The sequence below is a fragment of the Delftia sp. WY8 genome, assembly GCF_018437695.1.
Lineage (GTDB): Bacteria > Pseudomonadota > Gammaproteobacteria > Burkholderiales > Burkholderiaceae_C > Comamonas > Comamonas tsuruhatensis.
In genome coordinates, this window is record NZ_CP049795.1 from 1,655,959 (window position 1) to 1,713,629 (window position 57,671).

Genomic DNA, 57,671 nt, shown 5'->3' on the forward strand with positions numbered 1-57,671 from the left:
AGCAGTTGCGCGAGCAGCTCAAGGGCGTGAGCGATGTGGAGCGCATCACCGCGCGCACCGCGCTGCGCCAGGTGCGCCCGCGCGAGCTGGTGGGACTGGGCCGCACGCTGCAAAAGGCGGCCTTGCTGGCCCAGGCCGGGCAGACACCCTCGGCCCACCTGACCCAGCTGTTTGCCGACCTGCAGCCGCCCGAGGGCTGCGCCGAGCTGCTGGTGCGCGCCATCATGGAAGAGCCGGCCGCCCTGGTGCGCGACGGCGGCGTGTTTGCCACAGGCTACGACGCCGAGCTGGACGAGCTGCGCGCCATCCAGAACAACTGCGACGACTTCCTGCTGGAGCTGGAGGCCAAGGAAAAGCTGCTGACCGGCATTCCCAACCTGCGCGTGCAGTTCAACAAGGTGCACGGCTTCTATATAGAGATCACCAACAGCTACAAGGACGCGGTGCCCGAGCGCTACCGCCGCCGCCAGACGCTGAAGAACGCCGAGCGCTATATCACGCCCGAGCTCAAGGCCTTCGAGGACAAGGCCCTGTCGGCGCAGGAGCGTGCGCTGCAGCGCGAGAAATTCCTCTACGAGCAGCTGCTGGACCAGTTGCAGCCCCATGTGCCGGCGCTCACGCGCGTGGCCGGTGCCATTGCCGCCATCGACGTGCTGTGCACGCTGGCCGAGCGCTCGCTGACGCTGAACTGGTGCGCGCCCGAGTTCGTGAACCATCCCTGCATCGAGATCGAGGCCGGCCGCCACCCGGTGGTGGAAGCCCGCATGGCCGAGACCTCCAGCGGCAGCTTCATCGCCAACCACACGCGCATGAACGCCAACACGCGCATGCAGATCATCACCGGCCCCAACATGGGCGGCAAATCGACCTATATGCGCCAGGTGGCGCTGATCGTGCTGCTGGCCAGCATGGGCTCGCATGTGCCGGCGTCCAGCTGCCGGCTGGGGCCCATCGACGCCATCCACACGCGCATCGGCGCGGCCGACGACCTGGCCAATGCCCAGTCCACCTTCATGATGGAGATGACCGAGGCCGCGCAGATCCTGCATTCGGCCACGCCGCACAGCCTGGTGCTGATGGACGAGATCGGCCGGGGCACCAGCACCTTCGACGGCCTGGCGCTGGCCAGCGGCATCGCCACCCAGCTGCACGACAGGACGCGCGCCTTCACGCTGTTTGCCACGCACTACTTCGAGCTGACCGAGCTGCCGGCCAAGGCACGCGCGGCCGTGAACATGCATGTGAGTGCGGCGGAGTCGGGCCAGGACATCGTCTTCCTGCACGAGATCCAGCCCGGCCCGGCCAGCCGCAGCTACGGTATCCAGGTGGCCAAGCTGGCGGGCATGCCGGCCGGCGTGCTGCACCACGCGCGCCATGCGCTGGAGGCACTGGAGGCCCATGCCGACGAGGGCCGCCTGCAGGTGGACCTGTTCGATGCGCCCGACATGCCCGAGCCCGAGAGCCGCCACGACCCGCTGGCCCAGGCGCTGGCCGCCATCAATCCCGACGCACTGAGCCCGCGCGAGGCGCTGGAGGCCCTTTACCAGCTCAAGAAGATCGCCGCCTGAACGCGGTCAATCGCCTCGCACTAAACTTGCCATTTCCGCAGATTCGGACGCTTCCATGACTTATTGCGTTGCCATCAAGCTCAACGCCGGCCTGGTTTTCCTGGCCGACTCGCGCACCAATGCCGGCCTGGACCAGATCAGCTCTTTCCGCAAGCTCATGGTCTACGAGAACCCCGGCGACCGCTTCATGGTGCTGCTGTCGGCCGGCAACCTGTCCATCACCCAATCGGTGCGCGAGCTGCTGGAGAGCCAGCAGCTGCGCGACGAGGCCACGGGCGACATGCTGACCATCTGGAACGTGCGCAGCATGTTCGATGCGGCCCGCGTGCTGGGCGCAGCCGTGCGCCATGTGTACGAGCGCGACGGCGTGGCGCTGTCCCGGTCGGGCGTGGATTTCAATATCTCGCTGGTGCTGGGCGGCCAGATCCAGGGCGAGACCATGCGGCTGTTCCAGGTGTATTCGGCCGGCAACTTCATCGAGGCCACGAGCGAGACGCCCTACTTCCAGATCGGCGAGTCCAAGTACGGCAAGCCCGTGCTGGACCGCGTGATCACGCCGCGCACGCCGCTGGACGAGGCCGCCAAGTGCGCCCTGGTGTCCATGGACAGCACGCTCAAGTCCAACCTGTCGGTGGGCCTGCCCCTGGACCTGATCGTGTACGAGAAGGACCGCTTCGCCTCCGACAAGATCGTCAGCATCGACGAGAGCAATCCGTATTTCCGCATGCTGCACGACAGCTGGGGCGAGCGCCTGCGCCATGTCTTCGACAGCATCGAGGACCCGGCCTGGGATGGCGGCGCCTCCGAGGTGCCCATCCGCGTGCACAGCCGCCAGGCCCAGCCGCTGACCAAGGTCAACGCGCCGGCAGGCGCCCTGCGCTCGTCGGCACGCAGCATGGGCCGGCTGCCGCCTGCGGCGCTACGCCAGCCCTATCACAGCGGCACGGGCGCGGGCCTGGGCACCTCCACGGCAGACGGTCTTGCGACCTCCCCCATGACGCCCATGACACCCATGACGCCCCAGCAGCCGGGCCCGGCATCGCCCGTGCGGCCCGATGCAGGCCAGCCCTCGGGCCACCAGCAAGGCGTGCCCGATGGCGCCGCACAGGCCGGCCAGGAGCCTCGGCCGTGAACGCGGCCCGGTCCGCACAGCGGGCCGAGAGCGATGCGGCGGTTGCCGGCACGGGTACGGGCGCGGGCACTGCATCGGCGCCGCTGCCCGTGGTGTTCTCGCATGCCAACAGTTTTCCGCTGCCCACCTACCGGCTGCTGCTCTCGCTGCTGGCCGAGCGCGGCATCGCGGCGCAGGGCGTGGAGCGCTTCGGCCATGACCCGCGCTTTCCCGTCACCAACAACTGGCCGCACCTGGTCGAGCAACTGGCCGAGTTCACGCGCGCCGAGGTCGAGCGCGTGGGCGGTCCGGTCTTTCTGGTCGGGCATTCGCTGGGCGGTTTCCTGAGCGTGATGACGGCTGCGCGCCATCCCGAGCTGGCGCGCGGCGTGCTGCTGATCGACTCGCCATTGCTCAGCGGCTGGCGCGCCAACGCCGTGGGCGTGGCCAAGCGCACGCAGCTGGTGGGCTCGGTCTCGCCGGGCAAGATCAGCGCCCGCCGCCGCAATGCCTGGGACAGCGACGAGGAGGCGCTGGCCTATTTCCGCGCCAAGAAGGTGTTTGCGCAATGGCATCCGCAGGTGCTCCAGGACTATGTGCAGGGCGGCCTGACCGACCTGGACGGCCGGCGCACGCTGCACTTCACGCGCGAGGTGGAGACCGCCATCTACAACACCTTGCCGCACAACCTGGCCTCGCTGCTGCACCACCATCCGCTGCGCTGCCCGGCGGCCTTCATCGGCGGGCGTGCCTCGGTGGAGATGCGCCAGGTGGGCATGGACCTGACGCGCCGCATCACGCGCGGGCGCGTGATGATGCTGGACGGCAGCCACCTGTTCCCCATGGAGCGGCCCCACGCCACGGCCGCCGCCATCGAGGCCTCGCTGCTGAACATGCAAACCTGAGCGCCGTCCGGCTCGGGCCGAGATCCGGATGGCAACCCTGGACCATGCGGTGGTGCTTGAACCCCTTGGCGCCTTCCTCAAGGATCGGGCCCCATCGGCGTTCACGGCAGCGGGCGAGGGTCTTGGCGATGGCGGGCCGGCTACCCGGCGCAATCGATCATCTTGTGAAGCAGGCGCAGCAGCTGCTGCTTGTCCTCAGCGCTCAGCATGCGGCTGGCCTCTTGCTCCAGAATTTCCACCTGCGCCGCCGCCTTTTCGTGCAGGCGCTCGCCCTCGGCCGTCAGATACAGCAGCGACAGGCGCCTGTCCGCAGGATCGGCCTCGCGCCTGAGCATGCCGCGCACCTGCAGTCTTTCCATCAGCGCCGCCATGTTGGGCTGGGAAATCATCACGGTCTCGGCGATCTGGCGCTGGGATGCGCCGGGATTGGCCGAGATCAGCGACAGCACGGCAAACTCCGACGGCTTGAGATCCAGCGCCAGCATGTGCTTCGCATAGTGAGGCCTTACGGTGGCATGGGCCAGGCGCGTGCAGTGGCCCAACTGCTGCATCAGAAAATTCTGCTGGAGTGCTGACTTCATGGGCGATGGGGTGGCTCGGTCCAAGGTGGGGCCAGGCGCATCGAATGGGGCCTGGCGGACCTTTCGATAGAGACGGTCATGGGTTTGTCTCCTGCGTCATGGATGAAATCGGCCAGGGTCGCCGCACCTCAGGCCAGCGGGACCCGAGCCCGGTATTGCACGAAGAAATCGATGCTGCGCGGATTGGCCATGGCGTCGGGGCTGGCCACCTTGGCGGGCTCGGCGCCCAGCAGCAGCTTGCGCACGGGCAGTTCCATCTTCTTGCCCGTGAGGGTGCGCGGAATCTCGGCGACCTGGATGACCGCATCGGGCACGTGGCGCGCAGAGGCCTGGGCCCTGATGGCATCCTTGATCCGGGCCACCAGCGCATCCGTCAGCACCAGGCCCGGGGCCAGCACCACGAACAAGGGCATGAAAGAGGGGCGCCCCAGGAACTCCAGGTCCACGACGAGGCTGTCCAAGACCTCGTCAACTTCCTCGACGACACGGTAGATCTCGGCCGTTCCCATGCGGATGCCGAAACGGTTGATCGTGGTGTCCGAGCGGCCGTAGATCACGGCCGACCCATGCTCGCTGAACGAGATCCAGTCGCCATGGCGCCAGTAGCCGGGAAAGACGTCGAAGTAGCTTTCACGGTAGCGCAGGCCATCGGCGTCGTTCCAGAAATACAAGGGCATGGAAGGCATGGGTTCGGTGATCACCAGTTCGCCCACCTCGCCGGTCACGCTGCGCCCTTGCTCGTCAAAGGCGTGCGCGGCGACGCCCAGTTCACGGCACTGGATCTCGCCCGCGCGCACGGGCAGCAGGGGCGCGCAGGCCACGAAGCCCGAGGCGATATCCGTTCCACCGCTGACCGAGGCCAGCCACAGATCGCGCTTGATGTTCTCGTAGACCCAGCCGTAGGCCTCCAGCGGCAGCGCCGACCCCGTGGAATTGATGGCGCGCAGTTTCCCGAAGCGGCGGCCCCGGGCGGGCACCACGCCATCCTTCATGGTCTTGGCCAGAAAGGCCGCGCCGCAACCGAACAGCGTGACCTGCTGGCGATCGATGAAGTCCCACAATGCGCCATCGTCGGGCGAGGTCGGGTTGCCATCGGACAGCACCACGGTGGCGCCAGCCAGCAGGCTGCCCACCATAAGGTTCCAGACGATCCAGCCCGTGCTGCCCAGGAACATGAAGCGGTCGCCAGGCCGCACGTCGTGCTGCAGCCCATGGGTCTTGAGGTGGGTGAGCACGATGCCGCCATGGCTGTGCACCATGGCCTTGGGCAGTCCCGTGGTGCCCGAGGAATAGACCACCCACAGCGGGTGCGAGAACGGCAAGCGCTCGAAGACCGGCTCTGCGGGCCTGGCCAGCGCGTCGGCCCAGGCCATGACATCGCGCCAGGGCAGCTCGCATGCGGGGTCCCCGGGCCTGAACAGGGGGCCGGGCACATGGATCACATGGCCTATCTCGGGCAATCCCCGCAGCACCTCGCCGAGTACGGCGCGGCGATCGAAACACCGTCCCCCGTAGACATAGCTATCGGTGGCGAAAATCAGCTTGGGGCCGATCTGCTGGAAGCGGTCCAGCACCACGGAAACACCCATCTCGGGCGCGCAGCTGGACCAGATGGCGCCTATGCTGGCACAGGCCAGGAAGGCCACGACCGCCTGGGGCACATTGGGCAGGTAGGCCACGACGCGATCGCCGCGGCCCAGGCCGAGCTCGCGCATCCGGGCCGCGAGCGCCGCCACGTCACGCTCCAGCTGCCGCCATGACAGCTCCACCGGCTCGGCGCCTTCGCAGCGCGCGATGATGGCCGGGTGCTCGGCGCTGGCGCTGCGGAACACATGCTCGGCATAGTTCAGGTGCGTGTCGGGAAACCACTGCGCGCCCGGCATGCCGCGCTCACCGAGCACGCGCGTCGGGTCACCGTCGGCCATGACCTGGAAGTAGTCCCAGATCGAGCGCCAGAAGCCATCGAGATCCGTGACCGACCACTGCCACAGCGCCTGGTAGCCATCGAAGCGCATATCCCTGGCCGCAGCCAGCCAATCCATGTAGCGCGCCAGGCCGCTTTGCGCGACCTGCTGCGGGCTGGGACGCCACATCAACTGCCCTTGTTCGATGGCCATGGCAACCCTCGGAAAAAGTTATAAAAAAAACATATTTTTTATAACCATAGAACATCATCATTCTCAGAAGTACAGGGGTTTTCATGGGGCAACCACGCGCTCTTCATGCGGTTGCTCCCCCGGGTACATGACGCAAAAAAGCCACCCGAAGGTGGCTTGTCCCCATCGATGGCCCGGCCCTGGTCAGCCGCCGCTCCAGTTGACCAGGCCCGTGAAGGCCGTGACCAGCACGATGATGCCGAAGGCGATGCGGTACCAGGCAAACGGCACGAAGCTGTTGGTGGAGATGTAGCGCAGCAGCCAGCGCACGCACAGCCAGGCGCTGATGAAGGAGAACACCAGGCCCACGGCGAACATGGGGATGTCGTCCACCGACAGCAGGGCGCGCTCCTTGTAGAGGCTGTAGACGCCGGCGCCGATCAGCGTGGGAATGGCCAGGAAGAACGAAAAGTCGGTCGCCGCCTTGCGCGACAGGCCCATGAGCATGCCGCCGATGATGGTGGCGCCGCTGCGGCTGGTGCCGGGGATCATGGCCAGGCACTGCACCAGGCCGACCTTGAGGGCATCGAGCGGCGTCATCTCGTCCACGGTCTGCACGCGCATGGCCGATGCCGGCCGGCGCTCGGCCCACAGGATGACGAAGCCGCCCAGGATGAAGGTGGTGGCCACCACGGTGGGCGTGAACAGGTGCGCCTTGATGAACTTGCCGAAGATCAGCGCCAGCACCACGGCCGGCAGAAAGCCGATGATGACGTTCAGCGTGAGCCGCTGCGCCTGGCCGCTGGTGGGCAGGTCGACCACGGTGGAGCGGATCTTTTGCCAGTACACCAGCACCACGGCGAAGATGGCGCCGGTCTGGATGGCGATGTCGAAGACCTTGGCCTTGGCATCGTCGAAGCCCAGCAGCGAGCCTGCAAGGATGAGGTGCCCGGTGGAAGAGATGGGAAGGAACTCCGTCAGCCCTTCCACGATGCCCATGATGGCGGCCTTGACCAGCAAAAGAATGTCCACGGCAAGCGTCCTGTCGCAATGCAAAAGTGCGCCATTATCTGCGCTGGCCATGGCCTGACGATGGACGCCTGCCGGCCCGCCGGCGGCAATCGCAAACTTTTACAACGGCCGGCGCGCAACGTTGCTGTGCGCCCGGCGCTGTGCTGCAATGTGGGGGCGCTGGATTTCGGCGCGCCTTCAAAACCATTCCATCATGAAAAAAATCGTTGTTCTGGCAGTTGTCTCCCTGGCCTGCAGCATCGGCATGGCCGCCGGAGACAAGGCCCCCACGGCCCAGCAAAAGCTGATGGGCACCTGCAACACCGAAGCCGCCGGCAAGAAGGGCGACGAGCGCAAGGAGTTCATGAAGTCCTGCCTGTCCGACGGCAAGAAGCGCCAGCAGGAACGCATGAAGACCTGCAATGCCGACGCCACCGGCAAGAAGGGCGACGAGCGCAAGGCGTTCATGAGTGAATGCTTGAAGAAGGATTGAAGCTCCCCCTGAGCGGCTGACGCCGCTTCCCCCTCTCTACCCGCTTCGCGGGGGAGGGGGACGACGCCCTCGCCGCGAGGCGGCTCTTGCTCGGCGTCTCTGGTGTCGGGCCGCGCCAGATTTGGAGGCTGCGCCCTATTTCTGCAGCAAGCCTTCATTGAAGCCACCGTTTTCGGTGGCTTTGCTGTTTGGGCGGATAGTTTTCTGATTTGGCTATCAATGGAGCCGTGTACTACCGACAGCCGTTCAAACTCGCAGGGCTCAAGCGCGGGCAGCCGAGCAAGGTGAATCGCCCCGGGTTTTGAGGAGGCTCCAACACTTGAGAAGATGGAGCTATGACCAAGTCAAACAAGTTCTCGCCCGAGGTGCGCGAGCGTGCCGTACGCATGGTGCAGGAGCACCGAGCCGACTACCCTTCGCTGTGGGCAGCCATTGAATCAATAGCCCCCAAGATTGGCTGCGTGCCGCAGACCTTGAACGATTGGGTCAAGAAGGCCGAGGTCGACAGCGGCCAGCGTGCCGGTACCACCACGTCAGAAGCCCAGCGCATCAAGGAGCTGGAACGTGAGGTCAAGGAGCTGCGCCGGGCCAACGACATCCTGAAGACGGCCAGCGCGTTTTTTGCGCAGGCGGAGCTCGACCGCCGATTGAAGTCTTGAAGAACTACATCGACCGCCACCGTGACGACTACGGGGTCGAGCCCATCTGCCGGGTGCTGCAGATGGCCCCATCGTGTTACTGGCGCCACGCAGCCCGGCAACGTAACCCGCAACTGCGCAGTCAACGCGCCCAGCGTGACGAGTGCTTGAAGGCGGACATCCAGCGCGTGTGGCATGCCAACTGGCAGGTCTACGGGGCCGATAAGGTCTGGCTGCAGATGAACCGCGAGGGCATCCCGGTGGCACGTTGTACTGTGGAGCGACTGATGCGTGCCATGGGCTTGCAAGGGGCTCGCCGTGGCAGGGCGGTACGTACCACCACGCCTGACACATCAGCGCCGTGCCCGCTGGACCACGTCAACCGGCACTTCAAGGCCAGCCGTCCCAACGAGCTGTGGGTATCGGACTTCACCTACGTCTCCACCTGGCAGGGCTGGCTGTACGTGGCCTTCGTGGTGGATGTGTACGCCCGGCGCATCGTGGGCTGGCGGGTCAGCCGCAGCATGCAAACGGACTTCGTGCTGGATGCGCTGGAGCAGGCGCTGTATGCCCGCCAGCCAGCAGCCCATGCCTTGACGCACCATTCCGACAGGGGCAGTCAATACGTCAGCATCCGCTACACCGAACGGTTGGACCAGGCGGGCATACAGCCCTCGGTGGGCAGCCGGGGTGACAGCTACGACAACGCGCTGGCCGAGACCATCAACGGTCTGTACAAGGCCGAGCTGATTCACCGCCGGGGCCCCTGGAAGACCAGGGAATCCGTGGAGCTGGCCACCTTGCAGTGGGTGCACTGGTTCAACCATGTCCGACTACTCACGCCGATTGGGGGCATCCCTCCGGCAGAAGCTGAGGCAAACTACTGGAGGCAACTAGCCGTCAGCGACACCTCGGCAGAGGTGTCAACTTAAACCAATCGGCCTCCTCAAAACCCGGTGCGATTCAAGGGCTGCCCCGCAGTGAGGGCTGCGTCCCCCTCCGCGAAGCGGGAAGGGGGAAGCGGCGCAGCCGCTCAGGGGGTCATCTTCCTGGCTCTGCGCTTGCGCCACCAGATGATGACGCCGGTGATCGACAGGACGGCGACAAGCACGCCGACGAAGGACATGAGCACGCGGCCGGGGGTGCCGAGGATGCGGCCGCTGTGCAGGGGCAGCTGCAGCTGGACGAAGACGTCGGCGGCCGTGCCGTGCCAGGGGCGGTAGGTGCCCAGGACTTCGCCGTTGTCCGAGCTGACGTAGATGTTGGACAGGCCCATGCCCATGGCGCCGGTTTCGTCGTGCGGGTCGAAGAAGGAGATGTTGTAGAACGGGAAGTCGCCGCCCCACCAGATGCCGCCTGCGGGCTGGGCGAAGCCCAGGCGCTTGGCCTCGCTCTGGGCGATGGCGATGGCCTGGGCGAACGAGACCTTGGGCACGAGGAGCGTGCCCTGGGGCGCAGGCTTGAGGGTTTCGTAGGGGCCGGGCGTGGTGGTGGAGACGGTGCTCATCACCGGGTAGAAGACTTCGCGGTACAGGTTCAGCGAGAACGAGGTGAAGGCCACGATGACGATGACGGCCCAGACCCACAGGCCGCCCGCACGGTGCAGGTCAAAGTTGAGCTTGTAGGCGCCGCCGCCCCAGCGCACGCGCCATGAGGGCAGCCAGCGCCGCCACCACGATCCCATGGCCGCCGTCAGGCGCGGGGCGCTTTTCCTGAGCTTGACGGGAAAGGTCAGCAGCAGCGCGACAAAGCTGTCGGCCACCCACAGCAGGGCCAGCGTGCCCATGAACCAGTAGCCCCAGCGGTCCGTGCCCCAAAAGCGCGGGGCCAGCAGGCTTTCGTGCAGGTGGCGCAGCCAGGGCATGAGGTTGCGCTGGCTGAGCGCAAGGCTGCGCCCGTTGCGCTGGCCCGTGATGTGGCCGCTGACGGGATCGACGAAGACCGTGTCATATCCCAGCGCAGGCGCCTGGCCCGTGGCCGGGTCGGGCCGGGGGCGCACCATGAACATGGCGGCTTCGCCCTCGACCAGGCCCAGGGTCATGTAGCTGATCTCGGCGCGCGGCTCGCTGGCCTGCACCACGGCGGCCAGCTCCAGCGGGGTCTTCAGCGGGCCGCGTGCCGGGGTCTCCAGCATGTCGGCGTTGAGCCATTCGTCGATTTCATGGTCCCAGGACAGCACGGCCCCCGTGAGGCCGGCCATGGTGAGGAAACCGGCCAGCACCAGTCCTATCCAGCGGTGCACCACCGTCCACAACGCGCGCATGCTTCAGATCGCTCCGGCTCAGAAGTCCACCGATGCGCTCAGCGAGAAGGTGCGCGGCATGGACTGCACCAGGTAGTTGGCGCCCGGGTAGCCGCCCACGGACGACCAGTAGCCCTTGTCGAACAGGTTGTCGATGCGCGCGCGCAGGGTCAGCAGGCGGTTGTTGCCGATGTCCATGAGATAACGCGCGCCGATGTCGGTGCGCGTCCACGAGGCCACTTTCAGCGTGTTGGCGCCGTTGGCGTACTGGCTGGAGGTGTGCATCACGCGCGCATTGAGGGCCAGGCCCGAGACGCCGGGCACATCCCAGTCCACGCCCAGGTTGAGCAGGCGCTTGGGCACGCCGATGGCGTAGTTGCCGATGGTGGCGGCATCGGCGGCCTCGCGGATCTTGGCCTCGCTGAAGGTCACGCCGCCCAGCACGCGCAGGCCCTTGACGGGCTCGCCGAAGACCGTGGCCTCCAGGCCGCTGTTGCGCTGCTTGCCGTACTGGCCGAAGACCTGGTTGGCCACATAGGCCGAAGGCATGTCCGTGGTGTACAGCGCCACCGTGGCGCCCAGTTGCCGGCCCTGCCACTTGAAGCCGATTTCCTTCTGGCGCGACTTGTAGGGCGCGAACACCTGGCCACCGTTGGACACGGGCAGGTCGTTGGCCGTCTGCGGCGCCACGGCGCCCTTGGTCAGGCCTTCGATGTAGTTGGCGTAGACCGAGGTGTTCTCGCTGGTCTTGAACACCAGGCCCAGCATGGGCGTGGTGGCCGACTTCTTGTAGTGGTCGGTCTGCGCGCCCGTGTTGTAGTCGTAGCTGCTTTGCTCGATGCTCTGGCGGCGCACGCCCACGGTCAGGCGCAGGCGCTCGTCCAGCATCGTCAGCGTGTCGCCGATGGCAAAGCTGTTGAGCCGGGTTTCACCCACGCGCGTGGGATCGGCCAGGTTGCCGCCGAACAGCGTCATCGCCGGGCGCGCGCTGCTCCAGGGGTTGTAGATGTTGTTGACCACGCCAAAGCCCATGCCCCAGGCATTGCGCTCGGTGGCCGAGTAGGTGCTGGCCGTGGCCACCAGCTCATGGCCCACGCTGCCCGTGGCCAGGCGCGTGCGGATGCCGACCTCGCCCGTGCCCACGCTGTCCTTGCGCTTGTTGTCGAAGCGCGTGCCCGTGGTGTCGCCGGCCGCATTCGTGACGGTCACGCCGCTCAGGGAGTTGTCTTCCTTGCCGCGGCGCAGGCCGCCTGCGGCCCAGGCGGTGGTTGTGTCGTTGATGTCCCATTCGGCGCGCAGCGTGGCGAACAGGTCGCGCTCGGTGGAGTACGACCAGTTCTGGCCGTAGTTGGTCTTGTTGTCGGGCACGGCCGGGATGAAGTTGCCGGGCGTCACGCTGGGGCGGCCGCCGTTGTAGCTGTTGCGCTGGTAGCCCACGTCGCCCGACAGGCGCACGTTGCGGCTGCGCCAGTCCAGGCCCAGGCCCAGGGCGGTGAGCGAGCGGTCTTCGCCATCCACGCCCGTGCCGCCGTCGCGGCGCACGGCGTTCAGGCGGATGCCGGTGCTCCGGTCAGGGCCGAAGCGGCGCGAGATGTCGGTGGAGACAAAGGCCTGGCCGCCCGTCTGTATGCCGGCGCCCACGCGCGTCAGTGCATCGTTGCCGGCGCGCTTGGGCAGCAGGCTGATGGTGCCGCCAATGCCGCTGCCGCCCGGTGCTGCGCCATTGAGGAAGGCATTGGCGCCGCGCAGCACCTCCACGCGCTCGAAGAATTCCGAGGCGATGTACTGGCGCGGCAGCAGGCCGTACAGGCCGTTGTAGGCGATGTCGTCCGAATAGACCGGGAAGCCGCGAAGCACATACAGCTCCTGGAAGTTGCCAAAGCCGCGCGCCTGGCGCACGCCCGGGTCGTTGAGCAGCACGTCGCCCACGCTCTTGGACTGGGTGTCCTCGATCAGCTGCTGGGTGTAGCTGGTGGTGGAGAACGAGGAGTTCTTCCAGTCCAGCGTGCCCAGCACGCCGTTGCGCGCCCCCGTGGCCACCTGGCCGCCTGCGAAGGGCTTGGACAGGCCCTGGGCCGATGCGTCGGCGCTGGCCTCTACCGTCACGGCCTCCAGCACGGTGTCACCGCCCCGGGTCTGGGCAATCAGCGCCTGATGGCTGCACAGGCAAAGAACGGCCAGGGATATGGGGCGAATGGAAGGCATGGGGATGGGATTGAGAATGATTTGCAGAACCTGTTAGCTTACCAACCACCTGGGCACGCAACTATGAGTTTTCTCAATCTGTTGCATCGAAGCAATCCTTGGGGTGATTGGTTTCAAAGGCCCTGATCGATAGTCCGTGCGCACTCACCCTGGCCTCCACCCTGCGGACTGCATCCTCCAGATGCCGTGGACGTGCCTGCCGTTCGCGGCGCCAGGATGCAGCTGGCACCCTGCCCTCGTCCGTCCGTCGCATGGCGCTGGCCCCGGCGGCGCCCGGCAGCGACAGTCCTGTCCCATACAGGCCCGCCAACCCGGGCCGCACGCCAGGACACCGCCATGCAAATGACACCGCTGATCGCCATCCACATGAGTGCCGCCCTCGGGGCCACGGCCACGGGCGCCATCGCCCTGCTGGCACGCCGCCAGGCCGCCGCCCATCCCCGCCTGCACCGCGCGGCCGGCCATGCCTTTGTCACGCTCATGGTCTGCGCGGCGGTGTCCGCCTGCTTCATCCGCGACTACCGCCTGCCCAACTGGGGCGGCTACACGCCCGTCCACCTGCTGGTGCCGCTGACCTTTGCCGGCCTGGGCCGGTCGTTCTGCCACCTGTACCAAGGCAACATCGCCGGCCACCGCAAGATCATGCGCAGCGTCTACATCGGCGCCTGCGTCGTGGCGGGCCTGTTCACCCTGCTGCCCGGCCGCTACCTGGGCGACCTGCTGTGGCAGCGGCTGGGCCTGGCCTGACGCCGCTTTCCTTCCCCCTGACGGAGAACTCCCCATGCGCACCCTTGATCCCCTTGATCCCCTCGATCCCTCTGCCCGCCACGACGACGATGCCCTGGAGCGCATGGCGCGCCGCCGCGCAGGCGCCAAGCTGGGCTGGATGATCCACGCCAGCGTCTATGTGCTGGTCAACCTCGGGCTGGCGGCGCTGTCGCTGTCCCAGGGCCGGCACTGGGCCATCTTCCCGGCCCTGGGCTGGGGCCTGGGGCTGGCCATCCACGGCGCCGTGGTCTGGCTGGCCCTGCCGGGCAACGGCTGGCACGGGCGCATGGTGGAGCGCGAGCGGCAGGCGCTGCAGTCACGCCAGGGCCGCGCCCGCTGAAACACGCCATGGGACTACCATTGCCCTCCATGCCCGACCCCGCATCCAACGCCACACGCCAGCCGGCCGCCCCTGGCCACATCGTGGAACGGACCACGCTGCTGCGCCACGGCATCGCGACGACCTCGGCCTGCGCCCTGATTGCCGCCGCATTCAGCCTGAGCAACCATGGCCGCTGGGACGTGAACCTCATCTACTCGCTGTCGATCGGCCTGACCAGCTGGCTCACCATCGAACTGGGCCGCTGGCGCCTGACGCGGGGCCAGGACATTCCCTGGCCCGGCGGCTGGCGCGGCGCCGCGCTGGTGGTGGCTGGCATCGTGACGGGGTTCGTGATCGGGTCGCTGATCGGCACGGCGTACAGGAAGTGGGCCGATCCCGACGCCAGCACGGCCCTGATGCACCGGCTGTGGATACCGCTGGCCGTCACCATCGTCGCCAGCACGGTGATGTCGCTGGCCTTCTTCCTGCTGGGCTACTCGCGCCACCTGCAGATGCAGGCCGAGCAGGCCCGACGCCAGGCGGCCGAGGCCAAACTCACCCTGCTGCAGGCCCAGCTGGAGCCGCACATGCTGTTCAACACCCTGGCCAACCTGCGCGTGCTGGTGGCCAGCGACCCGCAGCGCGCCCAGGCCATGCTGGACCATCTGATCGCCTACCTGCGCGCCACGCTGGGCGGCTCGCGCAGCACCGAGCATGCGCTGGGCGAAGAGTTCGCACGCCTGCGCGACTACCTGGCGCTGATGTCCATCCGCATGGGCCCGCGCCTGCAATACACGCTGGACCTGCCCGAGGACCTGGCCCAGGTGCCCGTGCCGCCGCTGCTGCTGCAGCCCCTGGTGGAAAACTGCATACGCCACGGACTGGAGCCCAAGCTGGAAGGCGGGCATATCGCCGTGCGCGCGCGCCGCACCGCCGGCGGCCCGCTGGAGCTGACCGTGGCCGACAACGGCATGGGCCTGGATTCCGGAGCGCCCGCCCTGCCCGGCAGCCGCTTCGGCACGGCCCAGCTGCGCGAGCGCCTGGCCAGCCGCTATGGCGACGCCGCGCACTTCGAACTGGCCGCCCTGCCCGAAGGCGGCACTCTGGCCAGAATCACCCTCAAATGCACCCCCTGAGTCGCTTCGCGCCTTCCCCCGTGTGCACGGCGCCCTCTCTCGCTTCGCGGGAGGGGAACGACACCCTCGGTGCGGGGCGGCCCTTCCTCGGTGCCCCTGAGTTGGGCCGCGCCAGGTTCATACGCTGTCGGCAATGCGCAAGTGAAATAGAAGACTGAAATGACCCACGCCCCCCGCGCCCTGATCGCCGAAGACGAACCCCTGCTGGCCGAGGACCTGCGCCAGGCACTGGCCCGCGCCTGGCCCGAGTTGCAGATTGCCGCCATGGTGGGCGACGGCCTGAGTGCCGCCCGGCAGGCGCTGGCGCTGCAGCCCGATGTGCTGTTCTTCGACATCCGCATGCCGGGCCAGAGCGGCCTGGAGGCCGCCGCCGAACTGGCCGACGCCTGGCCCGAGGCGCAGCCGTTTCCCATCCTGGTCTTCGTGACCGCCTATGACCAGTACGCCATGGACGCCTTCGAGGCCCAGGCCGTGGACTACCTGCTCAAGCCCGTGCAGCCCGAGCGGCTGGCGCGCAGCGTGCAGCGCCTGCGCGAGCTGCTGGCCCAGCGCACGGCGGCCCCGGCCGGCGCTGCGCTGGCGCAGGCGCTGGAGCAATTGCGGCACCTGGCCGGTGCCACGGCCCCCGCCGCCACCGCTACCGAGCCGCCGCTGCAGATGATCCAGGCTGGCGTGGGCACGCAGATCCAGATGGTGCCCGTGCAGGACGTCGTCTACTTCGAGGCCGCCGACAAGTACGTGCGCGTGCTCACGGCCTCGCATGAGTACCTGGTGCGCACGCCGCTCAAGGAGCTGCTGCCCCGGCTGGACGCCGAGGATTTCTGGCAGGTGCACCGTGGCACCGTGGTGCGCGCAGCCGCCATTGCCAGTGCCCAGCGCGACGAGGCCGGCCGGCTGTGGCTGCAGCTGCGCGAGCGAGCTGAGAAACTGGCCGTGAGCCGCCTCTACGCGCAGCGGTTCAAGGCGATGTAGGTGGCGATGTAGGTGGCGATGTAGACGCCGGCTCCGTCAGCGCAGCGGCGGCTGATCGGGCAGGTCCAGCACGTCGTCCCAGGCCACGCCCTGCATCTCGTCCCAGTGCGCGACGATCACGCAGCGCGGCCCGTGCCCGGCCACGGGCGCAGATTGCTGGCCGGCCCGGTTCAGCCCGGCCAGCGTGCGCTGCACATGGTCGATCGATCCCCGGTCCAGCGCGGCCAGCGGCTCGTCGATCAGCAGCAGCGGCACGCCGCTGGCCCAGCCCGCCGCCATCCACAGCTTGCGCAGGCTGCCCGTGGACAAGGCCAGCAGGGGCTTGTGCAGATGGGGCTCCAGCCCCAGGCCGTCGGCATGGGCCTGCCAGGCCGCCTCGCTCCAGGCCGGATGCAGCTGCCGCTGTGCCTGCACCCATTCCTGCGCGGGCCGGGCACGCTCGGCATTGGACAGTTCGGCGCGCGGGTCGCGCCAGAACAATGCAGGGCGCTGCGACGGGTCCGGCTGCTGCGGATATACCAGGCGCCCGGCCTGCAAAGGCAACTGGCCGGCCAGCATTTGCAGCAGGCTGGTCTTGCCGCAGCCCTCGCCGCCGCGCACCAGGCACAGGCCCACGGGCCAGTCGTGCGAGGCGCCATCCCACAGCAGCAGGCCCGGCTGCCCGAAGCGCAGGGACTGAGCGCTCACCATCGGCGGCGCCATCGATTGCTGTGCGGTGTCCATCTGAATGTCTTTCCGGTTCTGCGATGCCGGCGATTGTGCACGCGGCACAATGCCGGGCTTTCCATTTTTCCCATCACGCATGCGGACCCCACCATGACCCTCGACTACCTGGATTTCGACTACAGCGAAGACGACGAAGGCACGGGCTGCTGGGACGCCATGGCCAGCGTGCCCGCCACGCGCGTGCCGGCCCTGGCGGCCGAGGTGGAGCAATTGCTGGCCTGGGCGCACCGCCGCTTCAAGGGCCGGCGCGGCCCCATTGAGGAAGGCGGCGACTGGGACTACGAGCTGCAGGCCCAGGACGACGGCGGCCAGCCGCTGGGCTGGCGCTTTGACGCAGCCACGGCGCGCCTGCAATCCGTGGCGGCGGGGGATGGCCGCACCACGGTGAACCTGTCGATCAGCGGCAGCGCGGCCTTCGGCGAAGCATTGCGCCAGGCCTTCGAGCTGCAGGACTGAACATCAGCGCGCGACAGCCTGCGGCCCCTGCACGGAGGCCGGCCCCAGCGGCTCCCAGCGCCCGGCCACGTTCTTGAGCAAGGTGTTGACGGCGGCCAGCCGCCGGTTGCGCACATCGATCAGGCTGCGCCGCGCCGACAGCACCGTGGTCTGGGCGCTGAGCACATTCAGATAGGCCACCGTGCCCGCGCGGTACTGGTTGTTGACGACATCCAGCGCCTTCTGCGCTGCGGCCACGGCCTCGATCTGCACCTGCTGCTCGCGCGCCAGGGCGGATGCGGTGACCAGGTTGTCCTCCACCTCCTGCAACGCCGTCAGCACGGTCTGGCGGTAGGTGGCGGCGGCAAGGTCCAGCGAGGCACGCGCCGACTCCACGGCCGCCGTGCGCGCGCCGCCGTCGAACAGCGCCAGCGCCAGCGACGGGCCCAGCGACCAGAACAGGTTGGGCGCACTCACCAGGTTGGACAGCGATGCACCCCGGTAGCCGGCCGTGGCCGACAGCGTGAGCGCCGGGAAGAAGGCCGCGCGCGCCACGCCCACCTGGGCATTGGCGGCGGCCACGCGGCGTTCGGCCGCCGCAATGTCGGGGCGCTGCTCCAGCAGTTGGGACGAGAGCATGGCCGGCACCTCGGGCGGCGGCGGCAGCTCGGCGCCGGCCTCCAGGCTGAAGGCGGCCGGCGGCAGGCCCAGCAGCGCGGCCAGGGCGTGCTCCAGCTGGGCGCGGCTGGTCTGTGCCTCGATGAGCTGGGCCTGGGTGCTTTTGTACTGCGCCTCGGCCTGGGCCACGTCGGCCGACGAGGCCACGCCCGCGCGGTAGCGGTTGTTGGTGAGCTTCAGGCTTTGCTCGTAGCTCTGCAGCGTTTCCTGCAGCAGCCGCACGCTGGCATCGGCCGCGCGCAGCGAGAAATAGGTCTGCGTGATCGATGCCTGGGCCGACAGGCGCGCGGCGGCCAGGTCGTCGCTGCTGGCCTGGGCGCTGGCCTGGCTGGCGCTGACCGTGCCCGACACGCGGCCCCACAGGTCCAGCTCCCAGCTGGCGTTCAGGCCCAGCGAGTAGTTGGTCGAGATGTTGCCGCTACTGCCCGTGTTGCCGCCCGTGCCTGATGCACCCGATGCACCGGAAGCCCCGCCGCTGCGCGAGCGCGTGGCGCCGGCCGTGCTGCCCAGCGTGGGGAACAGCCCGGCCTGGCTGCTGGCCACGGCCGCCTGCGCGGCACGCAGGCGCGCGGCGGCCTGGGCAATGCTCTGGTTGCCGGTGGCGGCCTGCTGCTGCAGGCGGTTGAGCTGTTCGTCGCCGAACAGCTCCCACCAGTTGTCGGGCACTTGCGCACGCGACGGGTCCGCGGGCCGCCAGATGCCGGCCTCGGCCGCCTCGGGCGTGGCTTCCTTGAACTGGGCCGGCACCTCGAGTGCGGGGCGCTGGTAGGCGCTCTGCGTGGAGCAGCCGGCCAGCAGCGCGGCGGCCAGCCAGATCGCCGGGGTTTGGAGTGTCTTCAGCTGCATGGCCTTGGGCTTTCGGATTCGGTTCACTGGGGTGATGCGGCGGGCACAGGGGTGCCGCGGTCCTTGCCCTGCACGCGGCCACGCAGGCCCAAGGCACGCTGGCGCAGCCTGTCCAGCAGCACATAGACCACGGGCGTGGTGTAGAGCGTGAGCAGCTGGCTCAGCATCAGGCCGCCCACGATGGCAATGCCCAGCGGCTGGCGCAGCTCGGCGCCATCGCCCCGGCCCAGGGCCAGCGGCAGCGCGCCGCAGATGGCCGCCAGGCTGGTCATGAGGATGGGGCGCAGCCGCAGTTCGCAGGCGCGGTAGATGGCCTGGGCGGCCGTGGCATGGCCGGCGCGCTGCCGCTCCAGCGCGAAGTCGATCATCATGATCGCGTTCTTCTTGACGATGCCGATCAGCAAAATCACCCCGATCAGCGCGATCAGCGAGAACTCCGTCTTGAACAGCATCAGCGCCATCAGCGCACCCACGCCGGCCGAAGGCAGCGTGGACAGGATGGTCAGCGGGTGCACCAGGCTCTCATAGAGCACGCCCAGCACCAGGTAGATGGTGATGATGGCCGCCAGGATCAGCAGCGGCTGCCCCGACAGCGCCTGCTGGAAGGCCCCTGCCGTGCCGCTGAAGCTGCCGCGCACCGACACGGGCACACCCAGCTCGGCCACGGCCGCGCGGATGGCGTCGCTGGCATCCGACAGCGCCACGCCTTCGGCCAGGCTGAAGCTGATGGTGCTGGCCGGCGTGCCCCGGTCGTGGTTCACGGACAGCGGCGTGTTGGTGGTGGTGATGCGCGCAAACGAGGTCAGCGGCACCTGCTCGCCCTGGTTGTTCACGAAGAAGAAGCCGCGCAGCGTCTCGGGGCTTTGCAGGTAGCGCGGCGCGGCCTCCATCACCACGCGGTACTGGTTGAGCGGGTTGTAGATCACGCCCACCTGGCGCTGGCCGAAGGCGTTGTTGAGCGTGCCGTCGATCTGCGCCACCGTCAGCCCCAGGCGCGTGGCCGCGTCGCGGTCGATCACCAGCGAGGTCTGCAGGCCGAAGTCGGAGACATCGCTGTTGACGTCCGTGAGCTGGGGCAGCTGCGACAGCACCTGGCGGATGCGCGGCTCCCAGGTGCGCAGGTCCTGGATGTCGTCGGCCTGCAGCGTGTAGTCGTACGAGCCCGAGCTTTGCCGCCCGCCGATGCGGATATCGCTTTGCGTGACCATGAACAGCCTCGCGCCGGGCTCGTTCTTGAGCTTGTCGCGCAGGCGGTTGATCACCTCGTCGGACGATACCTTGCGCTCGGCCAGCGGCTTGAGCGACATGAACATGTTGGCCGCATTGCGCTGCCCGCCGCCCGTGAAGCCCGTCACGTACTCCACGGCCGGGTCTTCCTGCACGATGGACAGGAAGCGCTTGAGCCGCTGCTCCATGGCCTGGTAGGAGGTGGACTGGTCGGCCCGGATGAAGCCCATCACGCGGCCCGTGTCCTGGCTGGGCATGAAGCCCTTGTCGATGGCCATGTACAGGTGCACGTTCAGCGCCACCACGCCGGCCAGCACCAGCAGCACCAGCGGCTGGTGGCGCAGGCACCAGGCCAGGCTTGCGCGGTAGCCGGACATGGCACGCCGCTCGGCACGGCCCACCCAGGCGCCGAAACGGTCCCAGGCGCGGCCCATTGGCCCGCGCGGACGCGCCTGTGCAGCAGGCCGCTGCGGCCGCAGCAGCGCCGCGCACATCATGGGCGTGGTGGTCAGCGACACCACCATCGAGATCAGAATCGCCGCCGACATCACCACCGCGAACTCGCGGAAGAACCGCCCCACGATGCCGCCCATGAACAGGATGGGCACGAACACCGCGATCAGCGACAGGCTCATGGACACCACGGTGAACCCGATCTCGCGCGCCCCGTCCAGCGCCGCGCGCAGCGCGGTCTTGCCGCGCTCCATGTGGCGCATCACGTTCTCCAGCACCACGATGGCATCGTCCACCACAAAGCCCGTGGCCACGGTCAGCGCCATCAGCGACAGGTTGTCCAGCGTATAGCCGGCCAGGTACATCACGCCGAACGTGCCCGCCAGCGACACCGGCACGGCCACGGCCGGAATCAGCGTGGCCCGGCCATTGCGCAGGAACAGGAACACCACCAGGATCACCAGTGCCACGGCGATCAACAGCGCCCGCTCCACCTCCACCACCGAGGCACGCAGCGTAGGCGTGCGGTCGGACACGATGGTCAGATCGATGGCCTCGGGAATGGACGCCTTGAGCTGCGGCAGCAAAGAACGCACGCGCGCCACGGCCTCCAGGATGTTGGCATCGGGCTGCTTGAAGATCTGCAGCAGGATGGCGGGCTTGCCATTGGCCACGCCGTAGTTGCGCACGTCCTGCACCGAATCCGTGACATCGGCCACGTCCTGCAGCCGGATCGCATTGCCATTGCTCCAGCGCAGCACCAGCGGCGCATAGTCGGCCGCCACGCGCGCCTGGTCATTGGCGGTCACCTGCCAATAGTGGTCCTCGCGCTCCACCGCGCCCAGCGGCCGGTTGGCATTCGTGGCCGAAATGGCGGTACGCACCTGGTCCAGCGACACGCCGTTGGCCGCCAGCTTCACCGGGTCCAGCTCCACGCGCACGGCCGGCAGCGCCCCCCCGCTGATGGACGCCTGGCCCACGCCCTCCACCTGCGAGAGCTTCTGCGCCAGCACGGTGGATGCCGCGTCATACATCTGCCCGCGCGTCAGGGCGCTGGACGTGAGTGCCAGGATCATGATCGGCGCATCGGCCGGATTCACCTTGCGATACGTAGGATTGCCCGGCATGCCCGAAGGCAGCAGCGTGCGCGCCGCATTGATGGCAGCCTGCACATCGCGCGCCGCGCTGTCCACCGTGCGCGACAGATCGAACTGCAGCGTGATGCGCGTACTGCCCAGGCTGGAGCTGGACGTGATCTCATTGACCCCCGCAATCGCCCCCAGCGCCCGCTCCAGCGGCGTCGCCACCGTCGCCGCCATCGTGTCGGGGCTTGCACCGGGCAGGCTGGCCGACACCGAAATCGTCGGATAGTCCACCTGCGGCAGCGGCGCCACCGGCAGCAGGAAATACGACACTGCCCCCGCCAGCGCCAGGCCGATGGTCATCAGCATGGTGGCAATGGGCCGGAAGATGAACGGCGCCGAGAGATTGGAAAGCTGGCTCATGACCCAGCCCCAAAAACCCCAGGCCGAGCGAAGCGATGGCCCGTCCCCCGGCCTTCCCCCCTCTGCCCACGCCTGCGTTGGGGGCGATGCGGGGTGGCAAGCCTGCCGAGGGACAGGCTTGCTTCGTCATCTGACTTGCCGCAGTTGTCTGAGCGGCGCGCGAAGCGCAAAGCGAGTTCTGCGGCACACCCCGCATCGTGCCCAACGCAGGTTGCCCGCAGCGAAGCGAAGGGTCGTGGGCAGTGGGGGCGCATTTCTTTGCCTACTTTCTTGCTGCGAGGCAAGAAAGTAGGTCGGCCGCCGGGCCGAACCCCGGCCAGCGGCGCCAGCCAAGACAAGAGCGCAAGCTCAGGCATGAACGCTCTCCCGAGAAGAACGATCCCGCCACCTCTGCGCCCACCCCTCAAACGTCAAATAAATCACAGGCGTAGTGAACAGAGTCAACAACTGACTCACCAGCAAGCCCCCCACCAACGTCACCCCCAACGGATGCCGCAACTCACTGCCCACCCCCGTCCCCAGCATCAACGGCAAGGCCCCCAGCAAAGCCGCCAAGGTCGTCATCAGGATAGGCCGGAACCGCAGCAGGCAGGCCTGGTAGATGGCCTCGCGCGGCGTATGTCCCTCCTCGCGCTGCGCCTCCAGCGCGAAGTCGATCATCATGATCGCGTTCTTCTTGACGATGCCGATCAGCAGCACGATGCCGATGATGGCGATGATGTCCAGGTCCAGCCCCGCCAGCAGCAGGGCCAGCAGCGCGCCCACGCCGGCCGAGGGCAGCGTGGACAGGATGGTCACCGGGTGGATGGTGCTCTCATAGAGCACGCCCAGCACGATGTACATGGTGATCACCGCCGCCAGCACCAGCAGCAGCGTGTTGGACAGCGAGGCCTGGAAGGCCAGGGCCGCGCCCTGGAAGGCGGCGTCCACCGACAGCGGCATATGGCCCTCGGTGCGCAGCTGTGCCATCAGGTCCTGCACGGCCTTGACGGCATGGCCCAGCGACACGCCGGGCGCGGTGTTGAACGAGATGGTGGCGGCGGGCAGCTGGCCCACATGGTTCACGGCCAGGGCCATGGGCCGCTCGCTGACCGTGGCCACCGAGGACAGCGGCACGGGCGCGCCCGCGCTGGAGGCCACGTAGATGGACTGCAGCGCCTCGGGCCCGACCTTGAACTGCGGCGCCACCTCCAGCACCACGCGGTACTGGTTGGACTGCGTGAAGATGGTGGAGATCAGCCGCTGGCCGAAGGCGTTGTACAGCGCCGTGTCGATGGCCGAGACCGTCACGCCCAGCCGGCTTGCCTGGGCCCGGTCGATCTGCACGAAGGCCTGCAGGCCCTGGTCCTGCAGGTCGCTGCCCACGTCCACCAGCTCGGGCAGGTCGTGCATGCGCTCGACCAGGGCCTGGGTGCTCTTGGCCAGCTGCGCCATGTCGGGCGAGGACATCAGCAGCTGGTACTGGGTGCGCGCCACGCGGTCCTCGATGGTCAGGTCCTGCACGGGCTGGGCGTACAGGCGTATGCCCGGGATCTGCAGCGCATCGTCGGACAGGCGGCGCAGCACGGCGGGCACGCCATCGCGCTGGCCATGGGGCTTGAGGTCGATCAGCAGCCGGCCCGTGTTCAGCGTGGTGTTGCTGCCATCGACGCCGATGAAGGACGAGATGCTCTGCACGGCCGGGTCCTTGAGCAGCAGCTCGGCCAGGGCCTGCTGGCGCTCGGCCATGGCGGCAAAGGAGATGGACTGGTCGGCCTCGGTCGTGGCCTGGATGGTGCCCGTGTCCTGGTCCGGGAAGAAGCCCTTGGGCACGGCAAAGTACAGCAGCACGGTCACGGCCAGCGTGGCCAGGAAGACGATCCATGTCAGGCCCCGGCGGTCCAGCACCCAGGTGAGGATGCGGCCGTAGCCGGCGATGGTGCGGTCGAAGAAACGGCCCGTGGCGTGGTACAGGCGGCCATGCCGTTCTTCCTGGACCCCTTCGGGCTGGTGGCGCAGCAGCCGCGCGCACAGCATGGGCGTGAGCGTCAGCGAGACCACGGCCGAGATCAGGATGGCCACCGCCATGGTGATGGCGAACTCGTGGAACAGCCGCCCCACCACGTCGCCCATGAACAGCAGCGGGATCAGCACGGCGATCAGCGAAATCGTCAGCGAGATGATGGTGAAGCCGATCTGCCTGGCGCCCTTGAGCGCGGCCTGCATGGGCGGCTCGCCCTTTTCCACGAAGCGCGCGATGTTCTCGATCATCACGATGGCATCGTCCACCACGAAGCCGGTGGAGATCGTCAGCGCCATCAGCGTGAGGTTGTTGATGGAAAAACCGGCCAGGTACATCACGCCGAAGGTGCCGATCAGCGACAGCGGCACGGCAAAGCTCGGTATCAGCGTGGCCGAGGCGCTGCGCAGGAAGACGAAGATCACCGCCACCACCAGGGCGATGGCCAGCATCAGCTCCAGCTGCATGTCGTTGACCGAGGCGCGGATGGTCACCGTGCGGTCGGTCAGCACCTGCACGTCCAGCGAGGCCGGCAGCGTCTCCTTGAGCTGGGGCAGCAGCGCCTTGATGCGGTCCACCGTCTCGATCACGTTGGCGCCGGGCTGGCGCCGGATGTTGAGGATCACGCCCGCGCGCGAGCCACCCTCGGGCGTGCCGGCCCAGGCGGCCAGGCGCGTGTTCTCGGCATCGTCCACGGTCTGGGCGATGTCGGACAGGCGCACGGGCAGGCCGTTCTTGAAGGCGATGATGAGGTTGCGGTACTCGGCCGCCGACTGCAGCTGGTCGTTGGCATCGATGGTGGAGGCGCGCGCCGGCCCGTCGAAGCCGCCCTTGGCCTGCTTGACGTTGGCGGCGGCGATGGCGGTGCGCACATCGTCCAGCGTCATGCCCAGGCCGGCCAGCGCCGTCGGGTTGGCCTGGATGCGCACGGCGGGCCGGCGACCACCCGCAATCGCCACCAGTCCCACGCCGTTGACCTGCGAGAGCTTGGGCGCCAGGCGGTTTTCCACCAGGTCATTGACGCGGATCACCGGCAGCGAGGGCGAGGTGATGGCCAGCGTGAGGATGGGCGCATCTGCCGGATTGACCTTGCTGTACAGCGGGGGCATGGGCAGGTCGCTGGGCAGCAGGTTGGCACCCGCGTTGATGGCGGCCTGCACCTGCTGCTCGGCCACGTCCATGGCCATGTCCAGCGCAAAGCGCAGCGTGATCACCGAGGCGCCGCCCGAACTGGTGGACGACATCTGCGACAGCCCCGGCATCTGGCCGAGCTGGCGCTCCAGCGGCGCGGTGACGTTGGACGTCATCACGTCGGGGCTGGCGCCCGGGTACAGCGTGGTGACCTGGATGGTGGGGTAGTCCACCTCGGGCAGGGCCGAAATCGGCAGCAGCCGGTAGGCCAGCAGGCCGGCGATCAGCACCGCCACCATCAGCAGCGAGGTGGCGACGGGTCGCAGGATGAAGATGCGGGAAAGATTCATGGGGCCGCCTGGAAGGGCTTGCGGTCTTCAGGTGCCGGGCGCTGCTCAGCGCCCGGCAGGAGCGGGAGCCGCTGGAGCCGCCGGAGCGGCAGACGCCGGGCCGGGCGATGGCTGGGGCGAGCCCGGTGACGGCGCAGGTGCCTGGGATGCAGGCGCGGAACCTTCGGCGGCCGGTGCTCCGCTGCCGGCGCCATTGCTGCCGCCACTGTTGCCACCGCCAGTGCCGCCATTGCGCTGCCCACCGCGCTCGGCGCGCAGCTTCTGCAGGTAGGCCTTGCGCTCGTCGGGGTTCATGGTCGCCAGCTTGGCGCGCACATCGGGCGGCAGATTGCGCATGCCGCGCGGCTGGCTGGAGGCGTCCTGCACGGCCTGGTCCACCTTCTGCACCTTGTCGGGCTCGATCACCGTGACCTTGGCGCCTTCGCGCAGGCGGTCAATGCCATCGACCACCACCTGCTCGCCAGGCTTGAGTTCGCCCTTCACGCTCACCCGGTCGCCATCGGTCACGCCCACGGTGATGCGCCGCTGCGTCACCGTGCCATCCTCCTGGACCAGATAGACGTAGTTGTTCTGCACGGCCGTGGTCGGCACGGTCAGCGCCTGCTCCAGCCGGTCCACTTCCAGCCTGACGTTGACGAACTGGTTGGCGAACAGCCGGCCCTCGGCATTGTCGAAGGCGGCCTTGGCCTTGATGGTGCCGGTGGCGATGTCGATGCTGTTGTCCACCGCATTCAGGCGGCCGCGCCCCAATTGCTGCTTCAGGTCCCGGTCCCACAGCTCCACGGGCAGCTCGCGGCCCTCGGCCAGGCGCCGCGCCAGCGTGCCCACATGGGCCTCGGGCACGGAGAACACCGCGTCGATGGGCTTGACCTGGGTGATGGTGACGATGCCGTTGGCATCCGAAGGGTTGACCACATTGCCCCGGTCGGCCTGGCGCAGGCCCAGCCGGCCCGCAATGGGCGCCGTGATGCGCGTGTAGCTCAGTTGCAGCTTGGCCGCATCGGCCTGGGCCTGGTCGGCGGCCACCGTGCCCTGGTACTGGCGCACCAGCGCAGCCTGGGTATCGACCTGCTGGCCGGCAATGGAATCCTGGGCCTGCAGCTCCTTGTAGCGCTGCAGGTCCAGCTGGGCGTTCTTGAGCAGCGCCTGGTCGCGCTGCAGCGTGCCCTGGATCTGGTTGAAGCTGGCCTGGAAGCTGCGCGGATCGATCTCGGCCAGCAGCTGGCCGGCCTTGACCTCGTCGCCTTCCTTGAAATGCAGGCGCAGCAACTCGCCCGACACCTTGGCGCGCACCACGGCCGTGGCGCGCGGGTTCATGGTGCCGATGGCGCTGATCAGCACGCGCATGTCGCGCCGCTCCACCACGCCCACGGACACCGGCTGCGCCTGGGCACCCATGGCGCCGGGGCCGCCAGGCCCACCCGGCCCGCCGGGGCCGCGCCGGCCGCCTCCCGCACGCCCGCCACCCGGGCCGGGCGCACCGGCCGAGGCCTGCTCGCCCTGCGCCGGCGCCCGCTTGTTCCACCACCACAGCCCGCCCCCCGCCACCAGGGCCAATGCCACCACGCCCCACATCAGGGCAGGCCGTACCCGGCCACGCTGGCGTGCGCCGTTGGCATCTGCAACAAGGGGGCTGCTGGACAGGCGTTTCATGGTCACTGCGGGAAATCGTGGGAGGAAGCCGTGGGCCCGGCCCCGGAACGGGGCACGGCGGCGGATGCGGCTATGGTAGCCAGTCCCATGCTCTCCAAAACGAGGCAGATCGCCGTTTTACGCAGGCATTACCCCCGCTTTACCCCGGCTTTACCCGCCCTGGCCAGAGCGTTTTCGGAAACAGGTCGGCCACCCGTCGGCAGGGCCTCAGACAGGGCACGGCGCTCACAACACTGTTGACCCAGGCACGGCCAATGCGGGGCGCACCGGCCCGAAAGCCCATTGAAAACAAGGCATTGCACCCCAGCCCGGCGCAGGTCGCGCCTGTCACCCCGTTGGACTGCACCCCGCGCTTGTGGCTACGATGCGCGGCCGCCGGCCTGCAGGCGCAGGCCGCCATCCATCCGTCCCAGGAGAACACCATGACGACTGCCAACCCACGCCTGACCGACCACCCCGAAGAAGCCGCCGTGCGCGTGCCGCTGGAGCTGTACATGCGCGGCCATGCCGAGGACAACAGCGCCCACATGCGCGCCGCCTTCATGCCCACCGCCCGCATCGAAAGCGTGCGCGAAGGCCCGCTGACCTCCTGGGACATCGACACCTACTGCGCCCGCTTCAAGGGCCAGCCCGCCGCCGACGAGGCCACGCGCCGCCGCAGCATCGACGCCATCGACATCGGCGGCACGGCGGCCAGCGCCAAGATCACCCTGGTGCACGGTGCCATCACCTTCATCGACTACTTCGTGCTGCTCAAGACGGAAGCGGGCTGGAAGATTGCCAACAAGGCCTTCCATGCCCAGCCGCACTGACATCACCAGGGCTTGACATGAGCCAGCAGGCCGTAGGTCAGCGCACCAGCCAAGGTCGGCATGGCAATGCCTCCACGCACCAGGCGTGCGAGGCAGATGGCCAGCAAAGCCACGGAGATCACGGCCACCCGCCCCCAGCGGACATCGCTGACCAACAGCCCCCAGGTTGACACCACGAACAGGGCAGCGATGGCGGCGGGCCCGACACCCGCCAGCCACCTCTGCACCTGCGGGGACGCCCGTGCAGAGTGCCCTCTGCGGCGTGCTTGCCACAACGGCAACCAGCGCAGGCCAAAGGTGCCGGCACCGCACAACAGCAAGATCCAGAATGTGTACGACATGGTGATCAGCCCCTATCGGCCGTGGCCGCATGCGCCAGCGCACCGCACAGGATCGCCAGCGCCAGGGCGTGGTAGCCCGGAATGAAGCAAACCAGCACCGCAGCGACCACGGCGGCCGTGAGCACCGCACGCCACCAGCGCAGCACCCCCGCCTCCAGCAGCAGCGCAAAGAACAATGCCGGCAGAACGAAGGCCAGCGCCTCGCGGACGGCTGCCGGCCACCGATCCACCTCGCCCACCAGCGTCACCCCCATCACCGTGCCGCCCACCCAGGCCGCGTAGGCGCCAAGTTGCAGGCCCAGAAACCAGTGCTCGCGCTCGGCCTCTGGCACGCCCTGCATCTTGCTCATGGCGGTGGCAAACACCTCGTCGGTCAGGCCAAAGGCCAACCAGGGCGTGGCCAGGCGCTGCCGCGGCCCCAGCACCACCTGCAGGGCCGGGCCATACAGCACATGCCGCGCATTCATCAACAGCACCGTGGGCAAAGCGGTCCACAGCCCGGCTCCCGAAGCCAACAACGAAATCAGCAGGAACTGGCTGGCTCCGGCATAGACCAGCACGGAAGCCAACACCGCAATGGATGGAGCAAGACCCGCCTGAACGGCCGCCACGCCAAAGGAAAAAGCAATCGGCAGATAGCCTGTTGCCACGGAGAGGCTGGCGGTCAGGCCGGCAGCCAGCGGACGAGCGCCGCTCACGCCGCGCCTCCGAACCCTTTCGCCACAGGATTGCCGACAATCGTGCCGGGCAAGCCGGCCTCATTCCCAGCCAAACACATGATCGCCTCCCTCTATGAAAGAAGATCGATCAATATAGCGCCTCAACTCCCGTCACTGCAGCCCCATGCCACCCGCCTGCGGCGCCCCGTCTAACCCACCCCGCACACCAGGGGCGTGATGCCCTCGGGCCCGTCATCCTCCAGCGGCTGCGGGGGCTGGGCGGCGGCAAGCTTGCCTTCTTCCACGGTCATGCCGCGTGGCAGGGCCACGCCGTTTTTGGCGGCCAGGACCTCGGCCATGATGCTGACGGCGATTTCGGGAGGCGTCTTGCTGCCTATGTACAGGCCGATGGGGCCGCGCAGGCGCACCAGTTGCGCGTCGCCCAGGCCGAAGTGCTCGCTCAGGCGCTGCAGGCGCAGCGCGGTGTTGCGGCGCGAGCCGATGGCGCCGACGTAGAAGGCCGGGGATTCCAGGGCTTCCATGAGGGCCAGGTCGTCGAGCTTGGGGTCGTGCGTGAGGCCGATGATGCAGGTGCGCGCATCGGCGCGCATGGTGCGCACAAGGTCATCGGGCATCTCGCGCGACAGCTGCACGCCGGCCACGCTCCAGTGGCGGCTGTATTCCTCGCGCGGGTCGCAGACGGTGACCGCAAAGCCGTTGAACAGCGCCATGGTGGCCAGGTATTCGGACAGCTGGCCTGCGCCGATGAGCAGCATGCGGTACTCGGGGCCGAAGCTGTTGGCGACCTGCTGCCCGTCATGCACCAGCGGCTCGGGCGCGTCGCTGACCTGCTGGGCGACCTGGCCCGTGGCCTTGTCCACGGTGCGCCGCACCATGCGGCCTTCGTCCAGCCATTGCACGAGTTGCTGCAGCGCAGCAGCGTCGGGATTGAATTCGAGCAGCAGCTCCAGCGTGCCGCCGCAGGGCAGGCCGAAGCGGTGGGCCTCGTCGGCGCTGACGCCGTAGCGCAGCAGCCGGGGCGCGCCGTCGCTCAGGGCGTCGGCGTCCGAGGCGTGGCTGTAGCGGGCGATCAGGTCGTCCTCGATGCAGCCGCCGGACACGGAGCCGACCACGGCGCCCGAGGCCCCCAGCGCCATGATGGAGCCGATGGGCCGGGGCGACGAGCCCCAGGTACGCACCACCGTGGCCAGCAGCGCGCGCTCGCCCTGAGCGCGCCATTGCGCGAGGTGGCGCAGAACATGAACATCCAGGTTTTCCATTGCAAATCTCCACGCCGGCACCTGGCTTGCCTGTGCAGCTGGGCGCCTGGCGTTTTTCGGCGGCTATTGTCTCTCTGCATCAAGAAGGGTGCTGCAGCATGTAAAAAGGGCTTGGTAGCGCAGGGCGAAGCATAGAAGCCACAACAAATCTGAGGCCAGAGACGCCGAGCAAGAGCCGCCTCGCGGCGGGGGCGCCCAGCCGAGGGCGTCGTCCCCCTCCCGCGAAGCGAGAGAGGGGGAAGCGGCGCAGCCGCTCAGGGGGAGCGCCCTAGTACCGCGAAAGCAGCCAGCCGGCGCCCAGGACGACGACGATGGCCAGCCCCCAGCACCACAGCGGTATGGCGCGGCGCGAGCGTTCCTCGGCCTCGGTGGCCGGTGCGGCATCCAGCGGCGTGGCCACGCCGGCTGCGGCGTCGTGCTCCCAGGCCTGGGCGTCCACGGTGGGCTCGATGTGGCCGGTTTCATCGGCCAGGCCGGCAGGCAGGTGGGACAGGTCGGCGGTGTCGCCTGCATCGGCAGGCGCTGCCGCCGCGCGCGGGTGGCGCTGCTGCATCAGCGTGTCGAAGCGCGCGAAGAAGTCGTCGGCCATGTTGCGGGCGGCGCCGTCGATCAGCCGCTGGCCCAGCTGGGCGATCTTGCCGCCGACCTGGGCCTGCACGCTGTAGCTGAGCAGGCAGCGCGGCTGGCCTGCGGCGTCAGCGGGCTCGGGGGTGAGGGTGACGTCGGCCTCGCCCTTGCCGAAGCCGGCCACGCCGCCCTGGCCTTCAAAGGCGATGCGGTAGCGCTCGGGCGGCGTGATGTCGGACAGCGTGACCTTGCCGCTGAACTTGGCCGATACCGGCCCCACCTTGACCGCCATGCCCACGGCGTACTGGTCATCGCCCTGGGGTTCGAAGCGGTCGCAGCCGGCCAGGCAGGCCTTGAGCGTTTCGGGATCGTTGAGCGCCTCCCAGGCCTGCTGCTGGCTGACGGCGAGGGAACGGCTGGCTTGCATTTCCATGGCAATTCCTTTCTGCGATGGGGGTGGCCGCAAGCGGCTCAGCGGCCTGGCGCCGCCAGCAGCCGCGCCAGGTGAACGGCCAGTTGCTGCAGCGATTCCAGGTTGTGTACCGCAAGCATGGCATGGGCATGACGATGCAGCACGGCCGCCCCCTGGGCCAGTGGGGCATACCCGTCAAAGCGCAGCAGCGGGTTGAGCCACAGCAGCCGCGCGCTGTGGCGGCGCAGCCAGGCCAGTTCGCGGTCCAGCTCGGCGGCATCGCCGGTGTCCAGGCCGTCGCTGATGATGAGCACCAGGGTGCGCCGGCCCACCAGGCCTGAAACCTGGTGGCGCGCATGCAGGCGGCGCAGTTCGCCCAGGCTGCTGCCCAGGCGCGTGCCGCCGCCAAAGTCGGCAATGGCGGCGTTGGCGCGCTCGAGCATGGCGTCTGTATCGGCCTGGGCAAAGGCCGGGCCCAGGTCGCGCAGCTCGGTGCCGAAGCTGAAGACCTGGCGGCGCAGGCCCGCATGGCGCTGCGTGCTGGTGGCCGCGTGCAGGAAGGCCAGCAGCAGCCGCGCATAGCGCTCCATGGAGCCCGAGACATCGACCAGGGCCAGCCAGGGCAGCGGCAGGCGCCGCCGTTCGCGCCGCAGCAGCTGCAGCATTTCGCCGCCGTGGCGCGATGCCGCACGCAGGCTGGCAGCCCAGTCGGGCACCGCGCCGCGCTGGCCGGTGCGCGTGCGGCGGCTGCGGTAGCGGGGCAAGGGAAGGGCAATGTCCCGGGCCAGGCGCTGCACCAGCAGGTATTCGCTGGCGCTGAGCTGGTTGAAGTCGGCATGGCGCAGGCGGTGGCGCTCGCTGGCCGTCATGGCAGCGTCCAGCTTCAGCTCTTCATCGACGGCGGCCCTGCCCTCGCCTGCCTGGCGGGGCGACAGGGCTTCCTGCACGCGCGGGCGGTGGCGCGGCGCGGACGGCCGGGGCGCCTGCGGCAGCAACTGGGCCAGCAGTTGCCGGGCCACATCGGGATTGCGGAAGTAGGCGTCGAACAGTTCGCGGAACACGGCGCGGTCCTGGGCGTTGCTCACAAATACGGCCTCCAGCGCTGCGGCCATGTCCTCGCGCGCCAGGCCGACAAGGGACAGGGCCTGCTGGGCCAGCGCCATGCGCCCGCCATCCACGGGCACGCCCGCGCGGCGCAGCGCACGCGCAAAGCCGACCAGGTTGCCTGCGAGCTTGCCGCTGCGCGCATCGCCCAGCCAGCTGGTGCGCTCGCCCCCATCGGCGGCACCGGCGGCACCGGCTGCACCAGCCGTCACGGCGCGGGCTCCGGCGCCAGCAGTTGCTGCAGCCGCTCGGGCGTGAGCGCGGCCACGTCCTCGCGCTGCTTGAAGAGGATGCCGGCCGTGTCGTGCACGACTTCGGGATCGACCACCAGGGTGTCCAGCGCCACCAGGGCCTTGGCCCATTCCACGCTTTCGGCAATGCCGGGCACGCGCTGGAAGGCGTCGGCAAAGGGCTGGCTGCGCAGCCGCCCCACGAAGCTCGCCACCTGGGCCGTCAGGACCTGCCCGGCCCCAGGTACCAGGGCGCGCACGATGGCCAGCTCACGCTCGCGCCCGGGATAGTCCAGCCAGTGGTAGAGGCAGCGGCGCTTGACGGCGTCGTGCAGGTCGCGCGTGCGGTTGCTGGTGAGCACGGTCACGGGCGGCACGCGTGCCGCCACCGTGCCCAGCTCGGGAATGCTGACCTGGTACTCGCCCAGGTATTCGAGCAGGAAGGCCTCGAAGGGCTCGTCGGCGCGGTCGATCTCGTCGATCAGCAGCACGGCGCCGGGCTCGGGCTGCTGCAGGGCCTGCAGCAGCGGGCGGCTTACCAGGTAGCGCTCCTGGTAGACCTCCTGCTCGGCGCGCTGCATGCGGTCGTGCTGCGGTGCAGCCGCGGGCTGCGCCGAAGCCAGCTCGGCCGCGCGCAGGTGCAGCAGCTGGGCCGCGTAGTTCCATTCATACAGCGCCTCGCGCTGCTCCATGCCGTCATAGCACTGCAGCCGGATCAGGCGGCGCTCCAGCACGCGCGCCAGCGCCTGGGCCAGCGCGGTCTTGCCCACGCCGGGCTCGCCCTCCAGCAGCAGCGGACGCTGCAGCCGCAGGGCCAGGAAGACGGCCGTGGCCAGGCGCCGGTCGGCGAAATAGCCTTCGTCCTGCAGCGCGGCGACCAGGGCGTCTATGGAGGCAATGGCTTGCTCGGAAGGCATCCGCCGTGTCACCCCAGCATCTGCGATACCGCACGCTGCGTCTGCACGCTGATCAACTGCGCCCGGTAGCGCGCGCTGGCATGCAGGTCGCTGTTGAGGTCGGCATGGTCGATCAGCACCTGGGCGGCCGCGTCGGGCGTGAAGCTCTGGTTGAGCGCGGCCTCCAGCCCCGCATGGCGGAACACGCTGAGCCCGGCGCCCGTGATGGCCACGCGCACGCCGCTGTCGGTCTGGGCGACGAAGACGCCCACCAGGGCGAAGCGCGAGGCGGGCTGCTTGAACTTGAGGTAGGCGGCCTTCCTCGGCACGGGAAAGCGCACGGCCGTGATCAGCTCGCCGCTGCCCAGCGCCGTGGTGTACATGCCCTGGAAGAAGTCGTCGGCCGCGATCTCGCGCCGGTCGGTGACGACAGTGGCGCCCAGGCCCAGCACGGCGCTGGGGTAGCAGGCAGCGGGGTCGTTGTTGGCCAGCGAGCCGCCGATGGTGCCGCGCGCACGCACCTGGCGGTCGCCGATGCCGCCGGCCAGCTCGGCCAGGGCCGGGATGGCGGCCTGGACCTGCGGGTTGGCGGCCACGTCGGCGTGGCGTGTCATGGCGCGGATTTCCACGGTCTGGCCGTTGACGGCGATGCCGGCCAGGCCCTGGACGCGGTTCAGGTCCACGATCTGTTCGGGCCGCGCCAGGCGCAGGCGCATCGATGGCAGCAGGCTTTGCCCGCCGGCCAGGTACTGGCCGCCCTGGGCGGCCAGGGCAGCGGCGTCGGCCGTGGTGCCAGGGGCTTCATAGGTGAATGCGTACATGGCGCTCTCCTCAGGAGGTGGCTGCGGCGTCGATGGCCGACCAGACACGGTGCGGGCTGGCCGGCATGTCCAGGTCCCTGACACCCAGGGGATGCAGTGCGTCAAGCACGGCATTGATGACGGCGGGCGGCGAGCCTATGGCCCCCGCCTCGCCGCAGCCCTTGGTGCCCAGCGGGTTGTGCGTGCAGGGCGTGCAGACGGTGCCGAGCTTGAATTCGGGGAAATCGTCGGCGCGCGGCATGGCGTAGTCCATGAAGCTGCCGGTGAGCAGCTGGCCGGTCTCGCGGTCGTAGACGCAGTTTTCCAGCAGCGCCTGGCCTATGCCCTGGGCCACGCCGCCGTGCACCTGGCCCTCGACGATCATGGGATTGATGATGGTGCCGAAGTCGTCCACGGCGCTGAAGCGGTCCACGCGCACCACGCCCGTGGCCGGGTCCACCTCGACCTCGCAGATGTAGGTGCCTGCGGGAAAGGTGAAGTTGGTGGGGTCGTAGAAGGCGGTTTCGTTGAGGCCGGGCTCCAGCTTGTCCAGCGGGTAGTTGTGCGGCACATAGGCGGTGAGCGCGATCTGGGCGAAGGGGATTTTCTTGTCCGTGCCTCGCACCGTGAACTCGCCGCCCGCGAAGTCGATGTCGGCGTCGCTGGCCTCCATCAGGTGGGCTGCGATCTTCTTGGCCTTGGCCTCGATCTTGTCCAGCGCCTTCATGATGGCCGCGCCGCCCACGCTGATGGAGCGTGATCCGTAAGTGCCCATGCCGAACGGCACACGGCCCGTGTCGCCGTGGACGATGTCCACGTTCTCCACGGGTATCCCCAGGCGCGCGGCCACCACCTGGGCGAAGGTGGTCTCGTGCCCCTGGCCGTGGCTGTGCGAGCCCGTGAACACGGTGACGCTGCCCGTGGGGTGCACGCGCACCTCGCCGCATTCGAAGAGGCCGGCCCGCGCGCCCAGGGCGCCCGCGATGTTGCTGGGCGCCAGGCCGCAGGCCTCGATGTAGCTGCTGTAGCCCAGGCCGCGCCTGAGGCCCCGCGCCTCGCTGTCGGCACGGCGCGCGGCAAAGCCGGCCACGTCGGCCAGGGCCTCGGCCTTGTCCATGCAGGCGCCGTAGTCGCCCACGTCGTACTGCAGGGCCACGGGCGTCTGGTAGGGGAAGCTGGTGACGAAGTTGCGCCGCCGTATCTCGGCCTGGGACAGGTTCAGCTGCCAGGCGCAGCGGCTGACCAGGCGCTCCAGCAGGTAGGTGGCCTCGGGCCGGCCCGCGCCCCGGTAGGCATCGACGGGCGCGGTGTGGGTGAACCAGGCATCGACTTCCACATAGACCTGGGGCGTGGCGTACTGGCCGGCCAGCAAGGTGGCATAGAGGATGGTGGGCACGGCGCTGGCGAAGGTGCTCAGGTATGCGCCCAGGTTGGCATCCGTGTGCACGCGCATGGCCAGGAACTTGCCGCTGGCGTCCATGGCCATCTCGGCATGGCTGACGTGGTCGCGGCCATGGGCGTCGGTGAGGAAGGACTCGCTGCGGTCGGCCGTCCACTTGATGGAACGATTGAGCTTGCGCGCGCCCCAGGTCAGGCAGACATCCTCTGCATACAGGAAGATCTTGGAGCCGAAGCCGCCGCCCACGTCGGGCGCGATCACGCGCACCTTGTGCTCGGGCAGGCCCATGACGAAGGCCGTCATCAGCAGCCGCTCGACGTGCGGGTTCTGGTTGGCCACGTACAGCGTGTACTCGTCATTGGCGCGGCTGTAGCTGCCGATGGCCGCGCGCGGCTCCATGGCGTTGGGAACCAGGCGGTTGTTGACCAGGTCCAGCTGGGCGATGTGGGCGGCACCGGCGAACACGGCATCCACGGCGGCCTTGTCGCCGATGGCCCATTTGTAGCAGTGGTTGTCGGGGGCGATGTCGTGCACCACCGCGCCGGGCACGCTGCCGGCCGCCGCGTCGGCCACCAGCACCACGGCGGGCAGCGGGTCGTAGTCCACCTCCACCAGCTCGGCCGCGTCGCGCGCCTGCTCCAGCGTCTCGGCCACGACCATGGCGACCTGGTCGCCCACGTAGCGCACGGTGTCCAGCGCCAGGATGGGATGCGGCGGCTCCTTCATGGGCTCGCCGTTGGTGCTGGTGATCAGCCAGCCGCAGGGCAGGCCGTTGATCTTGTCGGCCGCCACGTCGGCGCCCGTGAGCACGCCGATGACGCCGGGCGCGGCCCTGGCCGCGTCGGTGGACACGGAGCGCACAAGCGCATGCGCGTGCGGCGAGCGCACGAACACCGCATGGGCCTGGGCGGCCAGCGCGATGTCGTCGGTGTACTGGCCCGCGCCCGTGAGGAAGCGGTAGTCCTCCTTGCGCTTGACGGGCTCGCCGATGTGGGGGAGCTTGGAAAAGTCGGATGCACCCATGGCTGTCTCCTTGTGGTGACCTGCGGCGCTCAGGCCGCAGGCCCTGCCATGGCCTGGCTGCCCTTTTTCACGGCGGCCACGATGTTCTGGTAGCCTGTGCAGCGGCACAGGTTGCCCTCCAGCGCCTCGCGGATCTCGCGATCGCCCGCGCACGGCTGGCGCTGGCACAGGTCCACGGCGCTCATGACCATGCCCGGCGTGCAAAAGCCGCATTGCAGGCCGTGGCACTCCTTGAAGGCCGCCTGCATGGGATGCAGGCCGCCGTCGATATCCGCCAGCCCTTCGATGGTGCGCACCTCGCAGCCCTCGGCCTGCACGGCCAGCATGGCGCAGGACTTGACGGCGTGGCCGTCGACGATGACGGTGCAGGCCCCGCACTGGCTGGTGTCGCAGCCCACATGCGTGCCGGTCAGGCGCAGGTGCTCTCGCAGCGCATGCACGAGCAAGGTGTTGGGTGGAACGTCGATGCGCTGCGCGCGCCCGTTGACGGTGAGCTGGACATTCATCGTGCTGTCTCCTGCCTGTGTTCGGCGGTGATCTGGAACGTGGGGGAACGCCGGAAACCTCGCCTGCCATGGTCGCCCTGCCCGCAGGCGCCCGTTCTAGGGTTGACCCGCAAGCCCGGGCCGGGCGGCGCGGATATTCTCAAAATGACACAGTCGTCACCGCAGCCGCAGCCCGCACCGCTTGCGCCTGCGCCCCCGGCTTCGACCGTGCCCGCCTGCCAGCCCGTTCGCAATCCCTTGCCAGCCAGCCACAGGAGTCCCCGCCCCATGTTCGCCCTGAGCCCCGACGCCGCGCAGCCCTGCCCCGCCGATCCGCGCCACGCGCAGATCGCCCGGGCCCGCAGCCTGGCCTTCGGCGAGCAGGCGCTGGCCGGCATGCCGCCTGCCACTCTGCCCGCCACCCCTGCCGGCATCGCGCCCTGGCTGTGGCGCTCCTGGCAGCGCTGCCTGGCGGCAGGCCGCCGCCCGGGCGAGCGCGTGGTCTACGAAGCGCTGGGGCCGCATGCGCTGCGCCAGGCACGTGACGGCCACGAGGCGCTGCTGCAGGCGGCGCACCCCGTGATGACCCAGCTGGTGGGCGCCGTGGGCGCCATGCGCTACTTCAGCCTGCTGACCGATGCGCACGGCACCGTGCTGGACGTGCAGGGGCCGCTGGACCGCAGCGACATCCGCGTGCAGGCCATCGCCCGTGTGGGCGTGGACCTGTCCGAGCAGGGCGTGGGCACCACCGCCATCGGTGCGGCCCTGGCCGAGCACGGCCCCGTCTGGCTGCACCGGGCCGAGCATTTCTTCGAGGCCAACCGCCACTACAGCTGCGCTGGCGCACCGCTGTACGCCCCGGACGGCCGCTGCCTGGGCATGCTGGACATCACGGGCGTGGACGTGCCCGAGCGGCCCGAGCTGATGCACCTGGCGCTGCGCTGCGCCCGCGCCATCGAGGACCGGCTGCTGCGCGCCCTGCCCCACGCGCTGCTGCTGCACCTGAACTGGCCCGGCGGGCCTCTGGGCCAGGAGGGCGAAGGCCTGCTGGCCGTGGACGCCGAAGGGCATGTGGCGGGCAGCAATACCCTGGCGCGCCAGCTGGTGCCCCAGCCGCTGGCGCAGCCGGGCCAGCCGCTGCACTGCAGCGAACTGCTGGCCATGCCCTGGACGGCGCTGGTGGAGCATGCGCGCCAGCGCCCCAACGAACCGCTGCGCCTGCCGCTGTGGTCGGGCCTGCGGCTGCAGGCACTGGTGCAGCCCGGGCCCCAGCTGCGCCAGCTGCTGCCTGCGCTGGGCACGGCGGCACTCGCTGCCGCCGCCCAGGCCAGCCCGCTGCGCGCCAGCGAGGGCGTGCTGATCGAGCAGGCCCTGCAGGATGCCCAGGGCAATGTGACCCGGGCCGCCCGCGCGCTGGGCATCAGCCGGGCCACGATGTACCGAAAACTGGGCGCCCGCAGGCCCCGCGCGACAACCTGAACGGGACGTTTCCTCGGGTTCACACGGATTTCTTTTAGGGGGAGCAGGCCGCCTGCGGCGTTCGGGTCTCCGTAGAATCGACGGCTTTGGTCCATGCGCCGACAAGAGCGCTGCGCGCCGGCCTACAGGCCGGCGTACGGCGACGGACCCAATACAGCCTACTTTTTGGAGACACCATGCAGGCTTTGCTCAAATTCTCAAGAGGGGTCGACTGGCTCAACAGCCTGGTCGGGCGATGCCTTATCTGGCTGATCCTGGCCTCGACGGTCATCAGCGGCATCAATGCCATCGTGCGCAAGGTGTTGCACACCAGCTCGAACGCCTACCTCGAAGTGCAGTGGTACCTGTTCGCCGCCTCCTTCCTGCTGGCCGCCGGATATACGCTGCTGCAGGGCGAGCACGTGAAGGTGGATGTGATCGCCAGCCGCCTGTCCAAGCGCACGCAGATCTGGATCGACATCTTCGGCTTCGTCTTTTTCCTGACCCCCATGGCGCTGGCCATCCTGTGGTTCGGCACGCCGTTCGTGATCCAGGCCATGCAGACCGGCGAGATGTCGGGCAATGCAGGCGGCCTGGTGCGCTGGCCCGTCTACCTGATGATTCCCCTGGGCTTCGGGCTGCTGCTGCTGCAGGGCATGTCGGAGCTGATCAAGCGCATCGCCTTCCTGAAGGGCCTGATCGACGATCCCACGGCCAAGAAGGGCGAGAAGACCGCAGAGCAAGACCTGGCCGAAGCCCTGCGCGGGCTGGCAGGAGCCAAGGACAAAAGCGGGCAAGGCGCCTGATCGGGGAAACAGACATCATGGAATTCGTGATCCACAACCTGGCCCCGATCATGTTCGCGGGGCTGATACTTTTCCTGCTCGTGGGTTTTCCCGTGGCATTCAGCCTGGGCGCCTGCGGACTGTTCTTCGCCTTTGTCGGCATCGAACTGGGCGTGCTGCCCGAAGCCCTGCTGCAGGCCCTTCCGCTGCGCATCTTCGGCATCATGCAGAACGAGACGATGCTGGCCATACCGTTCTTCACCCTCATGGGGCTGATACTGGAGCGAAGCGGCATGGCCGAGGACCTGCTGGAGACCGTGGGCCAGCTCTTCGGCCCCGTGCGCGGCGGCGTGGCCTTTGCGGTGATCTTCGTGGGCGCGCTGCTGGCGGCGACCACGGGCGTGGTCGCGGCATCGGTGATCTCCATGGGCCTGATCTCCCTGCCCATCATGATGCGCTACGGCTATGACCGCCGGGTCGCCTCGGGCGTGATCGCGGCCTCGGGCACGCTGGCGCAGATCATTCCGCCGTCCCTGGTGCTGATCGTGCTGGCCGACCAGCTGGGCCGCAGCGTGGGAGACATGTACAAGGGCGCCTTCCTGCCTGGCCTGATGCTGACGGGCTTCTATGCGCTGTTCATCGTCGTGCTGGCCATCTTCAAGCCCGCCATGGTGCCCGCCCTGCCGCCCGAGGCGCGCACGCTGCGCGAGCCCAATGGCAACTCCGGCCTGCCCTCCACCCTGGTGCTGACCGTGCTGTGCGTGGCGGCCTCGATGGTGGTCGCCCAGTACATGCCCCAGCTGCACACCTGGTGGTCCGGCGATGTGGTGGAGAAGGTCGCTCTGGACGAGACCATCGTGGTGTCCATGTGCTTCGGCGTGGCGCTGGCCTTCATCGCCGCCATGTTCAACAAGCTCACGGGCCTGCACCTGCTCAGCCGCATGGCCGAGCGCGTGACCTTCGTGCTGATCCCGCCGCTGCTGCTGATCTTCCTGGTGCTGGGCACCATCTTCCTGGGCGTGGCAACCCCCACCGAAGGCGGCGCCATGGGCGCGCTGGGCGCGGCCGTCATGGCCTTCGTGCGCGGCCGCCTGAGCATGGACCTGCTCAAGCAGGCGCTGATGTCCACCACCAAGCTGTCGTGCTTCGTGATGTTCATCCTGATCGGCGCGACCATGTTCGGCCTGACCTTCCAGGGCGTGGACGGCCCCAAGTGGGTGGAGGAGCTGCTGGTGTCCCTGCCCGGCGGCGAGATCGGCTTCCTGATCGTGGTCAACATCATGATCTTCGTGCTGGCCTTCTTCCTGGACTTCTTCGAGCTGTCCTTCATCGTCGTGCCGCTGCTGGCCCCCGTGGCCGACAAGCTGGGCATCGACCTGGTCTGGTTCGGCGTGCTGCTGGCCGTGAACATGCAGACCTCGTTCATGCACCCGCCCTTCGGCTTCGCGCTGTTCTTCCTGCGCAGCGTGGCCCCGGCCAAGGCCTACGTGGACAAGGTCACCAAGAAGATGACCGAGCCCGTGACCACCATGCAGATCTATGCGGGCGCCATCCCCTTCCTGCTGATCCAGCTGGTCATGGTGGCCCTGATCATCATCTTCCCCGGCATCGTCTCCAGCGGGCTGGACAAGAAGGTGGAGTACGACCTGGACAAGGTGCGCCAGGAGATGGAGGCATCCATGCCCGAGGCCATCGACTTCAACGACCCCATGTTCAACGGCGACGGCGCGAACCAGCCCCCCGCACCCGAGGGCACCCCTGGCGAGCCCTCGGCCCCGGCGGGCGGTGAGGACGATGCGCTCAAGGCGCTGCAGGACCAGCTGCAGCGCGAGCAGCCGGCCACGCCGGGCGAGAGCAAGTCCGGCAGCTGATCGCAGGCTCCCTCAAGGACAGCAAAGGCCCCGCAACCGCGGGGCCTTTTTTCGTTCGGACCCCGGCGTGCGCCGGTCCCCTGCGCGCATGAAAAAAGCCGGGCAGTGCCCGGCTTTCGCGCATGACGCCCGAGGGCGCCGCGACTTCACAGCTTCTGCGCCGACATGAAGGCGTCGTAGCGCGCCTCGGCGAAGCGGAACCACAGCACCTCGTCGCGCTGGAAGTTGCGGTAGTCGCTGTAGATCTTCTTCCATGCAGGGTTTTTCTCGGCCAGCTCCGCATAGACCGCCATGGTGGTCTTGTAGGAAGCATCGAGCACGGTCTGCGGGAAGGCCAGCACCTTGGCCTTGCTGGCCACCAGTTGCTTGAGCGCGCCGGGATTGCGCGCGTCATAGCGGGCCTGGGTGACCACATGGGCCTCGTGCGAGGCGGCCTGCACCATGGCGCGCTGCTCGGGCGTCAGCGCGGCCAGCGCCTTCTGGTTCACGTAGAACTCGAGGTTCAGGCTGCCTTCCCACCAGCCGGGGTAGTAGTAGAACGGCGCGACCTTGTTGAAGCCCAGCTTGAGGTCGTCATAGGGGCCGATCCATTCGGCCGCATCGATGGTGCCCTTTTCCAGCGCCTGGTAGATTTCGCCACCCGGGATGTTCTGGGGCACGCCGCCCATGCGCTCGATGATCCGGCCCGCGAAGCCGCCGATGCGGAACTTCAGGCCCTTGATGTCCTCGGTCGTCTTGACCTCCTTGCGGAACCAGCCTCCCATCTGGGCGCCGGTGTTGCCGCCCAGGAAGTTGACGATGCCGTATTCGGCATAGAACTCGCGCATCAGCTTGCCGCCGTTGCCGTCCACGTTCCAGGCCGTGAGCTGGCGCGAGTTCATGCCGAACGGAATGGCGCCGCCGATGGCAAAGGCCTCGTTCTTGCCGAAGAAGTAGTAGGGCGCCGTGTGCGCGATCTCCACCGTGCCGTTTTGCACGCCATCGACCACGCCGAAGGCGGGCATCAGCTCGCCGGCCGCATGCACCGACACCTCGAACTTGCCGCCCGACATTTCCTTGATCGCCTTGGAAAACACCTCGGCAGAGCCGTAGATGGTGTCCAGCGAACGCGGAAAGCTGGACGCCAGGCGCCAGCGCACCGCCGCCTGCGCATGAACGGCTGGCGCCGCTGCGGCAGTCAATACGCCGGCCAGACCGGCGTGCTTGAGTGCTTTTCTTCTGTCCATCTCTGTCTCCTCCTGATTCGCTCTGCTTGAGAGCATTCAAAAAAGGCCGGACTGCTCTTGGCAGCTCGGCCCACATACATCATCGGAACAAAAAAGCCCGCCGTCCCCGCTGCATTTCGCAGAGGGGACGCGGGCTTGGCCTGCAGGCGTGGAAGGCATGGACCGTCCTTGTGCGTGCTGCTGGCTGCAGACCTGCTTACAGCTTGGCCGTGGTCATGTAGCTGTTGTAGCGGAACTCCGAGAAGCGCTCCCACAGCAGCTGGTCGCGCTGGAAGGTGCGCAGGCTCTGGTTGATCTTCTTGAACATGGGCGACTTGGCGTCATGCTCGGCCATGATCTCCATGACGGCCTTGTAGCCGGCATCCATGAAGTCCTTGGGGAAGGCCTTGAGCTGGGTCTTGTCGGCCACCAGCTTCTTGAGCGCCACGGGGTTGTTGGCGTCGTACTTGGCCGTCATGTCGCGTGCCGCCACGTTGCAGGCCGCATCGACCATGGCCTTGTACTCGGGCGACAGGGCCGCATACGCCTTGGTGTTGATGAAGAACTCCAGCTCGGCGCCGCCTTCCCACCAGCCGGGGTAGTAGTAGTAGGGAGCGACCTTGTTGAAGCCCAGCTTCTGGTCGTCGTACGGACCCACGAATTCCACGGCATCCAGCGTGCCCTTTTCAAGCGCCTGGTAGACCTCGCCCACGGGCATGTTCTGGGCGACGACGCCAAGCTTGAGCATGGCGTCGCCGAACAGGCCACCGCCCAGGCGCATCTTCAGGCCCTTGAGATCGGCCACCGACTTGATCTCCTTGCGGAACCAGCCGCCCATCTGGGTGCCCGTGTTGCCTGCGCTCTGGCTCTTGATGTTGTACTGGGCATAGAACTCGTCCATGAGCTTGCGGCCGCCGCCGTGCTCCATCCAGGCATCCATCTGGCGGGCGGTCAGGCCGAAGGGCACGGCGCAGCCGAAGGCGAAGATGTAGTCCTTGCCGGTGAAGTAGTAGGGCGCCGTCAGCGCCATCTCGATGGTGCCGTTCTGGATGCCGTCGACCACGCCGAAGGCGGGCATCAGCTCACCGGCCGCATGCACCGAGACTTCGAACTTGCCGCCCGACATCGCCTTGAGCGTCTTGGAGAACATTTCGGCCGAGCCGAAGATGGTGTCCAGCGACTTGGGAAAGCTCGCGGCCAGACGCCAGCGGACCGCCTCCTGGGCGTGGACTGCGGGTGCGGCTCCCACAGCCAGCACGCCGGCGATTCCCGCATGTTTGATGATCGAACGACGGTCCATGAATGTCTCTCCGCGATGTGTTGTCAGTCAGAAAAAGCCACCACCACCCCTTGCTGCGCAAGGTCCGCTGCCCCTCCGAGGGGCCGCTTCTGCCTTGGGGGCCCGGCGGCAAAAAAAACGCACGTTCGCACGTGCATTCACACTGTATCAGGTGGTATCGATTCTAAAAACGCCGCAAAGCAAGCGCGGACGGGGTTTTCCCCCGCGTAGTCCTGCTCGGCATGCGCGATGCGCCCCATCGCGGGGCACAGGCCCGCCCCATCTTCAGGCCACGGCGCGCTCGGGCGCCAGGTGGGCGCGCACCGACGCCTCGATGCCGGCCGCGTCCAGCCCCTGCAGGGCCAGCAGCCTGGCGGGATCGCCGTGCTCGATGAACTCGTCGGGCAGGCCCAGCTGCAGCAGCTGTCGCGTGATGCCGGCAGCCTGCAGCGACTCGGCCACAGCGCTGCCTGCGCCACCCATGATGCAGCCCTCTTCCACGGTGACGATGAGCTCGTGCGTGGAGGCCACCTGGCGCAGCAGTTCCTCGTCCAGCGGCTTGGCCCAGCGCATGTTGACCACGGTGGCGTCCAGCGCCTCGGCTGCGGCCAGCGCGGGATACAGCAGGGTGCCGAAGGCCAGGATGGCGACCTGCTTCTTGGCAGACTCGCGGCGCACCTCGCCCTTGCCGAAGGGCAGGCCCTGCAGGCTCTCCAGCGGGGCCACGCCCACGCCCGCCCCACGCGGGTAGCGCACGGCCACCGGATGGTCCTGCTCGTAGGCCGTGGTGAGCAGTTGGCGGCATTCGCGCTCGTCGGCCGGGCAGGCCATGCTCATGTGGGGGACGCAGCGCACGAAGGCGATGTCGTAGGCACCGGCATGCGTGGCGCCGTCGGCGCCGACCAGGCCCGCACGGTCCAGCGCAAAGACCACGGGCAGTTTTTGCAGCGCCACGTCATGGATCAGCTGGTCGTAGGCGCGCTGCAGGAAGGTCGAGTAGATGGCGACCACGGGCTTGAGCCCCTCGCAGGCCATGCCGGCCGCGAAGGTGACGGCATGCTGCTCGGCAATGCCCACGTCGTAGTAGCGGCCCGGAAAGCGCTTGTGGAATTCCACCATGCCCGAGCCCTCGCGCATGGCGGGGGTGATGCCCACCAGGCGCTGGTCCTTGTCCGCCATGTCGCACAGCCACTGGCCGAAGACCTGGGTGAAGGTCTGCTTCGGGGGCGTGGCCGGCTTGACCAGGCCCACGCTGGGGTCGAACTTGCCGGGGCCGTGGTAGGCCACGGGGTCGGCCTCGGCCAGCTTGTAGCCCTGGCCCTTCTTCGTGACCACGTGCAGGAACTGCGGGCCCTTGAGGCTCTTGATGTTCTCCAGCGTGGGGATCAGCGAGTCCAGGTCATGCCCGTCGATGGGGCCGATGTAGTTGAAGCCGAAGTTCTCGAACAGCGTGGCCGGCACGACCATGCCCTTGGCCTGCTGCTCCAGCCGCTTGGCCAGCTCCAGAAGCGGCGGCACCTGCTTGAGCACGCTCTTGCCCATGTCGCGCGCCTTGGCGTAGAACTGCCCGCTCATGAGCTGGGCCAGGTAGCGGTTGAGCGCGCCCACGGGCGGGCTGATGCTCATGTCGTTGTCGTTGAGGATGACCAGCAGGTTGGCATCGGTCACGCCGGCGTTGTTCAGCGCCTCGAAGGCCATGCCGGCCGTCATGGCGCCGTCGCCGATGACGGCGATGGCGCGGCGGTCCTCGCCCTTTTGCTTGGCGGCCAGGGCCATGCCCAGGGCGGCCGAGATGCTGGTGGAGGAGTGGGCCGTGCCGAAGGTGTCGTACTCGCTCTCGGCGCGCTGCGGAAAGCCCGACAGGCCGCCGAACTGGCGCAGCGACGCCATGCGCTCGCGCCGGCCCGTGAGGATCTTGTGCGGATAGGTCTGGTGGCCCACGTCCCAGACCACGCGGTCGTAGGGCGTGTCGAACACCGCATGCAGCGCCACCGTCAGCTCCACCGTGCCCAGGTTGGAACTCAGATGCCCGCCGGTCTTGGAGACGCTGTCGAGCACATAGGCACGCAGCTGCTGGGCCAGGGTCTTGAGTTCGGCACGCGACAGACGCCTCAGATCCGCGGGATCGTCGATGGTCTGCAGCAGGGAGTAGGTGTTCGTGGTCATGCTAGATATCTTGATGGCCGCAAGACCATCGCCCATATTTTCGTATCAGTTGCCTGTGGCATCGAACGCCACCCTTGCAAGTGGCGCGCCCCCACCAAGGGACACCGAGCAAGGGCCGCCCCGCAGCGAGGGTGTCGTCCCCCTCCCCCGCGAAGCGGGTAGAGAGGGGGAAGGCGCGAAGCGACTCAGGGGGTGCTTCATTGTCAGTGAGTGCGGCTCACGACCATGTCGGCCAGTGCCGCCAGGGCCCGCGTGTCCGGCAGGCCGCTGCGCGCCAGCGCCGCGTGCGCCAGGGCGCACAGCTCGTCGGCATGGGCGCGGGCCTGGTCCAGGCCCAGCAGCGAGACATAGGTCGGCTTGTCGTTGGCCGCGTCCTTGCCGGCCGTCTTGCCCAGGGTGGCCGAGTCGGCCACCACGTCGAGGATGTCATCCACCACCTGGAAGGCCACGCCCAGCGCCTGCCCGTAGTCGGACAGCGCCTGCCAGGCCTGGGCATCCACGCCCTCCTTGCAGGCTGCGCCCATGAGCACGCTGGCATGCAGCAGGGCGCCGGTCTTGAGGCGGTGCATTTCGCGCAATTGCGATTCGCTCAGCTGCAGGCCCACGCTGGCGAGGTCGATGGCCTGGCCACCGGCCATGCCCTGCGCGCCTGCGGCACGGCCCAGCAGCCGGCACAGCCGTGCCTGCAGCGCATCGGGCATGCCGTCAGCCTCGTCGGGCGCGGGCACGAGCAGCTCGAAGGCCAGCGCCTGCAGCGCATCGCCGGCCAGCAGGGCCGAGGCCTCGCCGAACTGCACATGGACCGTGGGCTTGCCACGGCGCAGCACGTCGTTGTCCATGCAGGGCATGTCGTCGTGCACCAGCGAATAGGCATGGATCAGTTCCACGGCGCAGCCGGCACGCACGGCGGCCGACGGCAGGCCGGCCACGGCCTCGGCCGCAGCCCAGACCAGCAGCGGGCGCAGGCGCTTGCCGCCATCGAGCACGGCGTATCGCATGGCTTCGCCCAGGCCGGCCGGCGCATCCACGCCCACCCATTGGGACAGCGCGCTTTCGGTGCGCGCCAGGCGGTCGTTCATCCAGCAGGGAAAATCCAGCGCGCCAAGGCCCGGCGCCTGGGAAACATCGGAAGCGGAAGTCATCAGGGCACTCATGGCAATCTTCAATCCTGGCTCCAAGGGGCCAGGGTCCCCTCGTCTAGCACCTTGACCTGCTCCTGCACCGCGTCGAGCTGGCCACGGCAGTAGCCGAGCAGCTGCGCCGCGCGCTGGTAGCCGGCCAGCATCTGCTCCAGAGGCAGCTGGCCCGACTCGATCTGCGCGATGAGCTGCTCCAGCTCCTGCAGCGCGGATTCGTAACTGGTGGGCTCGGCGGGAGCCTTGGGGGCAGCCTTGGGCATGTGGCGTTGGCAGTGCGTTGTGGGGAACCGACGATTCTAGGCGTCCCTCCGCGACCGCGCCGCCAATAACCGGACAGCCCTTGACAGGCGCAATCGGCCGCTTGCAATACACGTACCGGGCATCCGGAAATAACCCCACGGGCTATAATCCCATTCCCCGCCAAACCGGCCCCTTGCCTAGGCATGCGGTCGGGCTCACCGACAAGACAGGACGCCTCGGGCGCCGCTTGTTTTCAAGTCGTGAAGCCTGTCTCCATGTCCAGGAACGGCCGGTTTTGCTTTTTCCAATCCCGTGCGCACGCGCACCCTCCCTGTGGGGAGTCTTTAGGTCAGGTCATCCATGTCTGATTTAAGTCTTCAACTGCAGCAGGCCGCAAGCCAACTACCAGTTTCCAGCTACTTCGACCCTGCGCTGTTCCAGCGTGAGTTGGAGACCATCTTTCAACGCGGCCCGCGCTACGTGGGCCATCAACTGGCCGTTCCCGAGATAGGCGACTACTACGCCCTGCCCCAGGAAAAGGAAGGCCGTGCGCTGGTGCGCAACGCCAGGGGGCAGGTGGAGCTGATCTCCAACGTCTGCCGCCACCGCCAGGCCGTGATGCTCAAGGGCAGGGGCAACCTGATGACCGAAGGCAAGGGCCATGCGGGGGGCAACATCGTCTGCCCGCTGCACCGCTGGACCTACAGCACCAGCGGCGAGCTGCTGGGCGCACCGCACTTCAGCCACGATCCCTGCCTGAACCTGAACAACTACCGGCTGCGCGAGTGGAACGGCCTGCTGTTCGAGGACAACGGCCGCGACATCGAGGCCGACCTCGCCGGCATGAAGCTGCGCGAGCAGCTGAGCTTCGAGGGCTTCGTGCTCGACCATGTCGAGATGCACGAGTGCAACTACAACTGGAAGACCTTCATCGAGGTCTACCTCGAGGACTACCACGTGGGCCCGTTCCATCCGGGCCTGGGCAACTTCGTGACCTGCGATGACCTGCAGTGGGAGTTTTCCAGGGAGTACTCGGTGCAGACCGTGGGCGTGGCGCCCGGCTTTGCCCGGCCCGGCTCGGACACCTACAGGAAGTGGCACGACGTGCTGCTGGCCTACCGCAACGGCGAGCTGCCCGAACGCGGAGCGATCTGGCTGACCTACTACCCGCACATCATGGTGGAGTGGTATCCGCACGTGCTCACGGTCTCGACCCTGCACCCGCTGGCGGTGGACCGGACGCTGAACGTGGTCGAGTTCTACTACCCCGAAGAGATCGCGGCCTTCGAGCCCGAATTCGTGCAGGCGCAAAAGGCCGCCTACATGGAGACCTGCATCGAGGACGACGAGATCGGCGAGCGCATGGACGCCGGCCGCAGGGCCTTGTACGAGCGCGGCGACAACGAGGTCGGCCCCTACCAGAGCCCCATGGAAGACGGCATGCAGCACTTCCATGAGTGGTATCGCGGCGTGATGGGCGACGCAGTCCCCGCACGCTGATCGGCTCCGGCTCTTCCGACGGCCCGCATTCGTGCGGGCCGTCTGCATTGGGCCTCCGGCATTGGGCCTCCTGCATCGGGCCGCCTTCATCGAGCGGCAGGCCCGCCGCACAGCTCTTCTGAATGCAAGCGCCCTGGTGTGCCCAATGGGCAGGGCTGGCGACTGCAATGCATCCCGAGGCAGACCCAATGTCTTGGCTTATGCAATACAGTGCCTTGCGCGTGCCCCTGCCGCGGCCCCGGGCCGTAGACAGCCAGGCGGCATGCGCCAAAAACAAAACCCAACCCTTTTCTCGTCCAGCGCCGCGGTCCTTGTGCGGCTCTATCCGGTCATTAATATGCAAGCCCTGTGGATGGTGGCGGCCGCATTCGTCTTTGCGGTCATGAGTGTGTGTGTGAAGTTCGCCTCCCAGGATTTCAACGCGGCGGAGATCGTCTTCTACCGCGGGCTGGTCAGCATGGTGGCGCTGTGGTGGCTGGCGCGCCACCAGGGCATTTCGCTGGCCACGCGCTACCCGCGCGAGCATGCCTGGCGCAGCTTCGTGGGCGTGACTTCCATGGGCGCCTGGTTCTACTCCATCGGCCACCTGCCGCTGGCCACGGCCGCCACCTTCAACTCCATGAGCAGCATCTGGATGGCGGTGTTTCTGATCGGCCAGGGCCTGCTGCTGCGCCACCAGCTGCGCCGCCAGCCCGAATCGCATGCGCTGCGCGCACTGCCGCCGTTTCCCTGGAGCCTGGTCGCCACCGTGGCCCTGGGCTTCGTGGGCGTGATCCTGGTGCTGCGCCCCAGCGCGGCGCCGCAGGAATTCGTGGCCAGCGCGGGCGGCCTGATCGGCGGGGTGTTCGCCGCCATGGCCTATATGCAGGTGGCCACGCTGTCGCGCATGGGCGAGCCCGAGGCGCGCGTGGTCTTCTACTTCGCACTGGGCTCGGCCGTGGCCGGCGCCCTGGCCATGTGCTTCACGGGCGTGTCCGCCTGGCCGGGCTGGCGCGCGCTGTGGCTGCTGCCCGTGGGCGTGCTGGCTGCCGTGGCCCAGGTCTGCATGACGGCGGCCTACGCTTCGGCCGGCAACAGCCGCAATACCCTGGTGGTGGCCAATCTGCAGTACTCGGGCATCGTCTTTGCCGCCCTGCTGAGCCTGGCGCTGTTCGGCGAAAGCGTGCCGCTGATCGGCTGGGCCGGCATCGTGCTGATCGTGGCCAGCGGCGCACTGGCCACGGCCCTGCGTTCACGCGGCTGACGGCGACGGCCCGCCTGGGGCCGTCGCATAATGGATCGGACCTTTTGCCGCAGGCGCACCGCCGCCTGCGCTGGCTTTCGGAGTTCCGCATCCATGACATCCAACACCTCCTCCTACCAGACCCTGATCTCCGTCCAGGAACTGGCCGCGCTGCAGTCCGGCGGCCGTCCGCTGATGGTCTTTGACTGCAGCTTCGACCTGGCCCAACCCGCAGCCGGCAAGGCGCAGTACCTGCAGGCGCATATTCCCGGCGCCGTCTTCGCCGACCTGGACCATGACCTCAGCGCAAAACACGGCGTGCCCGGCGCACATGGCAGCGTGGCGGCCAGCGAGCAGGCCGCCTCGGGCGGCCGCCACCCGCTGCCCAGCCGCGAGCTGTTTGCCATGTGGCTGTCGGAGATCGGTTTTTCCAACGACATGCAGGCCGTGGTCTATGACCGCAACGGCGCCAACTACTGCGGGCGCCTGTGGTGGATGCTGCAGTGGGCCGGACATGGCGATGTGGCCGTGCTCGACGGAGGTCTCCAGGCCTGGCAGGCCGCAGGCCAGCCTGTGGCATCGGGCGAGGAAAGCGCGCGCTTTCAGTCCAACTTCGAGCTGCACGAGCCGCTGCAGCAGCTGGTGACGGCACAGCAGGTGCTAGATGCACTGGGCAGCGCAGGCCAGACCGTGGTCGATGCGCGCGCGCCGGCACGCTATCGCGGCGAAGTCGAGCCGCTGGACCCCGTGGCCGGCCATATCCCGGGCGCACTGAACAGGCCCTTCACCGAAAACATTGCGGCCGACGGCCGCTTCAAGCCCGCCGCCCTGCTGCGCGCCGAGTTCGACCGGCTGCTGGCCGGCCGCGATCCGGCCAGCGTGGTCCACCAGTGCGGCAGCGGCGTGAGCGCCCTGCCCAACCTGCTGGCCATGCGCATTGCAGGACTGCCGCCGGCACGGCTTTTCGCGGGCAGCTGGAGCGAGTGGTGCAGTGACCCGAAGAGGCCGGTGGAGCGCGGCTAATTCGGCTTATGCCCGCCCCTGGGAGGCTGCACAATGACAGCACTGTGTCAAAAGGCCGACATGCAACAACACCACTGTAGCGGCCTGCTCCCAGGCCCCCGGACGGCAGAGGCCGGGCGAAATCGAGTCATCCAAACCTTGCTACAGGTGTAAGGTAAATCTTACAAACGCCGTCTCACAACCAGACATCCGGCGCAGACCTGCCCCGACTTCAACGGCCAGGGACCCTCCTCCACAATCCATCCCAACAGATCGCAACAGGTTGAACATCTTGTTTCTACCCCGGTGTTGCGGCTGCCGAGATGCAAAGGATGGTCCTATGAACAATGAACAGCTGCTTGCCGAAATCCGCGAAGCCAACCTCACTTACCTGATGCTGGCCCAGACCCTGATCCGCCAGGACAAGGCGGAAGCGGTGTTCCGCCTGGGACTGAACGAAGAATCCTGCGACCTGCTGGCCGCGCTGTCGGCAGCCCAGGTGCTGAAGCTGGCCTCGCGCAATACCCTGCTCGCCAGCTTCCGCGTGGACGACGAAATGGTCTGGAGCTTGCTGACCAACCACAGCAGCAACAAGATCGGCAACGGTGCGACCAATACGCTGCACGCCAACATCCTGATGGCCAGCCGCGTTTCCGAAGTCCTCTGATCCGCCCGAAGAACTCTGGAGCCCGCCATGTCCACCGCCGTCAAAAGTGTCCTGAACGAGTCCAAGCAGATCGAGCGTGCCGCCATGCTCATCGAGATGGGTGCACGCATGCAGGTGCTCGAATCCGAGACCACGCTGTCCTACGAGCGCCTGATCCGCCTGTACAAGGAGATCGCCGGCAAGTCGCCATCCAAGGGCCAGCTGCCGTTCTCGACCGACTGGTTCCTGACCTGGCAGGAGAACATCCACAGTTCGCTGTTCCTGAATATCTACGAATACCTGTCCAAGGGCGCCGAGCTGGATGCCGTTGAACAACTGACCAAGGCCTACCGTCTCTATACCGAGCAGATCCAGGCCGCCGAGCTGGAGGCGCTGCTGTCCTTCACACGCGCATGGCGCCTGGTGAAGTTTGTCGATGCGCAGATGCTGACCCGCACCCAGTGCTCCGTGTGCAAGGGCCAGTTCGTGACCGAGCCCTACGAGAACGAGCGCCACTACCAGTGCGGCCTGTGCAATCCGCCCGCACGCGCCGGCAAGAGCAAGAGCGCCGGCTCGCTGATGCTGCATTGAGCCCCTGCATCGCCGCAGCGATGCACCAGCACGGATTCAGACCGTCTCGCCGCCTGCCCTGGCGGCGCAGTCGCTGGCGAACTGCGGCAACTGCTCTCCCGGCAGGGCCCGGCTGAAGTACCAGCCCTGCACCAGCAGCTCGCCCTCGAAGCCCAGGGCCTGCAGCTGCGCCTGGGTCTCCACGCCTTCGGCCACCACGTTCAACTGCAGCGCCTCGCAAAAGCGCAGCAGGCCGTCCAGCACCAGCGCGCCCTTGGCATGACCGCTGGCCACGACGAAGCTGCGGTCGATCTTGATGGCATCCACGTCGAACTGGTGCAGGTAGCTCATGGACGAGAAGCCGGTGCCGAAGTCGTCTATGGCCACCTTGGCGCCCAGCGCGTGGATCTGGCCTATGGCCTTGCGGATCGCCTCCACATCACCCACCAGCGCTTCCTCCGTGATCTCCACGCCCACCTGGCCCCTGGCCTGCGCCAGCAGCATCAGCAGGCGCGAGCAGTACTCGGGCGATGTCAGCGTGGCGCCCGTGACATTGATGCTGATCGGCAGGGAAAAACCGTGCTGGCGCCACAGCCGGCATTGGCGCACGGCAGCGCCCGCCACCCACAGATCGACCTCGCGCATCAGGCCGGCATCACCCAGCCAGCGCAGAAAGCCGCCGGGCTGCTGCAGCCTGCCCTGCGAATCGTGGGCGCGCAACAGGGCCTCGCAGCCCAGGCACAAGCCGCTGCGGTGCGAGACCTGAGGCTGGAATTCCAGGTGGAATTCGTACTCGCTGATGCGGCGGATATGGGACAGCATGGTCTCGCGCCGGGCCTGGGTCTCGTGCGCCAGCACCAGCGGATCGCGCGTGACCAGGCCTGCCTCCTCGGGCAGCCGGGAGAACGTGGTGTCCAGCGCGCGCAGCACGATGGCGCCATCGTCCTGGCCCAGCCGGTCGATGGAGCGCACATAAGGCGCATAGACCAGCGCCCCCAACACCGTCAGCGCCAGTTGCAGCACCACGGCGCCCATGTCGCCGCCCGTGCTCACGTAGGCATTGAAGACCACGGGCGCGGTCAGGGGCAGCACCATCGAGGCCGGAGCCACCCAGCCGGCCTGCACCACCGTGACGGCCACGACCAGGTTGATGGCGGGCACCGCCAGAAAAGGCACGAGCAGGCGCAGGTTCAGGATGACCGGCAGGCCGAACAGCAGGATCTCGTTGACGTTGAGCAGGGAGATGGGCAGCGCGGCCAGCGCCAGCATGCGCAGGCCGCGCCCCTTGCAAAACAGCAGCACGGCCAGCGCCAGTGACAGCGTGGCCCCCGAGCCGCCGATGAAGACGAAGGACCCCATCAGGCCGCCGTTGAGCGCCCAGGGCGCCACCAGCCCCTTGGCCACGGCGGCGGCGTTGGCCAGCACGGCCTGGTCCAGCACCTGGAAGAAGGGTTGCATGGCGTAGTAGCCCTGCACGCCAAAGAACCAGAGCACGGAATTGAGCAGCGTCAGCGTCAGCCCGCTGCGATAGGGGCTCTCGGGGGTGGCGATGGCCAGCGGCAGTTCGGCCTGGGTGATATCGGGCAGCACCTGCTGCAGGCCCAGCAGCAGCACCACCAGCAGCAGCGCGACGATGGAGCCGGGCACGACCAGGTTCATCACCTCGCGTACGTTCTCGCCCACAAAGCCCGTGCGCGCAATGCGCGTCCAGCGCATGGCGCTGAGCCTGGCCATCAGCGGCACGGTGATCAGGGGCGAGGCTATGGCGATGAACAGCACCAGCGTGGCGGCCGCGCGCGGATGCTCGCGCAGCAGGAAGATGGCCATCTGCACATGGGCAAAGCACAGAAAGGTCACCGGCAGGCGCGGCAGCCTGTGGCGTATGGAGAGCATGTAGCCGATGGAGGCGGCCACCAGCAGCGGCAGGATGCTGCCGATCTGCGCATGCAGGCCCGCAAGAAGCTGCACCACGGGCTCGGGCTGGCCGGACATCTGCGCCAGCGCCGACAGTATGAGAAACAGGGCCGAGACCAGCAGGCATGGGACCAGCCAGAGCAGGCCTTCGCGTATGGCCCGCATGGAGTTGGCACCGGCCAGCCTGGCCAGGCGCTGCGTCAGGAACAGTTGCATGTCCGGGAACCCCGGCCATGGCGTCTTGTTGCCCATAAGCTCCCACCCTTCACTTCCCGGCAGGAGTCATGCGCCCCTGTCCGAAGCACATCCTACACGGCGGCCGGCCGGCGCCCTGCGCATGGCGGCGCGAGGGGCCTCCCGGCCCGCTCGCGCCCTCGATCAGCCCGTATTGCGCACGCCGGCCGCAATGCCATTGATCGACAGGTGGATGCCGGTCTTGATGCGCTCATCGGTCTGGCCGCCGCGCCAGCGGCGCACCAGTTCCACCTGCAGATGGTGCAGCGGATCGATGTAGGGAAAGCGGTGGCGGATGGAGCGCGCCAGCGCCTCGTTGTGGGCCAGGCGCTGCTTGTCGCCCGTGATGCGCGCCAGCGCATCGACGGTGCTGTGCCACTCGGCCTCGATGGCGCTGAAGATGCGGCGGCGCAGGCGTGCGTCCGGCACCAGGTCGGCATAGCGCGAGGCCAGGTTCAGGTCGCTCTTGGCCAGCACCATGTCCATGTTGGACAGCAGGGTGCGGAAGAACGGCCACTGGCGGTACATCTTCTGCAGCAGGGCCAGCTGGGCCTTGCCATCCTTGCCCGGCTGCCCGATGAAGGCCTGCACCGCCGCGCCGAAGCCGTACCAGCCCGGCAGCGTGAGCCGGCACTGGCCCCAGCTGAAGCCCCAGGGAATCGCGCGCAGGTCCTCGATCTTCTGCGAGGGCTTGCGCGAAGCCGGGCGCGATCCGATGTTCAGCTCGGCAATCTCGCGGATGGGCGTGCTGCTGAAGAAGTAGCTGGTGAAGCCGGGAGTCTCGTACACCAGGGCGCGGTAGGCACCCATGCTGGCATCGGACAGAAACGCCGCCGCGTCCAGGAAGGCGCGCGTGGCCGGCTTGGTTGGCTGCAGCAGCGTGGCCTCCAGCGTGGCGGCCACCAGGGTCTCCAGGTTGCGCCGGCCGATCTCGGGGTTGGCGTACTTGGAGGCGATGACCTCGCCCTGCTCGGTCAGCCGGATCTGGCCGCGCACGGTGCCCGGGGGCTGCGCCAGGATGGCCTGGTAGCTGGGGCCGCCGCCACGGCCCACCGTGCCGCCGCGGCCATGGAACATGCGCAGGCTGATGCCATGGCTGTCGGCCAGATCATCGAACAGCTCGACCAGCGAGATCTCGGCGCGGTACAGCTCCCAGTTGCTGGTGAAGATGCCGCCATCCTTGTTGCTGTCGCTGTAGCCCAGCATGATGTCCTGCTCGCCGCCGCTGCGCTGCACCATGGCCGCCACGCCGGGCAGCTGGAAGTAGCGCCGCATGATGGGCGCGGCGCTGCGCAGGTCGCCGATGGTCTCGAACAGCGGCACGACGATCACGTCGCAGACGGCGCCGTCGTCCAGCGTGCCGCGCAGCAGCCCCGCCTCCTTTTGCAGCAGCAGCACTTCCAGCAGGTCGCTGACCGACTCGGTGTGGCTGATGATGCAGTGGCGTATCGCCTCGGCGCCCAGGGTCGCGCGCAGGCGGCGCGCGGCCTCGAAGATGGCCAGTTCACCGCGCGCATGCTCGGAATAGTCGGCGCCCACCACGCGCAGCGGCCGCGCCTCTTCCAGCAGGCGCACCAGCAGGGCGCACTTGGCGTCTTCCTGGAGGCCCGAATAGTCGGGCTCCAGGCGCGCGGTGGCCAGCAGCTCGGCCACCACCTCCTCATGCTTGTCCGAACTTTGGCGCAGATCCACGGTGGCCAGGTGGAAGCCGAAAACCTGCACGGCGCGCATCAGCGGACGCAGGCGCTGGGGCGCCAGCACCTCGCCATGGTTGCGGCTGAGCGAGTCGTCGATGACGCGCAGGTCGGCCAGGAACTCTTCGGGCGAGGCATAGGCGTTCTGCGGCGCCACGGCATGGCGCGCGGCCTCGCCGCCGGTCAGCACCTTGAGCGTGGCGGCCAGGCGCGCGTAGATGCCGGTGAGCGCGCGGCGGTAGGGTTCGTCGGAGCGGTGCTCGTTGGTGTCGGGCGAGCGCTCTGCCAGCGCCTGCATCTCGGGCGTGACATCGGCCAGGCGCTGGGACAGCGACAGCTCGCCGCCCAGGTAGTGCACCTCGCGCAGATAGTGGCGCAGCGCCACGTCGGCCTGGCGCGACAGCGCCAGCTCCAGGCTCTGGGCCGTGACATTGGGGTTGCCGTCGCGGTCGCCGCCGATCCAGTGGCCCATGCGCAGGAAGCTGTGCACGGGCAGGGTGTTGCCCAGCTCCTGCTCCAGTTGCGCATACAGCTTGGGAATCTCGCGCAAGAAGGTGGCTTCGTAGTAGGACAGCGCGTTTTCGATCTCGTCGGCCACGGTGAGCTTGGAGTAGCGCAGCAGGCGTGTCTGCCACAGCTGGCTGACGCGGGCGCGCAGCTGGGCCTCGTTGCGTTCGAGTTCGCGCGGGGTGAGCGCGTCCTTGGCGCTGTTGTACAGCTGGGCGCGGGCCACGATGTCCTCGCGCGCGGCCAGCAGTTGGGAGATGTCGCGCTCGGCCACCAGGATGCTCTGGCGCTGCACTTCCGTGGGATGGGCCGTGAGCACGGGCGCCACATAGCTCCTGGCCAGCGTCTGCGCCACGGTGCCGGCCGAGATGCCGGCCCAGCGCAGCCGCGCCAGCGCCACTTCGATGCTGCCTTCCTGCGTGTTACCCGCGCGCTCGTGCACGGCGCGGCGGCGGATGTGGTGGCGGTCCTCGGCCAGGTTGGCCAGATGGCTGAAATAGGTGAAGGCGCGGATCACGCTCACCGTCTGGTCCGTGGTCAAGCCCTTGAGCAGGCGCTTGAGCGCGCGGTCGGCGGTCTCGTCGGCATCGCGGCGGAAGGTCACCGACAGCTGGCGCACCTGCTCGATCAGCTCGAAGGCCGCCACGCCTTCCTGCTCGCGGATCACATCGCCCAGAATGCGCCCCAGCAGGCGTATGTCCTCGATCAGCGGCAGGTCCTTGTCCGTCTTGCGGACAGGCTTGTCATCACGCCTGTCATCTCGCGCATTGCTCTTGCGGGGGGCGGTGGCCATCAACGAATCTCCTGGAATCGGTCAGCGTATCGGTTTGCTTGGGCTTCGGTCCTGGTGCCGGGTTTACTGCGGCGCAGCATGCTAGCATCCCGCGCTCCCCCCGAGGCTCCTGATGAATACCAAACCACTGATCCCCCACTCCATCGTGATCGCCACGCGCGAGAGCCAGCTGGCACTGTGGCAGGCCGAGCATGTCCAGGCACTGCTGCGCGCCCGGGGGCATGAAGTGGAATTGCTGGGCATGACCACCAAGGGCGACCAGATCCTGGACCGCACGCTGTCCAAGGTGGGCGGCAAGGGCCTGTTCGTCAAGGAACTGGAAGTGGCGCTGGAAGAAGGGCGCGCCCACATCGCCGTGCACTCGCTCAAGGACGTGCCCATGGAGCT

The 57,671-nt window shown here is 68.2% G+C and carries 46 protein-coding genes and 1 other annotated feature (2 of these 47 only partly in view); of the genes, 20 read left to right on the forward strand and 26 right to left on the reverse strand.

What is annotated here, in order from left to right; all coding sequences use genetic code 11:
* The 3 genes in view from mutS to G4D77_RS07620 are tightly spaced (at most 55 nt apart) and all read left to right on the forward strand, a layout consistent with a single transcriptional unit that may run on beyond the window.
* Nucleotides 1-1,568: the 3' portion of a DNA mismatch repair protein MutS gene (mutS, locus tag G4D77_RS07610; RefSeq protein ID WP_046239765.1), read on the forward strand. 1,021 nt of this gene lie to the left of the window's left edge; 1,568 of the gene's 2,589 nt are visible here — the last part of the coding sequence; its start codon lies beyond the left edge, outside the window; the stop codon is at nt 1,566-1,568.
* 55 nt (nt 1,569-1,623) lie between these two features.
* Nucleotides 1,624-2,700 carry a proteasome-type protease gene (locus G4D77_RS07615; protein ID WP_016449684.1) on the forward strand — a complete coding sequence of 359 codons (1,077 nt, stop codon included), beginning with the start codon at nt 1,624-1,626 and terminating at the stop codon, nt 2,698-2,700.
* Nucleotides 2,697-3,584, forward strand: a complete 888-nt coding sequence (locus G4D77_RS07620) for an alpha/beta fold hydrolase (RefSeq protein ID WP_154835044.1) — start codon at nt 2,697-2,699, stop codon at nt 3,582-3,584. The genes G4D77_RS07615 and G4D77_RS07620 overlap by 4 nt, the downstream gene beginning before the upstream one ends.
* A gap of 140 nt (nt 3,585-3,724) precedes the next feature.
* Here the strand turns inward: G4D77_RS07620 and G4D77_RS07625 are convergent, their stop codons facing one another.
* The 3 genes from G4D77_RS07625 to G4D77_RS07635 form a co-directional block, all read right to left on the reverse strand.
* Nucleotides 3,725-4,165, reverse strand: a complete 441-nt coding sequence (locus G4D77_RS07625) for a MarR family winged helix-turn-helix transcriptional regulator (protein ID WP_154835045.1) — start codon at nt 4,163-4,165, stop codon at nt 3,725-3,727.
* 128 nt (nt 4,166-4,293) lie between these two features.
* On the reverse strand, nt 4,294-6,282 hold the full coding sequence (locus tag G4D77_RS07630; RefSeq protein ID WP_154835048.1) for an acetoacetate--CoA ligase: 1,989 nt from the start codon (nt 6,280-6,282) through the stop codon (nt 4,294-4,296).
* A 183-nt stretch (nt 6,283-6,465) separates the two neighbouring features.
* Nucleotides 6,466-7,293 (reverse strand): undecaprenyl-diphosphate phosphatase, encoded by an 828-nt coding sequence (locus G4D77_RS07635; RefSeq protein ID WP_016449688.1) that lies wholly within the window; start codon nt 7,291-7,293, stop codon nt 6,466-6,468.
* 193 nt (nt 7,294-7,486) lie between these two features.
* Between G4D77_RS07635 and G4D77_RS07640 the strand changes: the two genes are divergently transcribed.
* Together G4D77_RS07640 and G4D77_RS07645 are read left to right on the forward strand one after the other, a co-directional pair.
* Complete coding sequence (locus G4D77_RS07640; protein ID WP_016454694.1) at nt 7,487-7,765, forward strand: PsiF family protein; 279 nt, start codon at nt 7,487-7,489, stop codon at nt 7,763-7,765.
* 335 nt (nt 7,766-8,100) lie between these two features.
* Nucleotides 8,101-9,335 (forward strand): IS3 family transposase gene (locus G4D77_RS07645; protein WP_122974833.1). Its coding sequence is split into 2 segments (ribosomal slippage): nt 8,101-8,383 and nt 8,383-9,335, totalling 1,236 coding nucleotides; the frame shifts between segments, so codons are not numbered across the junction.
* Nucleotides 8,379-8,495 (forward strand) — a sequence feature (AL1L pseudoknot). (Overlaps the previous gene by 117 nt.)
* Before the next feature lie 101 nt (nt 9,336-9,436).
* Here the strand turns inward: G4D77_RS07645 and G4D77_RS07650 are convergent.
* Nucleotides 9,437-10,666, reverse strand: a complete 1,230-nt coding sequence (locus G4D77_RS07650; protein ID WP_154835050.1) for a PepSY-associated TM helix domain-containing protein — start codon at nt 10,664-10,666, stop codon at nt 9,437-9,439.
* 18 nt (nt 10,667-10,684) lie between these two features.
* Nucleotides 10,685-12,850: a TonB-dependent receptor gene (locus tag G4D77_RS07655; protein WP_154835052.1), complete on the reverse strand. Its 2,166-nt coding sequence runs from the start codon at nt 12,848-12,850 to the stop codon at nt 10,685-10,687.
* A 336-nt stretch (nt 12,851-13,186) separates the two neighbouring features.
* Between G4D77_RS07655 and G4D77_RS07660 the strand changes: the two genes are divergently transcribed.
* The 4 genes from G4D77_RS07660 (at nt 13,187) to G4D77_RS07675 (ending at nt 16,048) form a co-directional block, all read left to right on the forward strand.
* Nucleotides 13,187-13,597: a DUF2306 domain-containing protein gene (locus tag G4D77_RS07660; protein ID WP_213757939.1), complete on the forward strand. Its 411-nt coding sequence runs from the start codon at nt 13,187-13,189 to the stop codon at nt 13,595-13,597.
* Between the two features lie 34 nt (nt 13,598-13,631).
* The gene (locus tag G4D77_RS07665) at nt 13,632-13,958 is read left to right on the forward strand and encodes a 2TM domain-containing protein (protein WP_016454690.1); all 327 of its coding nucleotides are present in this window, start codon (nt 13,632-13,634) and stop codon (nt 13,956-13,958) included.
* 29 nt (nt 13,959-13,987) lie between these two features.
* A complete protein-coding gene (locus G4D77_RS07670) occupies nt 13,988-15,076 on the forward strand; it encodes a sensor histidine kinase (protein ID WP_154836407.1) in 1,089 nt (362 codons plus the stop codon).
* A 159-nt stretch (nt 15,077-15,235) separates the two neighbouring features.
* Nucleotides 15,236-16,048 (forward strand): LytR/AlgR family response regulator transcription factor, encoded by an 813-nt coding sequence (locus G4D77_RS07675; RefSeq protein ID WP_047325837.1) that lies wholly within the window; start codon nt 15,236-15,238, stop codon nt 16,046-16,048.
* Nucleotides 16,049-16,084: 36 nt separating this feature from the next.
* Here the strand turns inward: G4D77_RS07675 and G4D77_RS07680 are convergent, their stop codons facing one another.
* Nucleotides 16,085-16,771, reverse strand: a complete 687-nt coding sequence (locus G4D77_RS07680) for an ABC transporter ATP-binding protein (protein WP_193726159.1) — start codon at nt 16,769-16,771, stop codon at nt 16,085-16,087.
* Between the two features lie 93 nt (nt 16,772-16,864).
* Here G4D77_RS07680 and G4D77_RS07685 point away from each other — a divergent pair, with 93 nt between their 5' ends.
* Nucleotides 16,865-17,230 (forward strand): hypothetical protein, encoded by a 366-nt coding sequence (locus G4D77_RS07685; protein WP_063326864.1) that lies wholly within the window; start codon nt 16,865-16,867, stop codon nt 17,228-17,230.
* A gap of 3 nt (nt 17,231-17,233) precedes the next feature.
* On the opposite strand, the gene G4D77_RS07690 is transcribed toward G4D77_RS07685, so the two are convergent.
* From G4D77_RS07690 to G4D77_RS07705, 4 genes are all read right to left on the reverse strand, one after another.
* Nucleotides 17,234-18,733 (reverse strand): efflux transporter outer membrane subunit, encoded by a 1,500-nt coding sequence (locus tag G4D77_RS07690; protein WP_154835057.1) that lies wholly within the window; start codon nt 18,731-18,733, stop codon nt 17,234-17,236.
* Between the two features lie 23 nt (nt 18,734-18,756).
* Complete coding sequence (locus G4D77_RS07695) at nt 18,757-21,918, reverse strand: multidrug efflux RND transporter permease subunit (protein WP_017407569.1); 3,162 nt, start codon at nt 21,916-21,918, stop codon at nt 18,757-18,759.
* Between the two features lie 348 nt (nt 21,919-22,266).
* A complete protein-coding gene (locus tag G4D77_RS07700) occupies nt 22,267-25,398 on the reverse strand; it encodes an MdtB/MuxB family multidrug efflux RND transporter permease subunit (protein ID WP_213757940.1) in 3,132 nt (1,043 codons plus the stop codon).
* A gap of 45 nt (nt 25,399-25,443) precedes the next feature.
* The gene (locus tag G4D77_RS07705) at nt 25,444-27,051 is read right to left on the reverse strand and encodes an efflux RND transporter periplasmic adaptor subunit (protein ID WP_154835059.1); all 1,608 of its coding nucleotides are present in this window, start codon (nt 27,049-27,051) and stop codon (nt 25,444-25,446) included.
* Nucleotides 27,052-27,473: 422 nt separating this feature from the next.
* Between G4D77_RS07705 and G4D77_RS07710 the strand changes: the two genes are divergently transcribed.
* On the forward strand, nt 27,474-27,863 hold the full coding sequence (locus tag G4D77_RS07710) for a nuclear transport factor 2 family protein (protein ID WP_013803605.1): 390 nt from the start codon (nt 27,474-27,476) through the stop codon (nt 27,861-27,863).
* A gap of 2 nt (nt 27,864-27,865) precedes the next feature.
* Here the strand turns inward: G4D77_RS07710 and G4D77_RS07715 are convergent, their stop codons facing one another.
* From G4D77_RS07715 to G4D77_RS07755, 9 genes are all read right to left on the reverse strand, one after another.
* Nucleotides 27,866-28,204: an AzlD domain-containing protein gene (locus G4D77_RS07715; protein WP_017407858.1), complete on the reverse strand. Its 339-nt coding sequence runs from the start codon at nt 28,202-28,204 to the stop codon at nt 27,866-27,868.
* A 5-nt stretch (nt 28,205-28,209) separates the two neighbouring features.
* Nucleotides 28,210-28,902, reverse strand: coding sequence for an AzlC family ABC transporter permease (locus G4D77_RS07720; RefSeq protein ID WP_016448918.1), 693 nt, complete (start codon nt 28,900-28,902; stop codon nt 28,210-28,212).
* 170 nt (nt 28,903-29,072) lie between these two features.
* A complete protein-coding gene (locus G4D77_RS07725; RefSeq protein ID WP_017407859.1) occupies nt 29,073-30,143 on the reverse strand; it encodes an XdhC family protein in 1,071 nt (356 codons plus the stop codon).
* A 268-nt stretch (nt 30,144-30,411) separates the two neighbouring features.
* Complete coding sequence (locus G4D77_RS07730) at nt 30,412-31,143, reverse strand: SRPBCC family protein (RefSeq protein ID WP_061288281.1); 732 nt, start codon at nt 31,141-31,143, stop codon at nt 30,412-30,414.
* Between the two features lie 38 nt (nt 31,144-31,181).
* Nucleotides 31,182-32,438, reverse strand: a complete 1,257-nt coding sequence (locus G4D77_RS07735) for a vWA domain-containing protein (protein WP_017407805.1) — start codon at nt 32,436-32,438, stop codon at nt 31,182-31,184.
* Nucleotides 32,435-33,373, reverse strand: coding sequence for an AAA family ATPase (locus G4D77_RS07740; protein ID WP_154835063.1), 939 nt, complete (start codon nt 33,371-33,373; stop codon nt 32,435-32,437). The genes G4D77_RS07735 and G4D77_RS07740 overlap by 4 nt, the downstream gene beginning before the upstream one ends.
* An 8-nt stretch (nt 33,374-33,381) precedes the next feature.
* Nucleotides 33,382-34,173, reverse strand: coding sequence for an FAD binding domain-containing protein (locus G4D77_RS07745; RefSeq protein ID WP_017407803.1), 792 nt, complete (start codon nt 34,171-34,173; stop codon nt 33,382-33,384).
* 10 nt (nt 34,174-34,183) lie between these two features.
* On the reverse strand, nt 34,184-36,574 hold the full coding sequence (locus G4D77_RS07750) for a xanthine dehydrogenase family protein molybdopterin-binding subunit (RefSeq protein ID WP_154835065.1): 2,391 nt from the start codon (nt 36,572-36,574) through the stop codon (nt 34,184-34,186).
* Between the two features lie 29 nt (nt 36,575-36,603).
* A complete protein-coding gene (locus tag G4D77_RS07755) occupies nt 36,604-37,080 on the reverse strand; it encodes a (2Fe-2S)-binding protein (protein ID WP_013803615.1) in 477 nt (158 codons plus the stop codon).
* Nucleotides 37,081-37,347: 267 nt separating this feature from the next.
* Between G4D77_RS07755 and G4D77_RS07760 the strand changes: the two genes are divergently transcribed.
* The 3 genes from G4D77_RS07760 (at nt 37,348) to G4D77_RS07770 (ending at nt 41,173) form a co-directional block, all read left to right on the forward strand.
* Entirely contained in the window at nt 37,348-38,538 is a 1,191-nt protein-coding gene (locus G4D77_RS07760) for a helix-turn-helix domain-containing protein (protein ID WP_047217784.1), read from the forward strand.
* A gap of 176 nt (nt 38,539-38,714) precedes the next feature.
* A complete protein-coding gene (locus G4D77_RS07765; protein WP_016452488.1) occupies nt 38,715-39,323 on the forward strand; it encodes a TRAP transporter small permease subunit in 609 nt (202 codons plus the stop codon).
* 17 nt (nt 39,324-39,340) lie between these two features.
* Nucleotides 39,341-41,173, forward strand: coding sequence for a TRAP transporter large permease (locus G4D77_RS07770; RefSeq protein WP_016448927.1), 1,833 nt, complete (start codon nt 39,341-39,343; stop codon nt 41,171-41,173).
* Nucleotides 41,174-41,319: 146 nt separating this feature from the next.
* Here the strand turns inward: G4D77_RS07770 and G4D77_RS07775 are convergent, their stop codons facing one another.
* The 5 genes from G4D77_RS07775 to xseB form a co-directional block, all read right to left on the reverse strand.
* Complete coding sequence (locus G4D77_RS07775; protein WP_016448928.1) at nt 41,320-42,399, reverse strand: TRAP transporter substrate-binding protein; 1,080 nt, start codon at nt 42,397-42,399, stop codon at nt 41,320-41,322.
* Between the two features lie 196 nt (nt 42,400-42,595).
* Nucleotides 42,596-43,678 (reverse strand): TRAP transporter substrate-binding protein, encoded by a 1,083-nt coding sequence (locus tag G4D77_RS07780; protein WP_016452489.1) that lies wholly within the window; start codon nt 43,676-43,678, stop codon nt 42,596-42,598.
* Between the two features lie 264 nt (nt 43,679-43,942).
* On the reverse strand, nt 43,943-45,823 hold the full coding sequence (gene dxs / locus G4D77_RS07785) for a 1-deoxy-D-xylulose-5-phosphate synthase (protein ID WP_154835067.1): 1,881 nt from the start codon (nt 45,821-45,823) through the stop codon (nt 43,943-43,945).
* 203 nt (nt 45,824-46,026) lie between these two features.
* A complete protein-coding gene (locus G4D77_RS07790) occupies nt 46,027-46,977 on the reverse strand; it encodes a polyprenyl synthetase family protein (RefSeq protein WP_154835069.1) in 951 nt (316 codons plus the stop codon).
* A gap of 8 nt (nt 46,978-46,985) precedes the next feature.
* On the reverse strand, nt 46,986-47,222 hold the full coding sequence (xseB, locus tag G4D77_RS07795) for an exodeoxyribonuclease VII small subunit (protein WP_016448932.1): 237 nt from the start codon (nt 47,220-47,222) through the stop codon (nt 46,986-46,988).
* Between the two features lie 340 nt (nt 47,223-47,562).
* Between xseB and G4D77_RS07800 the strand changes: the two genes are divergently transcribed.
* From G4D77_RS07800 to flhC, 5 genes are all read left to right on the forward strand, one after another.
* Nucleotides 47,563-48,702, forward strand: coding sequence for an aromatic ring-hydroxylating oxygenase subunit alpha (locus tag G4D77_RS07800; RefSeq protein WP_016448933.1), 1,140 nt, complete (start codon nt 47,563-47,565; stop codon nt 48,700-48,702).
* Between the two features lie 337 nt (nt 48,703-49,039).
* The gene (locus tag G4D77_RS07805) at nt 49,040-49,945 is read left to right on the forward strand and encodes a DMT family transporter (RefSeq protein ID WP_016452492.1); all 906 of its coding nucleotides are present in this window, start codon (nt 49,040-49,042) and stop codon (nt 49,943-49,945) included.
* 93 nt (nt 49,946-50,038) lie between these two features.
* Complete coding sequence (locus G4D77_RS07810; protein ID WP_047325849.1) at nt 50,039-50,947, forward strand: sulfurtransferase; 909 nt, start codon at nt 50,039-50,041, stop codon at nt 50,945-50,947.
* Between the two features lie 319 nt (nt 50,948-51,266).
* Nucleotides 51,267-51,593, forward strand: a complete 327-nt coding sequence (gene flhD, locus G4D77_RS07815; RefSeq protein ID WP_012204159.1) for a flagellar transcriptional regulator FlhD — start codon at nt 51,267-51,269, stop codon at nt 51,591-51,593.
* 27 nt (nt 51,594-51,620) lie between these two features.
* Complete coding sequence (gene flhC / locus G4D77_RS07820) at nt 51,621-52,163, forward strand: flagellar transcriptional regulator FlhC (protein WP_016448936.1); 543 nt, start codon at nt 51,621-51,623, stop codon at nt 52,161-52,163.
* A gap of 36 nt (nt 52,164-52,199) precedes the next feature.
* Here the strand turns inward: flhC and G4D77_RS07825 are convergent, their stop codons facing one another.
* Entirely contained in the window at nt 52,200-54,308 is a 2,109-nt protein-coding gene (locus G4D77_RS07825) for an EAL domain-containing protein (RefSeq protein WP_016448937.1), read from the reverse strand.
* Nucleotides 54,309-54,434: 126 nt separating this feature from the next.
* Nucleotides 54,435-57,284: a phosphoenolpyruvate carboxylase gene (gene ppc, locus G4D77_RS07830; protein WP_154835071.1), complete on the reverse strand. Its 2,850-nt coding sequence runs from the start codon at nt 57,282-57,284 to the stop codon at nt 54,435-54,437.
* Between the two features lie 112 nt (nt 57,285-57,396).
* On the opposite strand from ppc, the gene hemC reads away from it, so the two are divergent.
* Nucleotides 57,397-57,671, forward strand: partial view of a hydroxymethylbilane synthase gene (hemC, locus tag G4D77_RS07835; RefSeq protein ID WP_074921588.1) — the start only. 664 nt of this gene lie beyond the right edge of the window; the window shows 275 of its 939 coding nt (coding positions 1-275); it begins with the start codon at nt 57,397-57,399; the stop codon falls past the right edge of the window.

Bases quoted from the DNA above. Each gene is read 5' to 3' on its own strand.
- G4D77_RS07640 (WP_016454694.1), top strand. From the start codon at position 7,487: ATGAAAAAAATCGTTGTTCTGGCAGTTGTCTCCCTGGCCTGCAGCATC.
- G4D77_RS07730 (WP_061288281.1), bottom strand. From the start codon at position 31,143: ATGGAAATGCAAGCCAGCCGTTCCCTCGCCGTCAGCCAGCAGCAGGCC.
- G4D77_RS07790 (WP_154835069.1), bottom strand. From the start codon at position 46,977: ATGAGTGCCCTGATGACTTCCGCTTCCGATGTTTCCCAGGCGCCGGGC.
- G4D77_RS07715 (WP_017407858.1), bottom strand. From the start codon at position 28,204: ATGTCGTACACATTCTGGATCTTGCTGTTGTGCGGTGCCGGCACCTTT.
- G4D77_RS07805 (WP_016452492.1), top strand. From the start codon at position 49,040: ATGCAAGCCCTGTGGATGGTGGCGGCCGCATTCGTCTTTGCGGTCATG.
- ppc (WP_154835071.1), bottom strand. From the start codon at position 57,284: ATGGCCACCGCCCCCCGCAAGAGCAATGCGCGAGATGACAGGCGTGAT.
- G4D77_RS07775 (WP_016448928.1), bottom strand. From the start codon at position 42,399: ATGGACAGAAGAAAAGCACTCAAGCACGCCGGTCTGGCCGGCGTATTG.
- G4D77_RS07680 (WP_193726159.1), bottom strand. From the start codon at position 16,771: ATGGACACCGCACAGCAATCGATGGCGCCGCCGATGGTGAGCGCTCAG.
- G4D77_RS07700 (WP_213757940.1), bottom strand. From the start codon at position 25,398: ATGAATCTTTCCCGCATCTTCATCCTGCGACCCGTCGCCACCTCGCTG.
- G4D77_RS07780 (WP_016452489.1), bottom strand. From the start codon at position 43,678: ATGGACCGTCGTTCGATCATCAAACATGCGGGAATCGCCGGCGTGCTG.
- G4D77_RS07675 (WP_047325837.1), top strand. From the start codon at position 15,236: ATGACCCACGCCCCCCGCGCCCTGATCGCCGAAGACGAACCCCTGCTG.
- G4D77_RS07615 (WP_016449684.1), top strand. From the start codon at position 1,624: ATGACTTATTGCGTTGCCATCAAGCTCAACGCCGGCCTGGTTTTCCTG.
- G4D77_RS07755 (WP_013803615.1), bottom strand. From the start codon at position 37,080: ATGAATGTCCAGCTCACCGTCAACGGGCGCGCGCAGCGCATCGACGTT.
- G4D77_RS07695 (WP_017407569.1), bottom strand. From the start codon at position 21,918: ATGAGCCAGCTTTCCAATCTCTCGGCGCCGTTCATCTTCCGGCCCATT.
- G4D77_RS07625 (WP_154835045.1), bottom strand. From the start codon at position 4,165: ATGAAGTCAGCACTCCAGCAGAATTTTCTGATGCAGCAGTTGGGCCAC.
- G4D77_RS07745 (WP_017407803.1), bottom strand. From the start codon at position 34,173: ATGTACGCATTCACCTATGAAGCCCCTGGCACCACGGCCGACGCCGCT.
- G4D77_RS07685 (WP_063326864.1), top strand. From the start codon at position 16,865: ATGACCCTCGACTACCTGGATTTCGACTACAGCGAAGACGACGAAGGC.
- G4D77_RS07705 (WP_154835059.1), bottom strand. From the start codon at position 27,051: ATGAAACGCCTGTCCAGCAGCCCCCTTGTTGCAGATGCCAACGGCGCA.
- G4D77_RS07650 (WP_154835050.1), bottom strand. From the start codon at position 10,666: ATGCGCGCGTTGTGGACGGTGGTGCACCGCTGGATAGGACTGGTGCTG.
- G4D77_RS07655 (WP_154835052.1), bottom strand. From the start codon at position 12,850: ATGCCTTCCATTCGCCCCATATCCCTGGCCGTTCTTTGCCTGTGCAGC.
- dxs (WP_154835067.1), bottom strand. From the start codon at position 45,823: ATGACCACGAACACCTACTCCCTGCTGCAGACCATCGACGATCCCGCG.
- G4D77_RS07670 (WP_154836407.1), top strand. From the start codon at position 13,988: ATGCCCGACCCCGCATCCAACGCCACACGCCAGCCGGCCGCCCCTGGC.
- G4D77_RS07765 (WP_016452488.1), top strand. From the start codon at position 38,715: ATGCAGGCTTTGCTCAAATTCTCAAGAGGGGTCGACTGGCTCAACAGC.
- G4D77_RS07710 (WP_013803605.1), top strand. From the start codon at position 27,474: ATGACGACTGCCAACCCACGCCTGACCGACCACCCCGAAGAAGCCGCC.
- G4D77_RS07760 (WP_047217784.1), top strand. From the start codon at position 37,348: ATGTTCGCCCTGAGCCCCGACGCCGCGCAGCCCTGCCCCGCCGATCCG.
- xseB (WP_016448932.1), bottom strand. From the start codon at position 47,222: ATGCCCAAGGCTGCCCCCAAGGCTCCCGCCGAGCCCACCAGTTACGAA.
- G4D77_RS07660 (WP_213757939.1), top strand. From the start codon at position 13,187: ATGCAAATGACACCGCTGATCGCCATCCACATGAGTGCCGCCCTCGGG.
- G4D77_RS07825 (WP_016448937.1), bottom strand. From the start codon at position 54,308: ATGGGCAACAAGACGCCATGGCCGGGGTTCCCGGACATGCAACTGTTC.
- G4D77_RS07630 (WP_154835048.1), bottom strand. From the start codon at position 6,282: ATGGCCATCGAACAAGGGCAGTTGATGTGGCGTCCCAGCCCGCAGCAG.
- G4D77_RS07690 (WP_154835057.1), bottom strand. From the start codon at position 18,733: ATGCAGCTGAAGACACTCCAAACCCCGGCGATCTGGCTGGCCGCCGCG.
- G4D77_RS07770 (WP_016448927.1), top strand. From the start codon at position 39,341: ATGGAATTCGTGATCCACAACCTGGCCCCGATCATGTTCGCGGGGCTG.
- G4D77_RS07740 (WP_154835063.1), bottom strand. From the start codon at position 33,373: ATGCCTTCCGAGCAAGCCATTGCCTCCATAGACGCCCTGGTCGCCGCG.
- flhC (WP_016448936.1), top strand. From the start codon at position 51,621: ATGTCCACCGCCGTCAAAAGTGTCCTGAACGAGTCCAAGCAGATCGAG.
- G4D77_RS07810 (WP_047325849.1), top strand. From the start codon at position 50,039: ATGACATCCAACACCTCCTCCTACCAGACCCTGATCTCCGTCCAGGAA.
- G4D77_RS07750 (WP_154835065.1), bottom strand. From the start codon at position 36,574: ATGGGTGCATCCGACTTTTCCAAGCTCCCCCACATCGGCGAGCCCGTC.
- G4D77_RS07665 (WP_016454690.1), top strand. From the start codon at position 13,632: ATGCGCACCCTTGATCCCCTTGATCCCCTCGATCCCTCTGCCCGCCAC.
- G4D77_RS07725 (WP_017407859.1), bottom strand. From the start codon at position 30,143: ATGGAAAACCTGGATGTTCATGTTCTGCGCCACCTCGCGCAATGGCGC.
- G4D77_RS07800 (WP_016448933.1), top strand. From the start codon at position 47,563: ATGTCTGATTTAAGTCTTCAACTGCAGCAGGCCGCAAGCCAACTACCA.
- flhD (WP_012204159.1), top strand. From the start codon at position 51,267: ATGAACAATGAACAGCTGCTTGCCGAAATCCGCGAAGCCAACCTCACT.